This window comes from Nereida sp. (assembly GCF_965655635.1).
Taxonomy (GTDB): Bacteria; Pseudomonadota; Alphaproteobacteria; order Rhodobacterales; family Rhodobacteraceae; genus Nereida.
Genome location: NZ_CBFHHE010000011.1, coordinates 1 through 55,798, shown reverse-complemented (window position 1 = coordinate 55,798; position 55,798 = coordinate 1). Strand labels below are relative to the sequence as shown.

The window sequence follows — 55,798 nt, the reverse complement described above, 5'->3', positions numbered from 1 at the left end:
ATTTCCGCGAGCGCAAACTAACGTTGCCTGTCATCAAAGCCATTGCCAAAGCCGATACAACCGAGCGTGATTTTTGGCACCGCACCATCGCAAAAGGTGACCAGCACGATGGTGATTTGGAAGAAGCTCTCCGCCTGATGGATAGCCACGGCACACTTAATGCGACCCGCGCTGACGCAGTTTCTTGGGCAGATAAAGCAAAAGCATCACTAAGCGTGATTGAGCAAAGTGAGCTGAAGGACATGCTTCTTGATCTTGCTGATTATGTGGTCGCGCGCGTCAGATAGGCCTCAGCTTAATGTGCAGGGCCTGATCCACCAATTCGTATGCATCGCACCCAGCTCATAGGCCGCAAAATGTGCAGCCTTTATGGTTGGATAAATTGCAAAGCACGTCGCACCCGACCCAGACATGCGCGCCAGTAGGCATTGACGGGTCGACTGCAAATCAGACAAGGCACGCTCGATTACTGGCTGGATTGAACTAGCCGCATCTTGCATATCATTGCGCATCATTGCCAGCCAATCTGCCGCATCCTCAACACCCTCGAATATGGGGATCATCGGCATTTCAGCGTTGGTGCGCTCTGCCATAGCACTGAAAACTGCTGGCGTCGGCATGCTAACACGGGGGTTTACCAAAAGAGCAGGCAGTGGCGGCAGTGCAACTTTTTCTACCCGCTCACCCACGCCGCGCATCCGCGCAGCAGTTGCATGCATACAAACAGGCACGTCAGCACCAAGCGACATTTGTTGTTCAACCGTACTGCCACCGATCGCGCGCAAAACAGCTGCTGCATCAGATGAGCCGCCACCGATGCCAGCTTCAGCAGGTAGACGTTTAATCAACCTCAAAGACGCCTCGGCCCCCATCACATCCAGAGCACGCCACATCAAATTTGTTTGCCCTGTCGGGACACCTGCGGCCAAATCACCCTCAACGCTTAAATGTGTCGGGCCATCCGATACATAAACGTCATCGCCGAAATCGGCAAAGGCCACCAAGCTATCAAGAAGATGATAGCCATCCTTTCGCTGCCCCGTGACGTGCAGGGTTAAGTTCACTTTGGCAGGCGCCAAATGGCGTGTCTCGGATGTCATGAGATCTTCTTTTGTTTATAAATATCCAAAACTGGAGGTCAGCCACCAGACTGTACTGGCGGCAACGGGGGGGCGCCTTCATCTTCGAGCACCACATCAAGTCCCACTTCCAGCTTGCGCCTAATCCGCGGCAAATCATCTTCCGCTGGATCGAAAGACAATGCACGTGACCACTGAAAACGTGCCTCAGTCCGCCGACCAACAGCCCACAGCACATCCCCCAGGTGGTCGTTCACCACAGGGTCAGTCGCAGCGAGTGAGGCGGCAACTTCCATAGGGGCCACGGCCTCGTCATAACGCCCGAGCCGGTACAAAACCCACCCAAGGCTATCAAGGATAAAGCCACTGTCAGGACGTGCAGCCGCGGCCGTCTCGATCATCTCTAATGCTTCGTCGAGCTTAATTTTCTTCTCAACGAGTGAATAACCAAGATAGTTCAGCACGTTCGGCTGATCGGGATTAAGGGTCAAGGCTTTGCGAAAATCGGCCTCTGCCTGTGGCCACAAATCGCGCCGCTCAAACGTTATCCCGCGGGCATAGTACAAAAACCATGCATTGGGATCGCCCTGCTCCAAAAGCTTGATCGCGGTGCTATAGGCTGCCGTTGCTTCCTCAAACCGCTCAAGACGGCGTAACATATCTCCTAAGGTTGAGTGGACCACCTGCAGATCACCGTGACTGTCTTGCAAAGCGGTCAATGCCTCAACCGCTGCATCTTTGCGGTCGCTTTCAAAAAGCGCCTCTGCACGACCAATCTCTGCGGCATGAAAGGAGGTGCTGTCCGGCGTGATCTGACCATAAGCATTCGCCGCTAAAACATGATTACCCAACTCATCCAACAGACCCGCGATCAACAAATTCGCTTCATCAAAATCAGCCCGCACATAGGCTGCAGCACGTGCGTAGAGAAGCGCAAAATCTGGGCCAGCCTCGTCGCGGAGAACCGATGCAACAGTCCAAAAAACCTCAGCCAAGCCCTGCTGTGCGCTCAAAACTGTCGTCAGAGGTACGGCTTTGCGCCCCTCTAGACCACTGCGCAGTTCTTGTAATTCAGGATCTAATGCCCGTTGAAAGTTATCATCAATAAGCGCGGCTGCGTCCATGTTGCGGCCCAGTTGACTCAAAAATTCAGCGCGCACCATGATCGAACGCCGCGTATACCCAAGGGCGCCAACTTTATCATCAGTCAATAGGCCCAACGCGCCCTCAAAGTCACCGAATGTGCCCTTAGCCAAAGCGTGGTGCAAATTCGCAAAACCACTCATTCCGTTCATTGAGGCCATATCCTCAAAATAGTCTGTGGCGGCGCTTACATCGCCTAAGCCCAAGGTTGCCCAAGCCACGACCAAGCCGTCAACAAGCGGGCTTATGCGCCGGCCTGCCCCTAACCCTTCTACGATTTCCGTGAATTGTTCATCTTTTGCCAACCCTGCAACCGCAATCAATCCCGCGATTTGGTTTTGGTTCATATCAAGATCAGAGCCACGCAAAAGTGCGACAGCACCCGCTACATCACCGGCATTTGCACGGCCCGCCAAGGCCGCCTCAAGCAAGGTGGGGTTGGCCGCGTCGCTGCGTTGTGCCTGGGAATAATACTGGCCAACCGCTGCGTAATCACCGTTAAACTGCGCATGACGCCCCGCAAGATAGGACCCCGCAACGCCCTGCGCATTACCAACGGCTGGCAGAAGCAAAGTGGCACTCAAAACGATGGGGCGAATGTATCGGCGCATGGGGTCTCCTGTGTGTCAGGACAGCTTGCCCGAGTTGCGCCCCACCCACAAGCAAAGGGCACAAAAAAGGGCGCCCCGTAGAGCGCCCTGATCAATGAACTTTTCGTCAACTGGAGCCAACAAGGATCACATGTTGGGATAGTTCGGCCCATCACCGCCTTGGGGCGTGGTCCAATTGATGTTCTGGCTAGGGTCTTTGATATCGCAAGTTTTGCAATGAACGCAGTTTTGAAAGTTAATCACAAACCGCGTATCAGCGCCCGCTTCCTCGACAAACTCATAAACTCCAGCGGGGCAATACCGCGCTGACGGGCCTGCGTATTTTGGCAGGTTCACGGCCACAGGTATGCTCGGGTCTTTCAACTTGAGGTGCGCAGGTTGGCTTTCCTCGTGGTTGGTCATTGCAAAGCTTACATTGGTAAGCCGGTCGAACGACAACACACCATCCGGCTTGGGATACTCAATTGGCTTGTGATCTTTCGCTTCGCCCGTAGCAGCAGCGTCACTTTTGCCGTGCTTCATCGTGCCCAACAAAGAGACCCCAAAGAGATTATTAGTCCACATATCAAACCCACCAAGGGTCAGCGACGCAGTCAGGCCGTATTTTGACCAAAGCGGCTTCACGTTGCGCACCTTCTTAAGGTCTTTTGCAATTGGGCCGCTGTGCACACGTTCGGCGTAGCCAGCAAGGACATCGCCGGCGCGATCGGCCTTGATTGCCTCGACCGCAGCTTCAGCCGCAGCAATCCCCGAAAGCATTGCGTTATGATTGCCCTTAATCCGTGGAACGTTGACCATACCCGCAGAACATCCAAGCAGCGCACCACCAGGGAATGCCAATTCTGGCATCGCCTGATACCCACCTTCGGTAATTGCACGCGCGCCGTACGCAACACGTTTGCCGCCTTTGAGCAGCTCAGCAACCATCGGGTGATGCTTAAAGCGCTGGAATTCCATGTAAGGGAACAAGTGTGGATTTTCGTAGTTCAGATGCACAACGAACCCGACATAAACTTGGTTATTGTCGAGGTGATAGATGAAAGACCCACCGCCCGCGTTGCCATTCAGCGGCCACCCCATTGTGTGAGTGACGCTGCCTTCTTTGTGCTTTTCGGGATCGATTTCCCAAATCTCTTTCATGCCTAGGCCGTATTTTTGCGGCCCTGAGTCTCTATCCAACTCATATTTGGCAATCACTTCCTTGGACAGCGAACCGCGCACGCCCTCAGACAAGAAAACATATTTGCCGTTCAACTCCATGCCCGGCTCATAAGCATCACCGGGGGTGCCATCGGCATTCAAGCCGAACTCACCAGCAACAACACCTTTGACTTCACCGTTGTCACCATAAACCAATTCAGAACATGCCATGCCTGGGAAAATCTCAACGCCCAACTCCTCGGCCTGCTCGGCCATCCAACGGCAGACATTACCCATTGAGACGATGTAGTTACCATGGTTATTCATCAGCGGCGGCATTGCAAAATTAGGCAGGCGCACCTGACCAGCTTCGCCAAGCATATAGAAGTTGTCGTTCTTCACAGGCACGTTAAGCGGCGCGCCCTTTTCTTTCCAATCAGGGATAAGCGCGTTCAGGCCTGCAGGATCAAGTACTGCGCCAGAAAGAATGTGCGCGCCAACTTCTGAACCCTTTTCGAGCACAACAACGTTCATGTCCGCATCCAGTTGCTTAAGCTTTATGGCGGCAGACAAGCCAGCTGGACCTGCGCCAACGATGACCACGTCATATTCCATTGCTTCACGTTCAATCTGGGACATTTTCTCGGCTCCAATAAATGTTGCAAAAATATATGGCGACAGGAATTAAAGGGTCAATTGAAAAAAGGCGCTGGTTTTTCATGACGCTGCGCCTTAGCTGCAATTAGTCGCTCAATCCTGTGCCTGCTCCTTGCATTTCCCTTCGCTTTTGCGTTTTGTAGCGCAATAGATCGAGCAACAAAACCACGGCCTTAGAAAGACAGAAAATGGATAAAATTCCTCTCACAAAAGCTGGTGCAGATCGACTTGATGCGGAGTTAAAGGGACTGAAATCTAAGGATCGCCCCGAGATAATCGCGGCGATCGCGGAAGCGCGTGAATTGGGCGATCTTAAAGAGAACGCCGAGTACCACTCTGCGCGTGAAAAACAAAGCTTCATCGAAGGCCGCATCGCAGAGTTGGAGGCTATCCTCAGCCGCGCAGATATCATCGACACCTCAAAAATGTCGGGCACGGTCAAGTTCGGCGCGCATGTTGAATTGGTTGACGAAGACACCGATGAAGAAAAGACCTATCAAGTCGTGGGTGAGCCGGAAGCCGACATTGAGCGCGGCCTGCTGAACATCGCCTCGCCTTTGGCGCGCGCTTTGATCGGGAAAGAAGAAGGCGACAGCATCGAAGTACGCACCCCAGGTGGCACGCGGTCTTACGAAATTCTGTCCGTTAAATTTTCGTAACTCGTGATGGCCACCACCTCACCGCAGCCACAGCCTCAATCCAAGTCAAAGCCGAAAAATGACTTGCTTGCCCCGCCCGAACGCAGTGCGATTTCCTCGACCGAGGTTATCGCAGCAGCGTTGACGCTTGTGTGGTTAATCGGGTCAGCGGTATTCTTTTTGATGCTGCCGACAGAAGGATCTTTCAATAGCCTTCAGTTCGTTATGGTTCTACTCGCGGTGTTTATGCCCGTCGCGTTGATCTGGGTCGCTGCAACAGCCGCGCGTTCGATCCGTGTGATGCGCGAAGAAAGCAGCAGGTTGCATTCGGCCATCGACGGGATGCGCAAAACATATCTTGAGCAACAGAAAGCCGTCACTGAAAGGGCGCGCCCAGACGTTGAGAAAAAGATCGAAGAAATCGCAGCCACAGCGCGCGAAACATCTTCGGCGCTGGCAACATTCACTTCCAGCCGTACCGATGCACCGCGCATCAGCATCGACACAATCAAAGCAACCACCAGTGCGGATGGGCAAACTGCCCTGCCCCTCGGCACACCCATGGAGGCGCTGCAGCCCGCGCTCGAAAACGAAGATTTCATCCGCGCACTCAATTTCCCCGAAACCGCCGAAGACACTGTTGGCTTCGCCGCACTTCGCAAGGCCCTAAAAGATCACCGCGCCAGCCAATTGATCACCGCAGCACAAGACATGCTGACCTTACTGAGCCAGGAAGGGATCTACATGGACGACCTGCGCCATGATCGCGCTAAGCCAGAATTGTGGCGGCGTTTTGCACAAGGTGAGCGCGGTCCCGCGATTGCAGCCATTGGCGGTGTACGCGACAGATCATCCCTCGCCCTAACTGCAGGACGCATGAAAGAAGACGTCATCTTTCGGGACGCAGCGCACCACTTTTTGCGCCGATTTGACAAAGTCATGATGGAATTTGAACCACACGCGTCCGATGCGGAATTGGCAAAACTGTCCACAACACGCACCGCATTGGCATTCATGCTTTTGGGTCGTGTGGCCGGAATGTTCAGCTAAACCTACAGCCCAAGACTCGAAAACGGAATGTAGCGAACGGGCGCCCCAGGGGTGATTTCTTGCGCCTCGTCCGGCAACTCAACCAGTCCTTCGGCCCACGACAGTCCACCAATGCGGCCAGACCCTTCTGAGGCAAAAACCTCGGCGACACCGCCACGCAGACGGGCCCGCAGAAACTCGCGGCGGCCTTCTTTTTTGCGCTTTGAAAAACCCGCGGGCACAGTAACTGCTTGCGGTACTGCAAAATCCCCACCAGCCAAACAGGTCATCGCGGGGTATGCAAAAATAGTCGTGCAAACAAAGGCCGCAACAGGATTTCCAGGCAGGCCAAACACCGGCACACCGCTCCACATCGCCAACGCCAGCGGCCGCCCGGGTTTGACCGCAATCCGCCACCACGCAAGCGAGCCTGAACTTTGCAACAACTTTGAAACGTGGTCCTCATCACCCGCGGATGCGCCACCTGATGTCAGGATCACATCCGCAGAATTAGCCGCTTCATCGAGTGCTGCTTGCAATGCATTCGGATCGTCGCGGATGATCCCCATATCAACAGGCTCAAACCCCCAACTCGCGATCATCGACAAAAGCATGGGGCGATTTGCATCAAAAATTTGACCCGCTTTGGCAATGCTACCCGCCTCTACCAACTCGTCACCAGTAGAGATAACTGCAACCCGAAGGGGTGCGCGAACGTCGATATTACTGATCCCACCAGCCGTCAGAAAAGCTGCACCCGCGGGGGTGATTTTACGCGCGGTGCGTAGCATCACATCACCTTTCATAACGTCTTCACCAGTCTTGCGCGTGTTGGCACCTTTGCGCAGACCTCCGTGAAAAGCGATGCGAATGGGCTGCCCGTCCTCATCCGTCTCAACGGTGCAATCCTCTTCAAGCACAACCGTATCAACGCCGCTCGGAACAACCGCGCCCGTCAAAATACGGATCGCATGACCTTTTGGAACAGCACCCGAAAACGGCGCGCCAGCGGCGGCGCGCCCCATAACTACGGGTAATTCATTAAGCCCATCCAAGATGGCATCTGCCGAAATTCCATACCCATCGACCGCGCAATTTGCGTGCGGTGGGTTTGCGCGCTGTGCGAAAACATCACTTGCAAGGTAACGCCCCACCGCGTCTTTCACCGCAATGGTTTCTATAGCTGTTACGGCGCGAACCCGTTTTTTCAACTGATCCAGCGCCTCATCAACGGGCGTCCAACTCACGCCTTGTGGCAACGCAAAACAGTCGTTCACAAGAGGGGGAGGCGTCAAGCGGCCGCCATCTATTTTTTGCTTTCGCACACCCAATATCCACCCTTCTTCCCAGGCAATCTGCGCATCATTCGGGTCCGTCGTCTGATCAAAACCTGCACCAAAAAGCGCGTCCAACTCAGCATTCTCGAACGCCTCGCAAACCGCGCGGACCTGACGCGCGTCGAGCACATCAAATATCATTCCAGTATCACCTGTACGATGCGTTGCATCAAACAATGACGGATAAATTTCGGCCAGTACAATGTTTGTTGCGGGCTTTGCAAAACCTGTCTCAAACGGCCAAACTGTAATGCCGCTACCGTAGCGCGCCCGCAGCTTGGCCAACATCGGCAACCCCACAAGAGACTGCCCACCAACAGAGCCCGGTGTGTAGAGCTTCCACATTGGCTGCGCGCTTGACGTCAATGCCTCAACCGTGCGGCGCTCGGGGAACTGCAGGGGACCCCGCTCGGACCCGCGTTGGCGCAACGCATCGGTTTCAGCGCCCTTTGGGCACCCCCAAAAAGGTCCGATGCTATCCAGAGCGCGGTTAATCTGATCGGCCACCTCAAAGCGGTTATTTCTGTTGTCTGGCCCATCTTTAATGCGTTCGGCCAACCAATCCCACACGCCAAGCACAGAAGATTGCCCCGTCAGAGCCTGCGCAAAACCCCGTGGGTAGCCGAAACCAAAATCAAACCCGACGAGAACGCGCGCGCGGGCATCTTGTGCCCTATCAAGCATCGCGTAAATAGCATCCATCGCCGACAGCCGCGTTCGAAAATATTGCACGTCTACTGGCTGCCCGCGCACCTTTGAACCAACATAAATGGCGTTCGCGACGGGCTTGACCGAAGATGGCGTCGAGGAAGATGACCAATCGACCGCGATGATCTGATCGAAGCTCAAAGACCTGCCTTTGCGCAGATGAAATCCGCAATCACGACGGTATCATCCAAATCAAATTGCGGCTTTGACGTATCAAGCACTGTGTCCGTGGCATAGGCCAACACCGATGCGTCCTCGATCATGGATTGGGATGTTTGCTGCCGGTAAGCGCATACTTTCGGGTGCATGTTCCGTTTGAACCCTTCAACCAAAACCAAGTCAACGGGCGCCAGCTGTGCCAGCAATTTCTCAAGCGGTGGCTCGGGCTCTCCGCGCAATTCAGTCATCAACGCCCATCGGTTTGCGCTGGCCAAAAGTACTTGTTGTGCGCCTGCGTCACGGTGGCGGTAGCTATCTTTGCCTTGTTGGTCGATGTCGAAGTTATGATGCGCATGCTTCAATGTGCTTACCGAAAAACCGCGCGCCGAAATTTCAGCCACAAGCCGCTCCATCAAGCCCGTCTTTCCTGCATTTTTCCAGCCAATGACACCAAAAACCTTTTGCTCCGTCATAAGTATCGCTCCGCCTTCGCCAAATCTTCGGGCGTGTTGATATTGAAGAACGGGTCAACCGAACCGACCTCGAAAGAAGCGGTTGCCGCATGATGCTGATCGGTCCACGCGACGACTTTGCGCAGCCCCCCTTGTAAAGCCGCGCGCAGATCATCGCGCAATGCAACCGGCCAAATTCCAAACGTAGGGTGACAACCATCCGTTGCCGCCAAAGCCAGCCGATGGGTCATCTTATCAGCAGCCATCATCAAACGGGGCGTCAAATCACATGGGAAAAAAGGCGTGTCCGCAGCGACGCTTACAACCGTTTCCGCACCCTGCTCAGCCGCCCAATCAAGACCTGCAAGAATACCCGCAAGAGGACCTAAAAACCCACCGATACTGTCAGCAACCACGTCATGACCAATTTGGCCAAACCGCGTGGGATCGCCGTTGGCGTTAAGGCACAGCCCCGCCACTTGTGGTTCAAGACGCTCAATCACCCGCTCAAGCAACGTTGTGCCGCCAAGCTGCAAAAGCGCCTTGTCCCCGCCCCCCATCCGGCGTGCTTGGCCGCCCGCCAGAATAACACCGAAGGGTTGCTTCATTGCTTCGCTCCCTTGCGGCCAGATTTCAATGGTTCGTCGCGGACTGAAGCAAGATCAGCGTCGCGCACCAAACGATCATTGCCAGCCAAACAGACAAACCGCTGCCCACGCATCCGGCCAATCAAGGTCAAACCGACGTGCTGGGCAATTTCCACGCCCCATGCCGTAAACCCAGAACGCGACACTAAGGCCGGAATACCCATCATCGCTGTTTTGATAACCATCTCAGATGTAAGGCGGCCTGTGGTGTACAAAATCTTATCCGATGGGCTCACACCCTCTGACAGCATCCAGCCAGCGACTTTGTCCACTGCGTTATGGCGACCAACGTCTTCCATATAAACGAGGGGGCGATCTTGCTGGCAGAGCACAGTGCCGTGAATAGCACCTGAGGTCAGATAGATGCTGGGTGTCGTGTTGATCTGATGCGCTAATGCATAAAGCCATGACGTTTTCACAGGGACTTGGGGCAACGTCACGCCCTCAAGCCCCTCCATCATATCTCCAAAAACTGTCCCAACAGCACAACCACTTGTACGGGTCTTTTTCTTGAGTTTATCCTCAAACACCGTTTGGCTAGCCGTGCGCACAACCACAGTCTCTAGCTCTTCATCGTAGTCTACGTCAGTGACGTCAGAAGCATCATCGAGCATCCCTTGATTGCACAAAAACCCAAGTGCGAGGTATTGAGGGAAGTCACCAATTGTCATCGCCGTGACAATTTCCTGACTGTTCAAAAATATGGTCAAAGGACGTTCTTCGACCACAAGCGTCTCAATCTGAGCGCCGGTGTGATCAACTCCCGCAACCGAACGCGTCAGGCGCAAACCGCCGCGCGCACCCAGCGGGTCTGGCGCGATAATGTAATCTGCCTCATAAGCCATTTGCATCCCCCTGACACTCGTCTAAGTCGTGTCTTGAACAACGTAGAGAGTCACAATGTTATCTACCACAGCGAAATCGACATATCTGCAGGGCTTCCACGACGGCCTGCCATTTCTTTTGGTCCTTGCACCATTTGGACTGTTGTTTGGGGTCGTGGGCACAGAAGCCGGATTAAACATTGCAGAAGTCATGGGCTTTGGCGTTTTGGTCATCGCGGGAGCCGCACAATTCACAGCGGTGCAGCTAATGGTCGAGGACGCGCCTACACTTATCGTGCTTGCAACATCTCTTGCTGTAAACCTGCGTATGGCCATGTATTCCGCCGCAATGGTGCCACATCTGGGCAAGGCCCGCCTTTGGCAGCGCGCACTTGTGAGCTATTCGATGGTGGACCAAACATACGCACTTGCAGATCAAAAGTTCCAAGACGAAACCGCTTGGACCCTCCCCCAAAAGCTGCGCTATTTTGCGGGCACCGTCACACCCATTTGCTCATCATGGTATGCGATGACCTACGCTGGGGCAAAACTGGGTAGCTCTATTCCGCCGGAATATGCGCTCGACTTTGCGATCCCGATTACATTTCTTGCACTTATCGCACCTGCTTTGCGCACACTGCCACACGTTATTGCAGCGGCAACTTCTGTTGTGGTGGCCCTGTTGTGCATGAATGTGCCGTATAGCCTTGGAATTATCATCGCAGGCATCGCGGCAATGATCGTGGGCGCGCAGGCTGAGTTAATGCTAAAAAAGGAGCCTAAGTCATGATTTCGGATAATGTAAACGTTTGGCTAATTATCGGTGTTTTAGCGCTTGGGACCTTCATTAGCCGGTTTTCATTTTTGGGCTTGATAGGTGACCGTGAATTGCCGGAATGGATTTTGCGACACCTTCGCTACACGGCCGTTGCGGTTTTGCCCGCACTAATTGCACCGGTTGTGCTGTTTCCGCCCGCAACAAACGGTGAAGTGGACCCCGCACGCCTGTCAGCTGCGATTGTCACGTTGGCCGTTGGTGTTTGGACGCGCAATGTCCTTTGGGCAATCATTTTGGGTGCCGCAGCACTTTACGGGATGCTCTATCTCACTGGTGGTTTTGGCTAAAGTGCTAGCGCATTAGTCCAGATCAACATCAATATATTGCGAAAGCGCCACGGCTTTATTGCCGTCATCCGTCTCATAATATTCTTGTTCCGTTACACCGGGCAGTGCGCCAAACCGCTCGCGCGCTTTGTTGGGAAAGTATGTCGTACCAATGCTTTCAAAACCGTCAAGCTGGCTCAAGATACTCGTAATGCTTCGGGTGCACCCCGCCGAAGGGACAGCGCCGTTATTGATTACCAACTGAAGGGCTTGCTCGGCCACACCTGCAGGCACTTCGATCGTTTGTTCAACCACACGGTGGGTAATGCGGGCATGGGCACCGATATAAAATCGCTTATAAAGGGGTGTAATCCCATAAAGCACATCACCACGCTCGGGGATTGATTTAGCTTCAAAACTTCCAGCAGGGTCAAACAGAACGCGCTGCGATCCGTTGACCAGCAGGGCGCTGTGCGCGCCAGAGTTAGTACCGTTACTTACAACAGTAATCAAAGAAAGGGCGGGAGGGCCGTCGTGGCGATAAACGCTCTCGCGGATTTCACTGTCTGTCGCGGTTAGCAGGTCCTGAGGTGGTGTCAGGCACCCCGCCAGCAGCATCGCCGCTGTGAACAGTGCAGCAATGCTCCGCGTTTTCATCTGCTTAACCGCCAATAATGGCGAGCAAGATCAACGTCGCAATGATGATCACCACACTCCACGTTGTGAATTTTACGAAGCCCGCAAAAGTTTTCTCTTGGACTTCGATGTCCATTTTACCGTGCTCGTGCTTGTCATCAGCCATGTCTAATTTCCCGTTTAGCTAAGTATTTTTGAGAACCGCATAAAGCATATTTGCACGTATTTCTAGTGATTTCACTGCCCCTGCGACACTGCTCACACCGGCTTAGGCAACGGGCCTTTCAAGTTGTTCGGCAAGGCGGAAACCAATCCGGTTAGGCTCAGGCGCGTCGACCTCCTTGGGAATTACGCGCAACATCACATTAAGCTGAGTGACGTGCTGTACCAGCTGTGTCTGGGCGCCCACTGCGTCCGTGCCGTAGAACGTAACAATATCAGGGTCAAAATATCCCATGCCTTCAATTCGCAGCACGCCTGCATCGCCACCCGCGAAACCCATCGCGGCCTCATGCTCGGCGTCCAGCGTTTCTTCAAACTTCTTGAGGTACAAAACCACCCGCTCATAAGCCCATTGCGCGGCGCTTTTCTTACTGACCGCTTGGGTCATTGCGGATGGCAGTTTCTCATCTTGGGTGCCTGTCGCGTTTGCGGCACGCATCTTCGGCAGCACATCATCTTCCAATGCGTCCGCGCTTGTTTTAATCACGTTATCCATCGTTACTTCCTTCGCCTATTACACGCCCACACCGCAGCATCATAACGGCAGCGCAGTGGTATCCTTGATGTCTTCCATAACAAAGCTTGCAGAGATATCGGAAACCGCAACCTGCGCGATAAACTTTTTGTAAAACCGATCATACGCCGCAACATCTGCGACACGCACGCGCAGAACATAATCTAGATCACCGGTCATTCGGTGCGCACCGACAATTTCAGGAAATAAGCTCACTGCACGGTTGAATAAACGCATCCATTCCGCATCGTGATTATTCGTCCGTACCATTACAAAAACCAAAAGCGGGCAGCCCGCCTGCTCTGGATCAAGCAGGGTCACACGCTTGCGGATCAACCCCGTCGCCTCCATCGCCTTTATTCGCCGCCAGCAGGCATTGCGGGACAGGTTTGCATGTTCGCCCAACTGATCAAGACTAACAGTAGCGTCATCCTGCAAAGCAGACAGCAAAGCGTTGTCAATAGAATCTAAATCAGCCATAAGTGGAATTTTATCCCAACTTTTCCCGCTTTAACAGTACATTTTTGGGACACAGCCTCACAACTGCGCAGCCATAATAAAGGCACAACAACCCCAACGCCTGTCGGAGCCTGATATGACCCGTGTCCTCACTGCCCTTTTCTCTGATCATCCCGCCTCAGTGAACGAGACCTATTTTGAGCATATGCGCTTTGCAGCGACTTTTGCATTTTGGCTGATGGCGGCCGCTTTTTGCGCTGCGGTGCACGCAATCATTCCTGCCCTATTTGAAAAGACCGCTGGCAACATTATCCGCCGCCTGCATGACAAAATCACGAACCGCTAAGGGTTGTCTGTCACCCGCTGAAACAGCCACTGACCATCCTCAGACAGAGTCCGCGTTGCCCGCCCGTGATGCCAAAGATGTAAGCAATGCGAGAGAGCCTCAACAAGCGCCAGCCCGTATTCGCCGCCTACAATCTGCCGCTTGAACAATGGCATAAAGCACTGTGCTGCAATTTGCGGCTCTGACAAATGGGCCTCCAGACGGCGCAGCGCACCATGATGATTTTCAATCAACTGCCGCATCCGCACGGGCAGGCCCGTGAATGGCAGCTTATGCCCCCCTAAAACAAAATGATCGTCGCGCGCCAATGCGCCCAAACGCTCGCACGCCTCAAGCCAATCAGCGACAGGATCCGCCTCCGGCTCGGTCGCGTAGACACCAATATTTGAGCTGATTGAGGCAATGATCTGATCGCCAGAAATTACCAAATTGTCATCACGGCTCCAGAACGTGGCGTGCTCGGGGGAGTGCCCGTTACCGATGTGAATATCCCAGCTACGTCCGCCCATAATGATAGCGCCACCCTGCTGAATGCGCGTGTAGCCAAGGGGCATCGGCGCAACAAAATCAGCGTAGTTGAAGGGCCGCTCATTGCGGCGCTGTTCAAGAATATCAGACGCCATCCCAGCACGGTGCCAAAAGTCAACGGTTTGCGCAGTCGGCCTGTCCTGCGCATCCAGTTGCAACATGCGCGAAAAAAGCCATGTCGTCCGGGTACAGATAAGTTCTGCGCCAAATTCGGACTGAAACCAGCCCGCAAGACCCACATGATCGGGATGGTGATGGGTGACGATGACCCGTTGAACCGGCTTGCCGGCCAAAGGGCCATCCATCAACGCGCGCCAAATACTTCGGCTCCGTTTAGAAGCAAACCCCGCATCGATGATCGTCCAACTGTCGCCATCATCAAGGGCGTAAACATTCACATGATCAAGCGCCATGGGTAGCGGCAAACGCATCCACAGCACACCTTGAGCGACTTCGATTGCTTCACCCTCAGCGGGCGGCTGCGCGAATGGATAGGCCAGTTTTATCATGGCACATGACTAGGCGAGCAGGTCCTCGGTGGAAAGCGCATAAAGATCATCAGCACCTTCGCGCGCATGGGCAAGAAGGCCTGTGTGCTCTGGCAACAACCGCTTGATGTAGAACCTCGCAAGTCGCGCGCGGCTACTATCAGGTCCCGCAGCAAGAGCCGCCTTAAGGTGATAATGTCCTCCAAGAACCCGCGCAAACCCGCGCAAATAAGGCACCGCACCGGCAAAGCGGTGGTTGCTATCTGATTGTGAAACCATCCACTCGGTTGTCTCACGCAAAGTCTCGGACGCCTCCCAAAGTGGGCCAGCAAGGCTTTCATGCGTACCGCGGCAACCTTCCGCTTGGGTTTGTACTTCTTCAATCAACGCAAAGGCAGCATCTCCGCCGTCCGCAAGTTTTCTGGCCACAAGATCCATCGCCTGAATGCCGTTAGTGCCCTCGTAAATCGCGGTGACGCGCGCATCGCGGCTGTATTGAGCGGCACCTGTTTCCTCAACGAAACCCATTCCCCCATGCACCTGAATGCCCTCAGCCGCCACGGCCATGCCAACGTCGGTCCCGAATGCCTTGGCGATCGGCGTCAGAAAGGCGGCCCGTGCGTGCCAAAAGGCATCGCTGCTGGCCGTTCCCATATCAATCGCTGCAGCGCAGGACAGCGCAATTGCACGCGCCGCAAATAGATCAGCTTTCATCGTAGCCAACATCCGGCGCACATCTGCGTGGTCAACGATAGCGCCAGTAGCGACCGCATCATTTGGTACGGTCGCGCGGCCTTGCTTGCGGTCCCGCGCATAGCTTAACGCGTGTTGAAGCGCCCCTTCTGCAACTCCTGTGCCCTGAATTGCTACACCGACCCGGGCGTTGTTCATCATGGTGAACATTGCCGCCATACCAGCATGCTCCGCCCCAACAAGCCAACCAGTTGCACCATCATATTGCATCACCGCAGTGGGCGACGCGTGCAAACCCATCTTATGCTCAAGGCTGACCACATGCAGCGCGTTGGCTTGGCCAGCATCGCCATTATCATCGGGTAGATACTTCGGGACCATGAACAGACTAATGCCTTTGGTTCCAGCAGGCGCATCTGGCAAGCGCGCCAAAACAAGATGGCAAATATTTTCCGCCATGTCGTGATCACCGTAGCTGATGTAAATCTTTTGCCCCGTAATCTCGAATGTTCCATCACCGCGCGGCACCGCTTTGGTGGTCAGCGCACCAACATCACTGCCGGCTTGCGGCTCGGTCAGGTTCATCGTTCCGGACCATTCGCCGCTAATCAGCTTGGGCAAATATGTCTGCTTAATCTTTTCATCCGCGTGCGCTTCAAGCGCCTCAATCTGGCCTTGAGTCATCAGCGGGTTCAATTGCAGCGATAGGCATGCGCTCGCCATCATCTCATTCACCGCCGAGGTAAGCGTTAGCGGCAGGCCCATCCCGCCGCCATCAGGGTGCGCAGAAATTCCCATCCAACCGCCATCCGCCAAGGCGCGATACGCCTCTTTGAAGCCATCGGGCATAACAACAACGCCGCCTTTCAACACCGCATGCTGAATATCGCCTACGCGTTGCAGCGGGACCAAAACTTCTTCGCAGACTTTGCCAACCTCAGACAAAAGCGCGTCGGTTATATCGCTGCTTACGTCCTCAAAACGGGCCGTTGCGCAGATATCTGAAAACCCAACAATGTGGTCGAACAAAAATTTATACTCAGCAAGAGGCGCGACATATGGCATGAAAACTCCGGTAATTTACGCAGGCTTGGCAATCTAACCCCATAAGCGTAAGTCAGTCTGCACGGCCACAGCATCGCGCGGCCACCGACCTCAATCAATGGAAACGCGGCGTCATAGATGGAAACGAAACTGCTCAAGACCGCCCAAGAAGCAGGCACACTTTTGGCCCAAGGCGGGTTGGTGGGGTTCGCAACCGAGACAGTCTATGGGCTTGGCGCCGACGCAACGAACGCAACTGCCGTGGCGAGCATTTATGAGGCAAAAGGACGGCCAAGCTTCAACCCGCTGATCATACATGTACCAAGCATTGCCGATGCCGAACCCTACGTAGAAATGAACGAGATCGCACAACGCCTTGCCGCCGCATTTTGGCCCGGGCCCTTAACACTTGTGCTGCCCCTGAGGCCCAATTCAGGCATTTGCGATCTGGTCACCGCAGGCCTTTCAACCGTGGCAATCCGCGTGCCTGATCACGAACAAGCGCGCGACGTTTTGCGCTCAGCAGGCACACCGGTCGCAGCGCCCTCTGCAAACCCGTCAGGTCGCATCAGCGCCACAACAGCCCAGCACGTTATGCACGGTTTAGGCGGCCGAATTGATGCCGTGTTAGAAGGGGACCCTTGTAGCATAGGCTTGGAGTCCACAATCATTGCTGTGGCACCCACACCAACTGTCCTGCGGTTTGGCGGATTGGCCTTGCGTGACATCGAAGCAATCACCGGCCCACTTTCCCACGACACAACACCCGCTGCCGTCGCCGCCCCCGGCCAGCTCAGCAGCCATTACGCACCGCGCCAAGCGTTGCGCATGGATGCCGTCACCGCAGAGGCAGACGAAGTGCTGTTGGGTTTCGGAGAAGTGAGATGCGATCTTAACCTATCGCCAAGTGCAGATTTGCGGGAAGCGGCAGCCAATTTATTCACCCATCTGCACAGCCTTGATCGCCTTAACCAGCCCATCGCCATGTCACCTATACCAGATCACGGACTGGGCCGCGCTATAAACGACCGATTGCGCCGCGCCGCTGCACCGCGCGATTAAGGTGACCTAGGCCTGTCCGCCAACCACCGACAAAAGCCGCGGATCAATCCCCAGCATATCAAGCGCGACCGATCTTTTGTCATCGCTTGGCGTATCGAAAACAAGCGCGCTATCTGCCTCAACCGTAAGCCATCCATTCATCGATATTTCAGCCTCTAGTTGGCCAGGACTCCACCCCGCGTAGCCCATCGCCATAACCATGCTGCGCGGCCCAACGCCTAAGGCAATATCTTCCAAAATATCCCGCGTAGCAGTCATTCCAACACTATCTGATACCTGCAAGGTGCTGTCGTTGCCTGCGTAATCACCGCTGTGCAACACAAAGCCGCGCCCCTGCTCAACCGGACCGCCGTAATACATTGGCAAGCTCTCAACTGGCTTAAGCGGCTCAATTTCAAGATGCTCCAGCAACCCTTTGAATGTCACCTTCTTGGTCGGCTTATTCAGGATCAGTCCCATCGCCCCTTCAGACGTATGATCGCAAATATAGACCACGCTGCCGGCAAATCTTGGATCATCCATGCCGGGCATTGCGATCAATACGTGACCTACCAAGGTGGTTTGAGGAAAAGTTGAGTCGCTCATGCCATCACCATGAGACACCAAAGAACCATCGGCAAGCGCGCATCGCTGACATATGCTTGTCGTGAACGTGATTTCCAAAACGCGGCAAGCTGCGTATGAAGTGGATGTAATGACGAACGCCCTTACAAAATACGCAGCCACATTTGTGGCCACCCTTTTGGGGTGCACAACCGCGATCGCCTCAGACGCGGCAAGCGATGCGGCTTCCATTGATGTGCTCGGCGGGTGGCGTGAGGCTGACGGCACGCATATGGCGGCACTGCGGATCACCCTAGCGGATGGGTGGCACACATATTGGCGCAGCCCTGGCGACGCAGGTGTACCGCCTGCGTTTCATTGGGGCGGCACACGCAACGTTGATACTGTGAAATTCCACTGGCCCGTCCCTGATGTGCATGTTCAAAACGGGATGCGCACTCTGAGCTACACTGATCAAGTTGTTATCCCGATCACTGTAAGTCCGAAAAACGATGGCAGCATGCGGATCAAGGGCAAGGCAGAAATCGGTGTGTGCAAAGATATCTGCATCCCCACAACACTGCGGTTTGATGGCCGGCTACCGGAAGTCGGCGCGCTTGATGGGCAGATCGCCGCTGCGCTCGTGGAGCAACCCCTAAGCGCGCGTGAGGCAGGCGCCAAACGGCCCATCTGCACCATCACGCCCGCAGACGACGGTGTTGTTTTGACGGCATCTGTTACATTGCCCAAACAAGGCCCCAGCGAAATAAGTGTGCTTGAGGTGGCCAACCCAAATGTATGGGTGTCGGAGGCCGAAACCATCCGGACTGGCGGCACAATTTCGGCAACCGCAACGCTGCTTGAGGCGAACGGTAAACCCTTCATTATAGACCGAAGCGGCGTCATCATGACTGTTTTGGCCGGTGGTCAGGCTGTGGAAATCAAAGGCTGCACGGGCGGCTAAGCGCCGCTTACCTTTTTGCTGGAGCGCATAGTGAACATGATCGCTGTCGCCATAAAGACCAGCACACCCGCACCCAAAACAATTCCCGCAAACCAACCGAGCGCGGCCAATGCGCTTGCCGCACTACCCCACGCCAAATTTCCAGTCGCCATGACCGAACCAAGTGTTGCCGCAAAGCCCAACGCGACCACCAGACCAAGCACCAAAACTGGCAGCACAACACCGCGCGCACGCGCCCCAAAACGCCCCCGCGCGCTGACGGCGCGCCTTGCTGCTTCTGACAAACGGCGCACGTCCATTTGCATCGCGATTAATGAGGGCACGATTAACAGAACAAGTGCCATCCCAACGCCTAAACCGTAAACGAGTGTGATCACGGTTGGCTTCAAGAACTGTGCTTGGCTTGAGGTTTCATAAAGTAGCGGCATCAGGCCCAACACGGTGGTCAACGTGGTCAACAATACGGGCCGCAAGCGGTCGCAGACCCCGTCGATGATTGCCGGTCCAAGGCCGCGATCTTTGGCATAATCATCGATGGTTGTGACAAGAACGATTGAATCGTTGATCACAATCCCAATCATCCCGATCAACCCGACAACTGTGAACATCGATAACGGAACGCCCCACTGCCAGTGGCCATAGATTGTTCCAATCAACCCAAACGGAATAATGGCCATAACAACAACGGGCCGCGTCCAACTACCGAAGACCCACGCCAGAGCCAAAAAGATGCCAAGTAGTGACAGCATCAACCCTAGGCGCGCATCGTTCAAAAACGTGTCTTCGTCCTCAGAGGCACCAGAAAACTCGTAAGACACGCGCAGATCCGCTTCAATTTTGGGAAGGATTACTTCGCGAACAGTATCAAGAATTTCATTGGCACGGGCCGCGTCATCTTGGTTCAGCTCACCTGTAACCGAAACCAATGCCACACCGTTTTCACGGTTCACCGTGCGGAAACCCGTGCGCCGTTCAACCTCAACGATATCAGCAAGCGGTACGTATTGCCCTGTAGCCGAGCGAACCAACATCTGGCTCAGAAAGTCTTGGGTTAAAGCTGCTTCGGGCAACTCCACACGGATCGTCGCACTGCGCGCACCAACTGGATAAGTAGCCGCCTCAATGCCATTTAGACGAGCGCGCAGATCGCGGCCAAGCCCGTCAATTGTAAAGCCTAAGGCCTGCCCTTTTGCCGTCAACTCAAGGATCAGCTCCTCTTTGTCGTAGGGCAGATCATCTTCCACAGCGCTTACTTCGGGGAACTGAACAAGCTGTTCTTTGAGAGCGCCGCTTGCGTCTTTCAGTGTCTGCGCATCAGCGCCATAAAACTGAACGTCAATCGCATCCCCACCACCCGGGCCGCTGCCCCAACTGCGAAAACTAATCGCCTCAAGCTGTGGATGGCGCGCAACGCGGTCCTGCAAATCAGACACAAAATCGCGGCTTGAATACCCAACACGCAGGTCAGCATCGATAAGTTCAATACTCACGCCACCTAATTGATCTTTCTCTTTTGTCTCAGAACCCGAAATTGCCCGTCCCGCGTTTCCGCCAATTTCGCCCAAAACGTAATCAACAGGGTTTGCCCCGATACGGGCCTCAACTTCAGCGCCCAACTCATCAATCGCCTGTTGCATCAAACGCATTTGCGCCAGCGTATCGGCCCGCACAGCACTATCCACCATCGCGAAATTACCCGTGACCGAACCACGTTCAGGCGCATTGAAAAAACGCCACTGCACATCGCCCTTGATGAACAAAACAGAGGACAACGCCAGCATCACAAGTGCGCCTGCGAAAACGGGGTAACGTGCCTTGATCACACCCGCAATGAATGGGCGGAACATCGTCTCGCGGAACCAGTCAAACCCACGGTTCACAGTTCGGCTTGGCAAATCGTACCAACGTAATTTGTCCCCATGCGCCAGCGCACCCGCCATGTGGTGCGGCAAAATAAAGAAGCACTCAACCAAAGAAGCGATCAGAACAGCAATCACCGTAAAGGGAATATCGCTGATCAAATCACCAAATCGGCCGCCAATCGCCACCAGGCCGAAGAATGCAATGACAGTCGTCACAGTGGCGCTGAACACAGGAGATGCCATTCGGCGCGCTGCATTTTCAGCCGCAACGATCGGGGCCTCGCCAAGCCGTCGCGCTCTGAAATCAGCGTGCTCACCCACAACAATCGCATCATCAACGACGATCCCGAGCGTAATGATAAGCGCGAAAAGGCTAATCATATTAATCGTCAAACCAGCGGCATACATGATGGCAATCGCCGAAAGCATGGCCACTGGAATGCCCGCAGCAACCCAAAACGCAGTACGGGCGTTCAGGAACAAAAATAGCAGCAACACCACGAGGCCCAGCCCCGTCAGGCCATTTTCAATCAGGATATTGAGGCGGCCACTGATCGCCTCGGCGCGGGTGCGGATCAACTCAACGCTAACCCCCGCAGGTAGATTAAGCGACATTTCATCGGCCACGCTTTGGACCTGTTCTTGGATGTTAATCGCATCCCCTTGATCCGAGCGATCCACACGAATGGAAAGTGCAGGTGCATCTCCCACGAAGTAGGCACGCTCGCGGTCAATGCCCTCAACGCGGACCTGCGCTACATCACCAATTGTTAGTGCGGCACCACCCACATCAGAACGCAAAACAATCGCCGCAATTGCGCGCGCATCACGTTTAGCGACACCCGTTCGTACACGCGCTGTGGCGCCCACATCACCTGCAGGGTCAGCTGTGACCTCAGCACCAATGGCCTGGGCGATGTCGGCCATGGTCACGTCGAAACGGATCAAATCCGTTTGGTTCACCTCAACAACTGTGTTGGGAGCCGCAACACCGCGGATGGTGGCGCGCGTCACCCCTTTAGCAAAAAGGCGGTTCACAAATTCATCAGCCAACAGCCCAAGCTGCTCAACACCAATGGGTCCAGTTATGACAACATCCGTAACGCGGTCGCGCCACGTACCACGCCGCACACGCGGATCATCGGCGTCTTCGGGCAACGTGCTGATCGCGTCAACAACACCCTGCACGTCATCCGCCGCACGCGACATGTCCCAGCCCGGCTCAAAATCCAACGTGACGGACGCACTACCCTCGCGTGAGACTGCCCGTGAACTTTGCACACCCTCAACACCCAACAACGCAGGCTCAACCACCTGTACGATGGCCGCATCGACATCTTCAGCGCCGGCACCTTGCCAGCCCACCGAAACCGTAACGTTGTCGACAACAACATCAGGGAAAAATTGCGCACGCATTTTGGGCAGCGATGCCGCCCCCAACACAAGCATAACGACCAACAATAAATTCGCAGCCGTTTTGTGCCTCGTAAAATACGACAGAACCCCGCCTGTGGATGCACCAATATCGCGCATCAGCTGCCCATCCGTGCTTCAATCCGCTCCACCACGCGGGCAGGAACCACATCCTGATTAAGTTGGGCCAAAACTCTGTCTTTTGCGGCCTTAGGCATGCGCGTATTGGCATTGATAAATGCGACAAGCTTGGCGCGCCGTTCCGGCGTCAGCGCAACGGTCTGCGGCTCTTCAACAACGGCATCGGCGCGCAGCGGACGGACTTTGATACCCGCGCCCAGAACCGGAGAGCGCGCAGTCACGACCTCGCGGCCTTCCATATTACGTGCGCGAACCAATACGAAATCGCCCTGACGACGAAGAACCTGAGCCTGCACCACTTCCAAACGCTCATCCTCGCCCAGCACAAGCAGCTCACCACTGGCATTCACCGCCGCAGCAGGCAGGCTGACAACCCAGTTCAACGCGGGCTCTGCAATACTAACGCTGACGAAATCACCGGGGCGCATCCCCCGTGGGTCATTGAGGCGCGCAAACACCAATCGGCCCGTTTGCCCCTCACCAACACTTGCACCTTCGCGGGCAATCACGCCGCTGCTTTTCATATCGGTGCCCAAAACGTCAAGCGTGACGGTGACCGGCGCTTGCGTCAAAGCGCCAGCATCATCCAAAAGCCGTGCGTATTGGGTCGTGGACAGACGAAAGGCCACCTCCAGTTGTGCGGGATCAACAAGCTGCGCAAGCGCCGCCCCTTGTGCGGCACGCGTACCTTCCACCACAGCCACATCGGCCAAGGTGCCATCAAATTTTGCGCGGATCTGCGTGTCCGCTAGGCGACGCTCTGCCTCCATACGCGAAATCTCCAGCCGCTCAATTTGCGCATCGGCACGGTCCACACGTGCCTGCGCCTGCTGTACTGCTTGTCTGCGGGTCAAAATAGCTTGATCAGCTGCAGCAACCGCTAATTCAGCAGCCTCGACAGCAGCATCTGTGCCGACACCGCGATCCTTTAGGTCCTGCTGCCGCACCAGCGCACGGCTGCGCAAATCGCGCTGTGCGGTCACGCCAACCAGATCATCTTTTGCCAAAACCAAAGCCGCTGTTGCCTCGCGCTGTTCGGCAAGCGCATCAGACACATCCGCTTTAACGCGTGCCAACGCTGTTTGTGCTTCAAACGGGTCGATGCGTACCAGCAACTCACCCTCAGAAACACGACCGCCTTCCGTAAAGTTAGGTGAAACTTCAATAACGGGGCCTGCGACTGCTGCGCGCAAATCAAGGGTGCGGCGGCTTTCGATTTGACCGAACACTGTCATCTCAGGGACGACTGTTGTCGGCTCAAAGGGAACGACATTTACTGTAAATGTCCGCTCGCGTGCTGGTCTAGCGAACGGTGTTTGTGCCGCTTTTTCGCGAACAGCGCTCACCACCGAGTAGCCAGCAAAGCTGACCAAGCCCGCGGTCAACGCCAACATCACCACGCCCATAAGGCTACGCATCAAGAATCGCATCGCATTATCCCAATTGTCTACGGTAGGATTTAGGCCCTTTTGGCGATTTACCAAATCTTTAACGAACCAGAGCCGCGTTTCCGTCGGTCATCTGCACAAAAACTTCACTTCCGGCGTTTGTGTTCATCGAGGCGGGGCATGATTTCCACAAAATTACAGGGACGGTGGCGGTAATCGAGTTGCTTGACCAAAATCTGGTCCCACGCGTCCTTGCACGCGCCAGTGCTACCTGGAAGTGCGAACAAATACGTCCCGTTTGCAACGCCTCCGGTCGCCCGGGATTGAATTGCGCTGGTGCCGATCTTCGCCATGCTTACATGGGTGAAAACTGTGCCGAATGCATCGATCTCTTTTTCATAAACGTCCCTGTGTGCCTCCACGGTGACATCCCGCCCAGTCAGGCCCGTACCTCCCGTAGATATAATCACGTCAACGGCCTCATCATCACACCAAACGCGCAGAATATTCGAGATTTCCGTCTGGTCATCTTTCACGATGTTGCGCGCAACCAATTGGTGACCTGCCGCTTCAAGGCGCGCCACAAGCGTATCGCCGGAGCGGTCATCGCCAGACGTGCGCGTATCACTGACCGTAAGCACCGCAATTCGCACGGCTATGAATTCGCGCGTTTCATCAATCCGGCTGGCTGAACTCATGGGCCATTTCCCTTCAGGCGCGCGCGCACATCGAGCAGGTCAGCCCACGCCTCGCGCTTTACGGCGGGGTTGCGAAGCAAATACGCTGGATGGAACATCGGCATTACCGGCAATCCTGTTGCCTCGGCCCATGTGCCGCGCAGACGGGTCACACCTTTGCGATCAAGCAAGGCCTGACAACTTATGTTACCCATCGCGATCAGAACTTTCGGAGCCGCCAGCGCGATATGACGCATTAGGAAAGGCTGCATCATCGCAATCTCAAGCGACTTTGGATCACGGTTAGACGGAGGCCGCCACGGGATAACATTTGTGATGTAGACGTCTTTTGTGCGCGAAACGTCAATCGCGCCCAACATCCGGTCAAGCATGGCACCAGCAGCGCCAATGAAAGGCCTGCCCGCAATGTCCTCTTCGCGGCCCGGTGCTTCACCCACAACCATCAACGGCGCGCCCACAATGCCGTCACTGAACACCAAATTTTGCGCGCCTTTTTTTAAATCACAATGCTCAAAGCCCGCGATTGCGGCTTTCAACTCATCCAGATTAGACGCGGCCTGCGCGGCTTTTTGCGCCTCGGCGACGACATCTAATTTTGGGGTAATGACAGGTGCTGCGGGCTCAACCGCTTTTGCAGCTACTTTGGGCGTTTCTGCAGGCACGTCATAGCGGTTGATCGGCGCGTCACTGATGCATTCATCAGCACCCAACTCCACCTGCCACTCCAGCGCGGCAAGGCCGCTGTGCCAATCCAATGATTCCATGTGGCTAAACGTATGCGCAGCCATTGAGATGGTAAACACCTTGCCGCGCTTTGGATGGGCTCATATAAGGCTCTGAACATCATGTTGAGGGGACTTAAGACATGGGATGGCGCGCCAAACACCTGCTTGGAATCGAACAACTCGCCCCTGATGAGATTACGACCCTTCTTGATCTGGCGGACCAATATGTTGCGCTGAACCGCCAGCCTCACAAGCATTCTGATGTGTTGGCAGGTCTGACACAAATCAACATGTTTTTCGAGAATTCGACCCGGACCCAAGCCAGCTTTGAGTTGGCGGGCAAACGTCTTGGCGCGGATGTGATGAACATGGCCATGCAGGCCAGCTCGATCAAAAAGGGCGAAACCCTGATTGATACGGCAATGACCCTGAACGCAATGCATCCCGATTTGCTGGTGGTGCGCCACCCTCATTCGGGCGCGGTTGATCTGTTGTCGCAAAAAGTAAATTGCGCAGTGCTGAACGCGGGCGATGGGCGCCATGAACACCCCACGCAGGCGCTTTTGGATGCCTTGACCATTCGGCGCCGCAAGGGACGGCTTCATCGTCTCAACATCGCGATTTGTGGCGATATCGCCCACAGCCGCGTTGCGCGCTCAAACATCATGTTGTTGGGCAAAATGGAAAACCGCATTCGCCTTATCGCACCGCCCACGTTGATGCCCGCAGAAATTGACCACTTCGGCGTCGAAGTGTTCGACAACATGGAAGAAGGCCTTCAAGACGTTGACGTTGTGATGATGCTGCGCCTTCAGCGCGAGCGGATGGACGGTGGCTTTATCCCATCTGAGCGTGAGTATTATCACCGCTATGGTCTGGATCAGGCAAAACTAGACAACGCAGCAAGCGACGCAATTGTCATGCACCCAGGTCCAATGAACCGAGGTGTTGAGATCGACGGCGAACTTGCCGATGACATCAACCGTTCGGTCATCCAGGAGCAAGTCGAAATGGGCGTCGCTGTGCGGATGGCCGCGATGGAATTGCTTGTCCAAGCCAGCCGCGAAACAGCCCAAGAGGTTGCAACATGAGCTGGCTCAAGCGCGTTGAGGCCGACGAAGCCGGCATCGTGCGGCTATATGCGGTCGCTCTCCCTGCGGCTGAAGCGAAAGCCCTAACTGCACATGACGTACAGCAGGCCCTTAACGCACCCAAACTAGATACAGATTTTGTCGAAATCTTCAGCGTAAATGACCTCGAAGACATCGGCCTGCGCGGCTATATGGAAACCGGCCTTGGCATCGCATCGCGTAATATCGACCCCTATGCAGAACGAATTGTGGATGTAGACGGCTATGTCGTCGTCGTTCTGTCCAAGGCATTCGCAGGGCAGGTCACATCACTTGCCCATAAGCACCCGCTGCGACCAATTGGTGCTTTCAAAGAAGCAGGCGCGCAAACGCCTACCATCACCTTAGAAAGCGATGCGGCGGTCACCCCGCCAGAAGTGGATGACACCGGCCCCGAGGGTAAGCCGAAAAAGAAGAAAAGTGACGCGGCGATAAGCGGCATGATCGCCACCTATGCATTGCTGACGATGTTCGCCCTTGTTGGCCTTATGATCTGGATCGCAGGATAAAGACAAAATGACCACGACCTACATCAACGCCCGCCTGATCAACCCCGCAACGCGCACAGATGCCTTCGGCAGCCTCACGGTAGCCAACGGGCAGATCACAGCGATCGATGGACCGCAAGTTGGGACTATTATTGATCTGGACGGGGCGTGCCTTGCACCGGGCATCGTTGATATTGGCGTAAAAATTTGTGAGCCAGGAGAGCGTCACAAAGAGAGTTATGCTTCTGCGGGGGCCGCGGCTGCCGCAGGCGGGGTCACCACAATTGTAACCCGCCCCGACACAGACCCCGCAATTGATACGCCCGAAGTGTTAGAGTTCATCGCAAAGCGCGCAGAAAAAGACAGCCCCGTCAAAGTGCACCCCATGGCGGCCCTGACAAAGGGACGCGCAGGCAACGAAATGGTTGAGATAGGCTTTTTGCAAGACGCGGGTGCAGTAGCGTTCACAGATTGCGATCACGTCATCACCAACACCAAAGTTTATCAACGCGCATTAACCTACGCACGATCACTTGGCGCACTGGTCATCGGCCACGTGCAAGAGCCAACCCTGAGCAAATGCGCCTGTGCAACAAGCGGCAAATTCGCCTCGTTGCGCGGGTTGCCAGCCGTGTCACCTATGGCTGAGCGTATGAGCCTTGATCGTGATATCGCGCTGGTAGAAATGACCGGTGCGAAATACCACGCAGATCAGATTACAACCGCACGCGCGATCCCCCCCCTAAAACGCGCCAAGGCGAATGGTCTGGATGTGACGGCAGGTGTCAGCATCCATCACTTAACGCTGAACGAACTGGACGTGGCCAACTACCGCACGTTCTTTAAGATCAAGCCTCCTCTGCGTTGCGAAGATGACCGCATTGCAATGATCGAGGCGCTTGCGGATGGAACTATCGACATCATCCATTCTATGCACACCCCCCAAGATGAGGAAAGCAAGCGCCTGCCATTTGAGGAAGCCGCAAGCGGTGCGGTTGCTCTTGAGACCCTGTTTCCCGCAGCGCTTCGGGTTGTCAATTCTGGCATGATTGATCTGCCGACGCTCTGGGCTGCCCTGTCGCTCAACCCCGCAAACCGGCTAGGCCTTGCGCAAGGTCGCCTTGAAGTTGGCGCGCCTGCCGATCTGGTGGTGTTTGATCCCAGCGCACCTTTCGTTATGGATCGGTTCAAACTGAAATCGAAATCCAAGAACACGCCGTTCGACGGACAACGCATGGAAGGTCGGATCATCGCAACGCTCGTTGACGGTGAACTGGTCCACGGCACCCTATGACAATCATGACACTCGTTCTTGCCGCACTTGCAGGCTATCTCTTTGGTGCAATTCCGTTTGGCATTGTGATGGCCAAAGTGTTCGGGCTTGGTGATTTGCGGGCAATTGGGTCCGGCAACATTGGTGCGACGAATGTTTTGCGCACCGGAAACAAACTTGCTGCCTTTCTGACCCTGATCCTTGATGCAGGCAAAGCGGGCATTGCTGTCTTACTTGCCGGTGCTCTTTTCGGAGAACTTGCAGGACTGGTGGCGGGGCTGGCCGCATTTGTCGGCCATTGCTATCCGGTCTGGCTGGGCTTCAAGGGTGGTAAAGGGGTCGCCACTTTCTTTGGCCTGATTTTCGCCGCTTGCTGGCCTGTTGGTTTGGCCACTGGTGCCACTTGGCTCGTCATTGCCGCCCTCAGCAGATATTCGTCTCTGTCTGCACTGATCGCCAGCGCGCTTACACCGGTCTATGCGGCGACACTTGGAGGGACACTCATGGTGCCCTTCCTCATCGTCTTGGCTCTACTGATCTTTTGGCGGCACACCGAAAACATTCAGCGCCTATTGAAAGGCACCGAAGGTAAAATTGGTAGCAAGTAATCAGTAGCTGTATTCGCCGTAGATGCGAGACAGATCACCGTCCCATTCACCCTTATAGCGCGCAAGCAATTCATCCGCTGGCGTCATGCCTGTTTCCAGCGTCTCATGCAGTGCGTTCAGGAAATGCGTCTCATCAGGAACCATGCCACCTGCGCCCGCTTTGCCGCGCGCCTTCAGGCCGGCTTCGGCAATGGCAACCAGCTCACGTGCCAGATCAGCCATAACAATACCGTCAACCTTAGCCTGCAATCCGTCTACCGATGCCGCGACGCGAAGCGCTTCACGTTGTTCGGCGCTCCAACCTTTGCAAAGGTCCCAAGCCGCATCCAGCGCGCTTTGATCGTAACAAATACCGACCCAAAACGCAGGAAGCGCACAAAGTCTACGCCATGGGCCACCATCCGCTCCGCGCATTTCCAAGAACTGCTTGATCCGCGCCTCTGAGAAAATTGTCGTGAGGTGATCGGCCCAGTCAGACAACGTCGGCTTTTCACCAGGTAGCGCAGGCAACTGCCCTTTCAGAAAGTCACGGAACGACATTCCCAAGGCGTCCACGTACTTTCCGTCGCGGTAGACAAAATACATCGGCACATCGAGCGCATATTGCACCCAAGCCTCAAACCCGAACCCTTGCTCAAATACAAACGGAAGCGTGCCCGTGCGCGCATCATCCAGATTGCGCCAAATACGGCTCCGCCAAGATTTATGACTGTTTGGCTTACCCTCAAAGAACGGTGAATTTGCAAAAAGGGCCGTGGCAACAGGTTGCAGGGCCAAGGCGACGCGCAGCTTTTGCACCATGTCCGCCTCTGAACCGAAGTCGAGGTTCACCTGAACAGTGCAGGTCCGGTACATCATTTGTTTGCCGTGCGTCCCAACCCGGTCCATGTAATCCGTCATCAGCTTATAACGGCCTTTGGGCATCACCGGCATTTGCGCGCCGCTCCATACGGGGGCTGCACCCAGGCCAATAAACTTTACGCCAATTTCGTCCGCAATCGCGCGCACTTCTGCGAGGTGCGTGTTCACTTCATCACAAGTTTGGTGAATATTTTCCAGCGGCGCACCGGACAACTCAAGCTGGCCACCCGGCTCAAGGCTGACGTTTGCACCGCCTTTTTCAAGACCAATGATGTTGCCCGCCTCAACCACCGGAGACCATCCAAAGCGCCCTTGAAGCCCTTCTAGAACCGCCTTGATCGACCGCTCACCCTCATAGGGCAAAGGCAGATGGCTGTCTTGGCAATATCCAAATTTCTCATGCTCGGTCCCAATACGCCAAGCATCCTTCGGCTTGCAGCCTTTCTCCAAAAGCGCTGCAAGATCATCGTGGTGTTCGATTGGGCCGCCGCCGCTTTGTGGAATAGACATACGCAAAGTCTCCGCTGGAGTGGGTCAAGGTATAGAGTGCGTGGCCTCGCCAGACGCGCTTGTCAATGGGCGTTACTGCACAGCCGTATGCGCACGGGCATCTTTGGACTGCCAGATCAAAACCATCGGCACATCCTCGGCCATAGCGCGGCGCGGCGCATCAAGATCAACCCCATCAAGGGACGAAAGCGCGTCATATATAGTCTCGGCCTTCGCAGCACTGTTGGGCACGGTCAGTGACGGCGCGCCGCGCGCATCGAACTGCCAATACAAAACGCCGCGGTGCTTGTGGATCATAACGCGGATCAACTCATTGATAGAAACCACGCCGCCACCATCAGGTTCAAAATATGCGATCTGCCTTTCGGTGACCTCGACAACGCCTGCGCCACCACGCCCGAACGGAAAGCGTGCACGCTGCACGCCCTGCACGGTGACCGCAGCACCAACAATCATCAAAAGGCCGCCGGCCCAAGGCGTTAAACCAAAAGAAGTCACCGCCACGTAAAGCCCAAACGACACAAGGCCTAAGCCCACGAGCACTTCACGCCATTTAGCAAGAAAAGCTAAAACTTCGGGGCGGATAAAATTCATGCCCAATCCCCTTTGCTTTGCTGCCACAGCGTCAGCGCGGCAACAGCAGCCGTATCTGCGCGCAACACCCGAGGTCCAAGCGATAGCGTCTGCACGAAAGGTAGCCCAAGCAAGCGGCTCCGCTCTTCGGGTGAAAAGCCGCCCTCCGGCCCGATCAAGATAGCAGCGGGTGCCGAGGCAAGACTTGATAGGTCAGCCGTTGCGCGCCCTGCCAGTGTTTCGTCGCAAAAAATCAGTTGTCGCACCGGATCCCATGCGTCCAGCACCGCGCTTAACTTTTGCAAAGGGGCCACGGTGGGCACATAAGTCCCGCCGCATTGCTCAGCCGCTTCAACAGCATGCGCTTGCAACCGGTCTTGGCGAATCCGCTCTGCGTTGGTGAACTGGGTTTGAACGGGAAAAATTTTTGCGGCGCCCATCTCGGCCGCTTTTTCGACAATGAAGTCCGTGCGCGCCTTTTTAATCGGGGCAAACATTAACCAAAGGTCCGGCGGCACACTTTGTTCTTGGGCCTGCGCAAAGCAGGTCAAAACGCCGCCACGCTTAGCGGCTTGTGTGATTTTTGCGTCCCATTCGCCGTTCGCACCGTCAAAAACAGAAATCACCTGCCCCACTGCCAATCGCATTACACCAAATAAATAGTGCGCTTGTGATTGTTCCAAAGGAACTATTTGATCCTGCCCCAACGGGTGATCTACATATAAACGAACTTTCGCCATGGAGCGTACACTATGACCGACACCCCCCAAGGCCAAGTGGCAGATGCCGTAAAAGATAATTGGGTCGACAAATTTGCTCCGCGCGCGACACGCCCGTTTTTGCGGCTGGCCCGTGCAGACCGCCCGATCGGGACCTGGCTGTTGCTGTTGCCGTGCTGGTGGGGCTTGGCCTTGGCGATCTTGTCTACGGGGCGCGCGTCACTGGCTGATCTGTGGATTGCATTGGGTTGCAGCGCGGGTGCGTGGCTGATGCGCGGTGCGGGCTGCACATGGAATGACATCACAGACCGTCACATTGACGCCTCCGTTGCGCGCACACGGTCGCGACCACTACCGTCGGGACAGGTAACAGTGAAGGCCGCACTGATCTGGCTGGTTGCCCAATGCCTTGTTGCTTTTGCGATTTTGCTTAGCTTCAACACCGCAGCAATTATCTTGGGCATAGCGGCCCTGCTGCCCGTGGCGATCTACCCCTTTGCCAAACGGTTCACTTGGTGGCCGCAGGTATTTTTGGGACTTGCCTTCAACTGGGGCGCACTGCTGGCTTGGACGGCAAACACAGGCAGCTTGGGCTGGCCCGCAGTCCTGCTTTATGTCGGAGGGATTTTCTGGACGCTGTTCTACGATACGATCTATGCCCACCAAGACACCGAAGACGATGCGTTGATCGGCGTGAAATCAACCGCGCGATTGTTCGGAGACAATAGCCCCAAATGGCTGCGCGCCTTTTTGGTGTTAACCGTCGTCAGTATTGGCGCAGCTTCTATGATGGTCACCGTACCATCTGGTAGTGTTTTGGCTGTGGTCGTGGCTTTGGGTGGCGCGTGGGCGCTTGGCTGGCATCTGGCGTGGCAACTTACGCGCTTCATACCCGATGACAGTGTCCGCTTGATCATGCTGTTTCGCTCGAACCGAAACGCAGGCTTGCTCCCTGTGCTATTTTTTGCCGTTGCTGCTTTACTCTGATTGCGCCTGCTGACGGGGCATCGTAAAGGTTGGCATAATCTAATACGGAACATGACGCACAATGGCTGTGAACGCCCTGATTTCTACGATTGGCGCCCTTACTTTGGGTGCTGCAGGGGCGGTCCTTGCCTCGAATGCTGTGGTCCGATTGGTGGAAGACCGCTCTGCGCTTGCGGTTGATCAAGTGTTTTTGGAAGAAAGCGTGCCTTGGGCCAGTATCGAAACAGATGGGCTCAGCGTAATCTTATCAGGCGAAGCCCCCGATGAGGCCGCACGTTTCAGAGCGCTTTCAGTTGCCAGCACAGCAGTAGATGCATCGCGACTGATTGATAACTTTGTGATTGCGCAAGTTGATCAGACCCGCGCGCCGGATTTTTCCATTGAACTACTCAAAAATGATGGTGGCCTGTCGTTGATCGGGTTGATCCCCTCCGAAGTTGACCGTGATGATTTGGTCCGTGACATTGCGCGCACCGCACGCGGCGCAGAAGTCTCAGACCTACTAGAGGTTGCCGACTATCCCGTGCCCAACGGCTGGGAAGACGCTACGCGCTTTGGCTTGGCGGCGATGCAAAACCTTGATCGCTCAAAAGTTTCAATCACCGCAGAGCGCGTCACGATCATCGCTGCAACCGACAGCCAAGAAGAAAAAGCCCGCATTGAGGAAATCCTCGAGGGGGAGTTACCCGCAGGGCTTGAACTGAACCTCAGCATAACCGCACCGCGCCCTGTTATTTCGCCTTATACCCTGCGTTTCATTATTGATGCGCAAGGCAATGCACAGTTTGACGCCTGCGCTGCAGGAACCGAACAAGTACGCGGACAATTGGTTGGTGCAGCACGTAGTGCAGGGCTAATTGGTGACGTAGATTGCGTGCTGGGCCTTGGCATGCCGAGCCCACGTTGGGGCCGCGCAGGTGCATCAGCAATCGCAGCCGTGTCCGAGATGGGCGGCGGCGGCATTACGATCTCCGATACAGACGTCACGATCGAAAGCCCCGCCGGTTTTGATGAAGAAAAATTCAACTCAATTGCATCTGATCTAGAGAACGAGCTGCCCGAAGTGTTCTCGCTTCAAGCCATCTATGTGCCGGACCCCACCGCGAACGACGCCACTGAGCAGCTGGAATTTCTGGCCACGCTGTCGCCTGAAGGCCAAGTGCAACTGCGCGGAGCGGTTAGCAGCGAGTTCCTGAAATCATCTGTGGAAAGCCTCGCGCTTGCAAAGTTTGGTGCCGACCGCGTTTACAACGCAATCAAGGTTGAAGCAGGTCTGCCAGATGGCTGGCCCTTGCGCGTTCTTACTGCAGTTGAAGCTCTGTCGGAAGTGAACAACGGCGCCGTGATTGTTCAGGGGGACGTTATCCAAGTACGCGGCAACACTGGTAATACGCGCAGCCGGTCCATCATCAGCCGCATTCTGGCCGATAAGCTTGATGGCGAAGGCACTTTCAAGATCGACGTGGACTACAAGGAAGAACTAGACCCGATCGCGTCTCTCCCGACCCCCGAAGAATGCGTCGCGCAAATTGATGCGATCCTTGCGCAAACAAAAATTACGTTCGAGCCCGGTTCCAGCACAGTTGATGACGCGGGCCGTACCACGATTGATCGAATTGCCGATGTGCTAAAGGCCTGTGTGAATGTTTCGATTGAAATTGCAGGGCACACCGATAGCCAAGGTAGTGAAGAGCTGAATGCGCGCATCTCGCAAAGCCGCGCTGATGCTGTGCGCACCTCTCTTGTGACCCGCCGCCTTCCGCCGGAAAGATTGACAGCGGTTGGCTATGGCGAAGCAACACCGATTGCTGATAATGGAACCGAAGAAGGCCGTGAAGCAAACCGCCGCATTGAATTCACCCTTTCAGCAAAGACCACCGATGAGGCCGAAGCGACTGAAGCTGAGCCCGCAACCGACGAAACAGGACAAGAGTAATGAACAGAACTGAGTTTATCGTGGCAATTGCAGCCATCCTGTTTGTTGCGTTCATTCTGGGATGGTTCGCCCATTGGTTGATCAGCCGTTTCACCCGCGTGTCACAATCTGACGTAGGCGAGCTGGATAAGCTTGCGCAGTCTTTGCATGAAGCCGAAGAAACCCGCGACCAAGCGATTGCATATTTGCAGAAGCGCGAAGCCGAAATGAGCAACCAGATGGCCCAAACAGAAGCTGAGCTGCGGGCAGCGATGGATGGTTTGCGCGATGCACGGCATGAAGCTGAAGAATTACGCGCCTATATCGAGCGCGCCAACAAAGCAAAGTAGTGCCCTACCAGCGTTTCAGCGACTCTTCGTCTTTAACGGTACTTTCTACCCAGTTCTCACCAGCGGCCGTTGTTTCTTTTTTCCAAAACGGCGCGCGCGATTTCAGGTAATCCATCAAGAACGTAGCAGCTTCAAAGGCTGCATCCCTATGACGACTGGCCGTGGCCACCATCATGATCTGCTCATCAGGCTGCAGCGATCCAAAGCGGTGGATCACGAGGACATTGCTTAACTGCCAACGCGCCTCGGCCTCAACTGCAATTTCGCGCAAGGCTTTTTCGGTCATAGCCGGATAATGCTCAATCAGCATTTGCTCTAGTCCGCCCGCCACGTCGCGGACAAGCCCCGTGAATGTGACAACAGCGCCTGCGCCATTCGGATCAAAGCCATTCAGCTCAGCACCCGCATCAAAACGTTCTTGCTGCACACGAACGTCCATCGTCCTTAGCCACCTGTCATGGGGGGGAAGAAGGCAACCTCGCGCACATCTTTCAAGGACGCGTCAAAATCAGACAACTCTTGATCAACCGCAACACGCAGAGCACTGATATCTGCAAATGCCGCCTCATAACGGGCTTCACGTGCGCGCAACTCATCGACCAGCTCGGCTACTGTTGCAGCATCCGTCGTGATCTGTTCCTGAGGCAGGCCAATACGTTCACGAACCCATGCGAAATAAACAACATTCATTGAGGATCTCTCAGAAATGGTAACGATTTACGGAAATAGTCCCAGCCTGTGATCAACGTCAACAATGCCGCAACCCAAAGAAGGACCAAACCTACGGACCAGCTCAGGTGCCAGCCCATCTCTTTCCATCGAAGACCAACAACGTCTTCAATGTCGCCCGCCAAAATACCATCAACCATCTCAGACGTCATGCCCACAGTCTGTTCAATGAAGTAATGTTCAAAGGCACCCTTAGAAAACAGAACCGCAATAGCCAGCATCTGCGCGGTCGTTTTCCATTTCGCAAGCTTGGTAACCGCCAGGGTTTTGGCGTCATCGCCCAAGAACTCACGCAAGCCACTTACGAACACTTCACGAAATATGATGACGCTTGCAGGTAAGAGCAGCCACGGGTCCATCCCAGAAAAGCCAACAATAATCAGCAGCGCTATCACCACCATCGCTTTGTCCGCAATCGGGTCAAGCATCGCACCAAAGCGGCTCGTTTGGTTCCACAAGCGCGCAAGGTAGCCATCAAAAAAATCTGTCAGCGCCGCGAGGCCAAACAGAACCAGCGCAAACCAATCAGCCCAAGGCCGATTGAAATACAAAAACATTATGACGACGCCAAAGGCCGCAAAAAGGCGCAAGACGGTCAGGATATTTGGCAAAGTCCACTTCATATCCTTGATCTAGCCCAGGATTCTCTGCGCCGCCACAGGTTCTTTTGCGACATATCGAACAATTCCCGCCTGAATTATTACAAAGCACCCCACCGCGCTGAAACATATCGCGGCGGTGTAACATTCCTTGTGAGCGCCGTTTTCATAGGAATTACGCCCACAAGGCTTGCGCACACAAGAGCTGATCACGGCGGCATGATGTTCGTTTCCACAAATATCACCTGCGCATGACAGGCCTATCATGCCCCAAAACAAACCCCATATACAGCTCATCCGAGACATGCATTAACGCCTCATTCATCACTCACAGGGCAATATAGCCCAAACAAACGAACGCCTTAGAAAGGGTGCCGAAAGAAATTATTCTGAAGCTCGCAACTGTATTCACAGCCATTGCAATCGCCGCTTCCGCAACTGCAGCATCTGCTGACCAACTCGCCAAATCTGCAGGCGTTAGCGCCGGTGTTTAGGCCGATACAACATTGGTTAACATCATTAACGCCCGCCAAGGCCAAGACGTGGCACAGCTGAACTTCTTCTTGGGCCAGACCCTCGACAGCGTCCGTGTCTCAAGCCGCGGCACATCAGTTGATTTTGCATCGCTGATCGAAAACGCTGAGCAAGACAACGACACAGCCCGAGTGGCGTCACTGAAATCCCTTGCGAACTTCTAAGTCCCGCGCAGCCTCTGGGATACCTCCCTGTCCCCAAGAAGGGCGTCTCGCGAAAGCGGGGCGCTCCTTATTGGTGGGGGGATGACGCTAACGCTCGTTAAAGTGGTCATAGATTGTTTGCGCCATGGCCTCGGATATTCCGTCGACCGATTTCAAATCCGCAAGCGCGGCACGGCCAACCGCCTTGGCCGAGCCAAAATGCATCAGCAGTGCCTTTTTACGCCGCGCACCAACGCCCGGCACATCATCCAAAGGTGTCCCGCCGATCGCTTTTGACCGCTTTGCCCTGTGGGTACCGATGGCGAAACGGTGTGCCTCGTCACGCATACGTTGAACAAAATAAAGTACAGGATCGTTATGGCGCAGCGCCATTACCTGTTTACCCGTACGGTGGAATTCTTCTTTGCCCGCGTCCCGATCAAGACCCTTGGCGACACCGATCATCGGGATATCACCAACACCCATTTCTTCCATAATTTCGCGTACAGCGCTGACTTGTCCCGCCCCACCGTCGATTAGAAGAAGGTCAGGCCAATCGCCTTTACTTTTGTCAGGATCCTCTTTGAGCAACCGCTTAAAGCGGCGGCGAAGAACCTCTTTCATCATTCCAAAGTCATCGCCGGGGGTCAGATCATCACCGCGTATGTTAAACTTGCGATAACTGTTCTTCATGAACCCTTCAGGGCCCGCAACGATCATGCCACCCACCGCATGTGCGCCTTGAATGTGAGAGTTGTCGTAGACCTCAATGCGTTGCGGCTGCTTGGGCAACTCGAATGCCTCAGCCAGCCCTTTCAACAACTTCAGTTGGCTCGCGCTTTCCGCCATTTTCCGCGCAAGGCTTTCGCGGGCATTGCGTGCAGCCCCCGCCAAAAGTTCCATTTTCTCACCGCGTTGCGGAACAATGATCTCGACACGGCGTTCTGCCTTTTGGCTAAGGGCCTCAACCACAAGGTCTTCACTCTCTACAGCATGCGACAGGATCACCTGCTTCGGCGGTTGTTTATCGGCGTAAAATTGTCCGACGAAAGCCTCCATCACTTCCGTGTGAGAAACATCTGCAGCAAGACGCGGATAGTAGTCGCGATTGCCCCAGTTCTGATTGGCCCTAATGAAGAACACTTGGACGCAAGCCTGTCCGCCTTCCATGTGCAGCGCAATCACATCTGCCTCTGACACGCCGCGCGGATTAATCCCTTGGGAGGTCTGTACTTGCGTCATGGCCCGCAACCGATCGCGTAGTGCCGCGGCGCTTTCAAACTCCATAGCCTCTGCCGCGTCTGCCATATCTTTGGCCAGCTTTTCTTGTAGCCCTGTCGTTTTCCCCGACAAGAAACGCTCTGCGTCTTTGACACTAGCGGCGTAATCCTGCCCTGAGATTTTGCCAACGCATGGCGCACTGCATCGCTTGATCTGGTAGTTCAAACACGGCCGTGTCCGCCCCTCAAACTGACTGTCAGAACAATCACGCAGCAAGAACACACGCTGTAACTGGTTCAACGTTCTGTTGACCGCGCCAGCACTCGCAAATGGCCCATAATATGCGCCCTTAGTCTTCTTAGCGCCGCGATGTTTGCGAATTTGCGGAAACTCATGATCTTTGCTCACCAGAATATTTGGAAAGCTTTTGTCATCACGTAGCAGCACATTGTACTTAGGCTTAAGCTGTTTAATCAGATTTTGCTCGAGAAGCAGGGCCTCTGTTTCAGTCTGGGTGGTCAGAAACATCATCGAGCGTGTCTCAGAAATCATACGCGCGGTACGTCCAGAATGCCCTGAGGGGCGCGCGTAATTGCTCACACGATTTTTGAGATGACGGGCCTTACCCACATAAAGCACCCGATTTTGCTCATCAAGCATCCGGTACACACCTGGCGAGCCATCAAGCATGCGCAGATAATCATGGATCAGTTCATGTCCAATAAGGGGGGCTGCGTCGGTCATAAGTCAGGGTCTGCGATTCTGTATATGGCTGCAACTGTGAATGGCGGCGTGCAAGAGAGAATAGATCCACGGATACTGTGGATAAGTCGGTGAGTAAGATATCAGATCATGCGATTTCGCCAATGTTTTTAGACATTTCCTTGATTTGCACAAAAATTAAGCACGAATGTAACTTACTGAAATAGCTCAGTATTTAATTTAAAAATTGCAAATTATTGTTTTTATTAAAGTTTTTGTAACGGTTTGGTAAAGTCGGCTATGATCGGTGCACAACTTAAAAGAGAGCTTGATCACTCGATCCCTTGGACATCCGGTGTTTGCCAGCCCAAGTGCTGTGCACCATCCACGCAGATAAGCTGTCCAGACACGGCTGGCGCATCCAAAAAGTAACCAAGTGCGGCGGTTATGTCGGAAGTGTTAGCGCCACGCCCAAGCACCGTATTTTTACGCTGACCCGCAAAATGCGCATCAGACTGCCTCGCGCCCTGAAGGGTCGGACCTGGCCCAATTGCGTTCACGCGCACATCCGGTGCAAGGCCCTGTGCAGACGTTTGGGTGAGCGCCCAAAGTCCCATCTTCGCAATCGTATAACTTGAGAATTCTGGCGTCAGTTTACGAACACGCTGATCAATCATGTTCACAATCAGACTTTGAGCGATCGGCTCACCGTTACTGTCCAACTGGCCCTTGGGCGCATGAGCGGCAACTGCTTGGCTTAAAACATAGGGCGCGCGCAAATTACTCTTGATATGGCGATCCCAACTGCTACGAGTCGCGGTTTGCAATGTGTCGTATTCAAAAATAGACGCGTTGTTAACCAAACACGTAATTGGCCCGCCCAGTACAGACATCGCATTTGGAACAAGCGCTTGGGTATCGTTTTCGCTTAACAAATCAGCCTGCAGAGCAACCGCCTTACCCCCCATGCCTTCGATTATGCCAACCACGTCACCTGCGTCTTGTGCAGACGAGGCGTAGTGCACAGCAACGCTATATCCGCGCTCTGCAAGATAGATTGCCATCGCGCGGCCCAGCCGTTTGCCCGCGCCCGTGACCAATGCGTTCTTCATAAAATCCATCCTTCCAGTGGGCGGTTAAACCAGCAACGTCACCAGATAAGAGACATAAAGCGCCGTCAGGATCGCGCCAGTGCCACGCATCATATTCCATTTGCAAAATACAAATGGGACCAAGACGAGCGACGCCGCCGCCATCACCCACAGATCAAACGTCAACACACCTTGATCGACCTCGATGAGGCCTATGAAGCTTGCAATGCCAATGATCGCCAGCAAGTTAAACATGTTAGAGCCGATGACGTTGCCAATCGCCACATCCGCTTGCTTGCGATACGCGGCAGCAACTGTAGTGGCCAGCTCAGGCAGTGAGGTTCCTATAGCGATCAAGGTCAAGCCAATCACCGTTTCTGACACGCCGAAGCTGCGCGCGATAATAACCGAGTTCTCGACCAAAAGGCTTGCACCCAAAGGGAGCCCTATCAAACCGAAAAGCAAAAAGGCGCTGATCTTCCACCACGCCATGTCGGGATCTGCGCCCTCAGGCTCGTCCTCATCGATAACCTGTCCCGCAGCACGCGCACGCTTTGCATCAAAAAATTGATCTGCCAATATGGCAAAAAGAGCTGCCAGAAAGACCAAACCGTGCACCCATGTGATGGGGCCAAAGAATGCGCCAGCTATGAAAAGCGCAGTCGCTAAGATCATGTAGACAAAGCTTTTCCGCGTGTCACAGCCCGCCGTATGCAGCCCCGCCAACAAAGCAGGCACGCCCAAGACAAGCAACACATTGGCGGTGTTTGAGCCAACCACGTTACCCATCGCGATACCGGGCGCCCCATCGACAATCGCCTCAACCGCAATCAGCAATTCAGGGGCGGACGTACCAAAAGCAACAATCGTCAAGCTTACGATCAATGCAGGAATCCCAAGGCGCAGCGCAAAGTTGACCGCGCCTTTTACCAGCGCATCCCCCGCAATCAGCAGCAAGACCAAACCAGCAGCCGTGAGTAAAAGTGCCGTGGTCATTTACGTTTTACTCCGCATGCACATGGGCCTTTGCCAATTCTGAACCGGCCGCAGCTTGGGCACTTGGCATTCGCTAATGCTTGCTGACCGGGGTAACGCAGTTTGCCGAACATCGCCAAAACCACCATCGCGATCAGAAACAGAGAGACGATTTTCATCAGCATGGCGCGCGCCCTATAGGCCAAAGCGCGCAAATTGTGCCCGCTCTTCAATCTGATGAACTAAACCGCCAACTGTAGACGCGCCAACCCGTGACAAAAGCGATTTACGCTGGCCATAAACGCGGAACTTCACTTTTTTGCCAAAGCGCTCTTTCAGGGTTGGAACCAGATGCCCGACACCATCCGCAAGACCTACGTCAACTGCACTTTGGCCGACCCAAATCTCACCAGTGAACAAATCACGCTCAACCAATTTATTCGCACGGCGGCTTCTAATTTGCTGTTTGAACGTCTCGTGAAGCTGCTCAAGAATAACGTTAAGGCGGGCTACGTCTTCGGGGTTTTCAGGCTTAAACGGATCGTTCATCGATTTTGAGGTGCCGGCAGTGTAGACACGGCGCTCAATGCCGTAACGCGCGATCAACTCACTCATACCGAAGCCCGCACTGATTACTCCGATTGAGCCTACCACCGATGTGGCATCAACAAAAATCTCGTCCGCAGCGGAGGCAAGCCAATACCCACCGGAAGCTGCAACATCTTCAACAAACGCAAAAACGGGGATCTCTTTTTCATCCGCAAGCTGGCGAATACGCGCCGCAATCAATGATGATTGCGCAGGGCTACCACCAGGTGAATTAATCACAAGCGCAACCGCTTTTGGCTTTCCCTTGGCGAATGCTTTTTCGATCATGGCTGCCGCGCCTGCATCATTCAGGCCGCGACCACTACTTGCGATCATGCCGTTCAACCGAACAACAGAGATAACAGGCGAGGATTTTCTGAATGGGATAAAGCGCTTCATGAGCGTGATGTAGAGTGCGCAAGCACCTGCTACAAGTGCCCGCCCTCAAATCAAACTGTTCGGTTTAGGAACGCAAACGATATCCCGTTTTGAAAATCCACCACACGATGCCAAGGCAAATCGCTGTAAATGCACAAATCGCAAAAAGACTAACACCAATACTAACGTCAGAGGTCCCAAAGAAAGACCAGCGAAAGCCCGAAACCAGATACACCACGGGGTTGAATAGCGTGATCGTCTGCCAGACGGGCGGTAGCATTGTGATCGAGTAAAAGGTCCCTCCAAGAAAGCCCAGAGGCGTCAAAACTAAAAGCGGGATCAGTTGTAGTTGCTCAAAATTGCTAGCCCAAATCCCAATAATAAAGCCAAGCAGACTAAACGAAAGGCAGGTCAAAATCAGAAATGCGAACATCGCCAGCGGATGCGCAATTTGTAGGTCAACAAACAGATATGACGTCGCCAAAATGATCACGCCGATAATGAGTGACTTCACCGTGGCCGCACCAACGTAGCCGATAACGATCTCGAAGAAATTGATTGGCGCAGAAAGAAGCTCATAAATCGTACCGACAAATTTTGGTAAATATATACCAAAGCTGGCGTTACTGGCAGATTGGGTCATCACCGTCAACATGATCAAGCCCGGCACGATGAACGCGCCGTAACTGACACCGTCAACATCTGTAATGCGGCTTCCGATTGCTGTGCCAAATACTACAAAGTACAGGGCGGTAGAAATGACAGGGGCCAGCAAAGACTGCGCAGCCGTGCGAAAAAAACGCGCCATCTCAAAAAAGAAAATCGCTTTGATGCCGTAAATATTCATGCCGCGTCTCCTGCGTTTGCCGTGCGTGCATCTTGGTCTGCGACAAGCCCAACAAAGATTTCCTCAAGACTGGATTGTTTCGTCTGGATATCGCGCAGCATAAACCCTGCGGCCTGCAAATCACCAAGCAATGTGGTAATGCCTGTCCGCTCTGCGTTGATGTCATAGGTGTAGATCAGCGTGGCAAGATCATCCGTCACACCCAGGTCGTAATGACCAAGCGCCTCCGGAAGCTTGTCTGATGCGAGAGGTTCAGTCAGATCAATCTGCATCTGCTTCTGACCCAATTGCTGCATCAACTCAGCCTTGTCTTGCACCAACAAGATTTGCCCACCGTTGATAACACCGATGCGGTCAGCAACCTCCTCGGCTTCTTCAATGTAATGGGTCGTCAAAATAATCGTCACACCGCTTGCCTTCAGGTCCTGCACCACCGCCCACATATCTTTGCGCAGCTCCACATCAACACCGGCGGTCGGCTCATCAAGAAACAAAACACGCGGCTCATGGGCCAGTGCTTTTGCAATCAGCACACGGCGCTTCATGCCACCTGACAGTTCACCAATTTTAGCGTTTCGTTTATCCCACAAGCTTAGTTGACGAAGGATTTTTTCGATGTGCGCCTCGTCCGCGGGCTTACCAAAAAGACCACGGGAGAACCGCACAGTCGCAATCACTTTTTCAAAATGCTCCAGATTAAGCTCTTGTGGCACAAGCCCGATCATCGCCCGCGTTTTGCGGTACTCCGCGTTGATATCGAAGCCACCAACAGAAACGGTCCCAGAGGTGGGGTTTGTAATGCCACAAATCGACGAAATAAGCGTCGTCTTTCCTGCACCATTTGGGCCCAAAAGCGCAATAATCTCGCCTTCATTAATCGTAAGGTTCACGCCCTTAAGCGCCTCAAAGCCGCTTTTGTAGCGTTTCACCAATCCATTTACTTCAATAATCGCGCCCATTTTGGCCCCCATACGTTTGCGCGCACCTTACCCGAACCACAGTTGGGTGTAAGTCGCATATTTGCACATAGCCGTTGCACCCGAATTGCCCTTGCCTACGCGTAGCACAGCACTCGCATTTACAGCGATATGATAAATCCGTCTTCCAACCACGCTTCAGACGACGTGCTTGCTGCTTTGGCGTGCAAACCGCACAACGCGGTTCTTGCCGTAATCAGCGAAACAACCGGCCCGTCTTATCGCAACGTTGGCGCGATGATGGCGTTTTGGGCGGATGGGGCCCGCATTGGTGCGCTAAGTTCGGGCTGTATTGAAGATGATCTCGCCTTGCATGCGGCAGAGGTTTTGGCGAAGGGCACACCCAAGGCGGTAAGATGTGGCATTGGCTCACCGTTTATGGACATGGCGTTGCCCTGCGGGGGCGGGGTTGAAATTGTGCTGTTTTCGCAGCCCTCAGCCAGGGCGATTGAACGCGCCATGGCCTTGCGCACTGCCAGACAGGCTTTTCACCTCACCTTTGATCGTGTTTCTGGCAAAGTTCGCGCTTTGACTGACATACCAGAGCGATCGACAGACATGTTGCACGTGCATATCGCGCCTGAAGTCATGGTCCACATCATTGGTACGGGCCCCGAAACCATCGCACTAGCGAACCTGTGTCATGCCCTGCACTACCATGTCGCGATAGCCTCGCCCGAACTTGAACGTATCAAACCACACCTAAGCCCACTCATCGACGCCACACACATGACGCACGCGGAGCCGCCCCGCCATTGGAAAGTGGATGCACGCAAGGCAGTGGTGCTCTTGTTTCATGAACACAGTTGGGAGCCCCCGATCCTTGCGCACACACTGGATAGTGACGCGTTCTACATCGGTGCGCTTGGCAGTTTGCAGACCCACCAAAACAGGCTGAAGTACCTATCTGCACTTGGTGTCAGCGATGAGGCCACCGCACGACTACGGCCCCCCATCGGGCTTATTCCTTCTGTCCGCGACTCGCGCAGCTTGGCCATCTCTGTGTTGTCCGACATTATCTCCATTGCCTAAAGCGGCCAAGTTCGCTCAACTCTTGTAAAGACCAGCAAGAGCTGAGGTAGCATAAGATGAGCGTACGGCCCCTTGATATTGATCCACGTCACTGCCTGATTGATGGCAGATGGCAGGCCTGCGAGAGCGGCCAAACGCTTGAGCTGAAGAACCCTTCCGATGGCACCTTGCTGTGTGAAATTGCCAGAGGTAGCGCTGAAGATATCGACGCAGCTGTAGATGCAGCAACCCGCGCCCTTGATGGGCCATGGAGCCGCCTCACCGCTTTTGAGCGCGGGCGTATACTCGCAAAGATCGGACGGCTTGTTCTTGAGAATACGGATGAGTTGGCACGCCTTGAGGCCCTTGATGTGGGCAAACCTCTCACGCAAGCCAAGGCAGACGTAACAGCGCTTGCCCGCTATATGGAGTTCTACGGCGGCGCGGCGGATAAAGTGCATGGCACGACAATCCCGTATCTTGATGGGTACACGGTTTACACTCTTCGCGAGCCACACGGAGTGACAGGGCACATCATTCCATGGAACTACCCGATGCAAATCATTGGCAGGTCCGTTGGGGCTGCGCTGGCAATGGCTAATGCGGCCGTTTTGAAACCCGCAGAGGAAGCGTGCCTTACAGCACTTGCTTTTGGCGAATTGGCGCGACGTGCCGGCCTACCGGACGGCGTGCTGAACATCGTGCCCGGCTTAGGTGCAGAGGCAGGCGCCGCGCTCAGCGCTCACAAATCCGTCCACCACATCAGCTTCACCGGTTCAGTTAACATCGGCAAATTGATCCAAAACTCCGCCGCAGAAAACGTGGTGCCCGTAACGCTTGAGTTGGGCGGAAAGTCACCACAGTTGGTTTTTGCAGATGCAAATATCGAGGCGGCCCTACCATTTTTGGTCAACGCCGGTATCCAAAACGCAGGCCAAACATGCTCGGCATCATCGCGCATATTGGTACAGCGCAGCCGCTATGACGAAGTGCTGGACGCAATGTCTAAACGCTATATCGCATTGACAGCAGGTCCCGCACTCGAGGATCATGATGTTGGGCCGCTGGTATCATCAAGACAGAAAGAGATCGTCGAGAGCTTTATTGCCAAAGGTCATGATCTGGAATGTGCCGCCCGTGGCAAGATCATCGACAGCGCACCGGACGGTGGGGCCTATGTGGCACCTGCTTTGTTCTCCAATGTCCCGTCAGATCACAGCTTGGCCCAAGATGAAATCTTTGGGCCCGTCCAAGTTCTCATCCCATTTGATGATGAAGACGAAGCCATCGCAATTGCCAACGGGACAGATTTCGGGCTGGTCGCATCAGTTTGGTCTGAGAACGGCGCCCGCCAGATGCGCTTGGCAAAAAGGCTCCGAGCCGGACAGGTGTTTTTGAATAACTACGGCGCAGGCGGCGGCGTTGAATTGCCCTTCGGCGGCACGGGGCTTTCGGGACACGGGCGCGAAAAGGGCTTTGAGGCGCTTTATGGTTTTTCAACGTTGAAAACAGTCGCGGCCCGTCACGGCTAAACTTTCGCACGAACAGGATCTATTCTCATGAGACTTGCAGGAAAAACGGCAATAGTAACGGGCGGCGCATCAGGTTTTGGCGCAGGGATTGTGCGCAAATTTGTAGCAGAGGGCGCGCGCGTCATGATCGCGGATTTAAACACAGACTTGGCACGGGAAACCGCAGAACAAATAGGTGGTAACGTGGAGGTCATCCACTGCAACGTGGCCAATTACGCGAGCGTTCAGGCAATGGTGGAGGCGGCTCAAGCGGTCTTTGGCCGGATCGATATTTTGATCAACAACGCGGGCACCACACACCTACCTGCCCCGATGGAAGATGTCAGCGAGGAAGACTTCGACAAAGTCTTTGCTGTAAATTGTAAGTCCGTCTACCTGACTGCGAAATACGTCGTCCCCTTGATGAAGGCCCAAGGATCAGGCGCAATCTTGAACGTGGCTTCAACCGCAGGCGTTTCACCCCGCCCCCGCCTGAATTGGTACAACGCTTCAAAGGGGTGGATGAACAACGCCACAAAAGGAATGGCCGTCGAACTGGCCCCAAGCGGCGTGCGTGTAAATGCAATCAACCCTGTGGCCGGCGAAACCCCACTGCTGAAAACTTTCATGGGCGAAGACACCCCCGAGGTCCGCGCCAAGTTTCTGTCCACCATTCCATTGGGACGTTTTTCAAGCCCCGAAGATATGGGAAACGCAGCATGCTACTTATGCTCGGACGAGGCGAGTATGGTGACAGGCGTATGCATGGAGGTAGACGGCGGCCGGTGTATTTAGGCACACGTATCGCCACTAATTGATTACGCCGATTATCAAACTAACCAATGCTAATGGCTGTTCCTCACATTGTGTCGCAACTGACACTCAATAAACTGTTCCTGTAGCCACTACATCTGTTCCCGTGGATATTGCGCCAAAGGCTTGCACTTAGCCCCGACAACCATAACCCAAGCATCCCATATGACCATCACCCAAGTACACTACCTCACGTGTTCATTTATATCTTCTTTCGGTCGAATATAACCAAATTTGCCCATGCAGAAATTGCCAACTGAGCAGGCCATTTGTCATGGTCCGATCTCTGGATTAAAAGCGAGCGACAGAGATCTGCATTCCTGCAGTGCCACATTATTCCGACACAGTGCATATTCGCCGCACCTGGTCTGGACCTCCCACCCGTGTACGTCACCTAACGCTTCACATCAAAAATGTATTTTTTAGCCTACGCTCTATTGAGAACAACTAAGATAAGTCGATGCCTGTTCCAATAGGTCAAATTCGCAACCCAGAGCCTCAAAAATATGAGACTAGGGTATGTTGCCTGCCTCAATATCACGCAACAAAATACGAAGAGGCGTTATGTTCGCCAACGTGCGGTTCAATGTCATAATTGGCTGTTCAGCAACAAACACAATATCATTGGGCCGCAACTCCACTTCATTTGCAACGAGCAAGCTTAAAGGGCTCTGCGCGTCAAGCTGGTGGGCTTCAACAGGCTTTCGACCACGAAGCAAATAGACCGCTGAACGCTGCGCCGACGTGCTTGCTAGAGGGCCAGCTGGCGCGAATAGAATATCGGCAAGCGTTTGTCTAACCTCTGGTTGGATGGGCATAATCTGTGGAGCGACCCCTCCGAGAAGAAAAACTTTACCCGGCAAATACTTTAATGTTTGCACAAAAAAGTGATCATCGCCTTGAATGAGCACCTTGGGGGCATTTTCAGCAAGTAAGTCCGCTAATCGGAAAGAGTAGGTTTTACCACCACGCTGAACTTTTATAAGAGTGAGTGCACTTTCGTTAAAAGCAACACCCGATGTCGCAATTACCTCACGCAGTGTTGTGCCCTTATCAGTAATAGGTATCACTGAGCTGGCACGACCCGAGGCGCCGTCAGTTGTGAGATAAGCACGCTGCGAGTTGAAACGCTGAATTTCCATCTGAAAATTAGGAGCACTTCCATTTCGAATGAGAATGCTGCGAACTTCGTCCCTCAGCTCCGAAATCTCACGGCCAACGGCCTCAATTCGCCCGACACCGATTAGGAAAATGCTGCCGTCTGTACCAACCCGACCAGTGGTCGAAATAATATTCGATGAGCTTGACGGAAGTGAAACGCCGGCTGGCAGGCCGTTATCCCCAACGTCAACTCCGGCAGACAGCCTAGCAATTGAGGGACTAGCGTCAGTGTACTGAATGAGTGCGACCTCGTCACCAACGCCCAGCTTGTATGGCTGGTTACCAACTATTGGTGGGAAAGAGGTCTTGCGGAGCGATCTTTCGGAAACGGCATTGGCGGACGAGCCGCTCCCGGGCATAGAAACGATTCTGTCGTAGCTACCTGAATTGAGGTTTTTTGCTGCTGCAAAATCAAGGGCCCGGACATTAATTTCAAACTCCTCCTGGCCCTCAGCGTCTGGAGAAACGCCACGCAAAGCAACGGGTTCAACGATGGCCGAACATCCGAAGAGTGATAAGACGGCGGCTATTAAAATAGCCTTTCTAGTCATGAGATTACGCATGAAAGGCAACTCCCAACGTGCCTCGTTGCAGCATGCGCTGCACCGACTTAATTAATGTTTTCCCGGGCTTAAGTTGCACCCCAAAGAAAGGATCAACAATTGAATTCGACGCGAGGATGACTTCAACGGCATCCGTATTTGCTGCAAAAATCACAATGTCATGTTTCTCTACTAGCGCATCAACGATTTTAGTGACCGATGTAGAGTACAGCAAGTCAAGGTTAGTCACGCCCGCCGGGTAGACATATTCCGTACCCCCGGTTGGGTTCCCCACTTTAACCATGGCGTCTTCAATGTCAGGTGTAAGCTCGCGTTCAACCTCAGAAAGCTCGCGTGACAAGTCAATGAAACCAACATCACGCCCTAGGCTTACGGCCGTAGCTGCAACTATTTTTCCCAGCGCACCGGCGTTGTTCGCAAAGCTCAGATCGCAGATAAAAACAGGGCGGTTTTCGTCGCTACTATCCAATTGGAGAACTGCGTGACGGGCCCAATCAGATTTGATTTTTCCTAAAGATTTATGAATATCCGCCAGCGATTTCCCCCTGAAGCGGCGAACACCTATTGTTTTAAGACTACTAGAAACACCCACAGCCTCAAGCAAGGAGGAGAGCGCAAAATACACGCCGCGGCGCATACCGAGTACCAACGCCACGGCTGAACCCACGAAAACCCCAAGTACCAGGCCAAGAGCTAGGATTAATGTCCTTTTAGGCGCACTTGGGCTAACAGGAACGTCGGCTACTTCAAGAATTCTCGAATTATCAGGCTTAAAACCAGCCACAAGCGACTGGCTCTTAACCTGCTCGATCAAAACGGTGTAGGCCGCCTCAGCAATTTTTAGATCGCGGGTTAACTGAGCGAGCCGCTCCGCGCTCGAGGCGTATTTGGAGGCATCCTGCTCCAATTTCAGAATGTCTCTCTCAAGCGCTGACAGCCTATCACGGATGCTATTCTCAACCTGAGACACGACCCCAACGCTGGGCCACGTCCACGCACTTGCAACTTCACTCACCCCCATAATTCTTCGGAAGCTAGGCTGATCTAACTGCGGAAACTCCTGCCTTAGGCGATCGTAATCACCCTCACCTGGCACGCCTTTAGACAGGATCTCTTTGAGCGCAAGGGCGGCCGCAAGCTGTTCGGCACTGCGCTCACGCTGAGTTCTCATATCATCAAGCATCACCGTCCCAACCGCAAAACTCTCTACGGCTTGAGTGCTATTTTCAAGGCTGTACTGCTGCAGCGCACGCTGCGCTGCTTCCAAATCTTCAGATGCGTCAGCTAGTGTGCGCGAGAGATACTCCAGCTTTTCATCAGTTTCGTCGCTACTTTCCAATGCCTTGAGGGCAATAATTTTACTAACGATGTGATTTGCGATTTCAGCAGCCCTTTCGGGAACCTCATGGTCAACTGTTACCGAGATCGAGCCCGTATCACTCGCTTCTACAGCAACGAGCTCCCCGTATACATTGATCACATTCTGAAGTGCGATACGCTCGGCATCGGGTTTCTCACTTACCATACCCAGCAGCGATTTAATTATGGCCTTCCAAGCTGGGGCAGTTGCGTCGGGATCGTAACTGTTAAACATCTCATCGCTTTTAAGATCCAACTCACGCCCGATTTCCAAAATGAACTCACGTGAGGTCAGTCGCTCAACAATCATCTCAGCGTCACCACCGCCAGTGGGTGCTCCGACGAGAGCCGCTAATCCGCCGAGCTCACCGCCAATACTGCCTAAAATATTGCTCGAGCCACTACTACCAGGCAGTGCAAAAATACTCTTGGCTGAGTACACCTTATCAGCATTCAAAGCATAAAAGCCTGCGCCGACTAGGAACGCTGAAGTAACCAACGCAATCAGAAACTTGTAAGCCCAGATTGTGAGGAAAAGCTCTTTGAGATTGATTTCGTCTTCCGCGGCGTCGGTTGGTTGGTGGTTTGACATCAAGAGAACCTAATTAGTTTCGATTTGGACTACCGGCGATCAGACCATCATGCAATACAGTTAACAGGCTATGGCTGTACAAAACCCAATATTTTCGACACTGAACGAGACCTAGACGTTTAAAACGTTCGGCTGGGAGCCGATACAAAGCCGGCTCGGGCACACACCTACGCCCACCCCCCGTATCCCAGTTAATAAATATTTAAGCGCCACGCAGATTACCGATTAATAGACCAGGGCAGTAGGTTTCGTGACACTAAAGAACTGTTGAATGAGCTGAGCGATCCTTCAAACCACTAAATCGAAGCGACGGTCGTTTTCTATCAAATGTTCAACCCAAATGCGCTCTGCTTCAAAATCGTGCGGCACCTGCGCCGATGTTCGGCTGCCCGTCATTGAGAGCGAGGCAAAGAAGTCAAAACCGAAGAGCTCAATTCGCTCCGCGGGTAAGCGCTTAAGTAGGTCAATGAGCAGTACCCCAGTCGAGGGCCGAGCCCCCAATTCAAGTGATAGAGTATGAAAATCTTTCAGCGGAAATAAGTAGAACCCTTCCGCCGCGGCCGTTCCCCAATCTAACCTGCGTCTTTTGTGGCTCATCCACAAAACGCGTTTTGGGGTTACGCGGCGCTTCAACTCACGAGAATTACGAATGGCGAGTGCATGCCAATCTGTCCGGCACCCGTGAGATTCTGGATTAGACGTTGGAGCCGAATTAATGCGAATAACAATATCCGCCTCATCTATTCGCTTGCCGTGTTTTGCCTGAAGCAAACTACGGGCATTACCTACGAGCGCAATTGATTTACCACTCACGTCGCTCGCAAGAGCGGACAATGCCGCCGAGTGCTCTGCCAGGGCAGCTTCGCTCGACATCCAACGGTCTATATAAAATTTGAGCTGTCTCACGTCTGGAGCAACCTTTGGTATACCTTAACTAAATCTCTAGCCTCAACATCCAGTGACATGCGTTCTAATGCCGAACGACGAGCTTCAATTGACATACGGTTGCGGCGATCATCATTGTCCATCAGGTCAATAAGCTTCGCCTCCAAGTCAGTAATGTCACCCTGCTCGAACAACTCACCATTTATTCCCTCCTCGATTAGCTCGTCAAAGGCGCCAACACCGCGTGTCGCAATTGTCGGGGTGCCACTGGCTAATGCCTCAGCAACAGTGAGGCCAAAACCCTCCAAATGAGAGGGCGCAACATATATCGAAAGCTCACGGTAAGCATCGGCCATCTGGTTTAAAGGCCTTTCCTCAACGAAGTGAATGCGGTCACGAAGGCCAGATTTTTCAACTTTATTTATCATCTCTTCATAATATGCTCGGTCGCGAGAGAGTACGCGCCCCATCACAACCCCAGACCAATCGCTGCGGTCTGCAAGAACACGGCATAGCGCATCCACGAATAGGTCAGTGCCTTTCATCTGCCTAATTCGTCCGAAGCACCCAATAACCTTTGGCATGGTAGCCACATCACCACCGATCGACGGGGTAAAGAGGTCTACATTTACCCCGTGAGGCACAATAACGCAGCCCTTGGGCATGACTGCTGCGTTTATAAGGTTGGTTGCCACAACTTCATCACAAAGTCCTATTAACCAAGTTGTCCAACGAGACCGCTTGCGAGGTGATGCGGATGTAAAAACGATCTTGAGCTTAGATATTCGGAGCCACTTAAGAAGCAGCCCTACAAGGAGCTCATTATTCCGGCGTGCGTGCCAGACACGCGTCTTTCTCGGCAGTAATAAGACGCGCAAGACAGACAAATGAGGGAGGCTCGAGGGCAGTCCAGGCCCAGTTGCCACAATCGGGATCATGCGCGATTGACGATCGACCAATCCCACCACGGTCGCAGTAACACCCGACAGGCGTTTCTTAAAGTTTGGGGCAATTACATCGACGTCAGGGGCCACTCCAGGGCTACCTCTTCTTAAGAACTGTCATTCAGCTTAGCTTAGCTCAACTTAAGCAATAATTTTCATCTATCGCACCACAACCGGTCCATCAAACAAATACCATAATTCCGTAAATCTTACGTACTGGCCCGCAAAGCAATCAGCTCTCAGCTCTCAGCTCTCAGCTCTCAGCTCTCAGCTCTCAGCTCTCAGCTCTCAGCTCTCAGCTCTCAGCTAAGAGCGTTAACCAAATAAATCGCCAAACCCAGACAAAACGACATATGCCCCAGGGCGCAGGAAAAGTACTAAAGAAATTGCCCCAAAGAGATAAACTGCAAATTGAACAGGCCGCGACAACAGTCGGTCCGCAACACGACATCTGCTTTATTTTACGACCCTTGCGGCCAAACAATAGTCAGCTAAAGTCACTCAACAGCAAAGCCACTAACATACTTTTCTCGCAAACTTGCGTAAATGCACCACAAAAAACACGCTAGAGTAAAATTTTACACCATACACAACTAGATGGCAGACGATGTAAGCCCGATGCGAATACAATAAATTAATAAACTAGAACGCCAGCAACCAAACAAAGTCGTTGAATTAAACCGTTGGGCACATTGTAAATAATAAATGTCACATTGAAACTAATGAGGGTTTACTTGCCGGGTATCAGACATTAGCTGAGCGCTTAATATTTGCATGCCAGAAAGCCAGACAATGACCACAAAGCTTCGTTCCAAAAGAATTTTTTCGCAATTGGCTTGGACTTTAAGCGCGCTTTTGGTGTCCATGACAACGGCTAAGGCGGATGGTGCAACATTGCAGCTATCACTCGGAACACGTGATATTCTTCATAATCGCCAAGTTGCCGGGACCAACGGCAAGGCCTTGATGCGCGGAAGCTACACCCAGTCTTTTGGCAAAGTGGATTTGGGCATAAGCCTTGCGGCGGAAGATGCAGCTCAGACATTTAACGCTGACGGATCATACGTTAATCTAAACTTTGGGGACTGGGTGCTGGGCGCGGGAACTGTCGACAGGCACTGGTCATATTCCCCGCACACATCCCTAATTCTATCAACTAACGCACGACCGATGCGTTCGGCCTACCTTAAAAAGACAACCAACACTTCCACATCCCCACTGCTTTCGTGGGTCGGCCCCTGGGGCGGTGAGTTTTTTGTGGGCCAAACTAGCGGTGGACCTGGCAGTGGCGGCGTGAACTTTATGGGCGCACGGCTAGAACTGGAGCCCGTGGCCGGCCTAAAGGCGGAGTTCATCCAGACAGCTCAATTTACTGGAGGTATTGCCTCCGTCGGAACCGCTCTGGCGGGCAACACGAATGAGGGTGCAGGCGCTGAAATCAACAAAATGGCCGGCTTTGGTTTATCCTACTCATTGAACTCAAACCGGGTCTACCTGCAAGCCATTGGAGAGGACGAGGCCGGCGGCCTGCCGTCCTGCTGGATGCACCTCATCGGCCTTGAGCGTAAAATGGATGCGGCCGGCATCCCGACAACGCTTAACATTGAGGTAGTGGACACTCGGATTGACCGAACGACTAATGGATATTGCGGGCCGAATACGGCCTACAATAACGGCACGCACCCCTACACGAATGACGGCTCTGTCATGGGCGCGGCGATTGATAGCGAAGGCAAATCCATCCAGCTCAGCGTAGGGCATAACTTCGGGGCGTATGATTTTGAGTGGGGAATTGGCCAGTACACAGTGAATGACAAGAGCTCGCCCTCGCACCGGCTGGCGAGCCGGCGGGAAGAAGGGCGGATCTATCATATGGGACTGGCCCGGCAAATTGGGTCGCTTAAGCTTTCTGGAACCATGTCGTACCAGGGCCTCGACTTAGACAAGGCCAGTATTAGCAGCGGGCTAGCATTAAACATGACCGCGGAGCGGCGATTTTGACGGAGCGATCCCATTAATGTGTGTCGGCCCCCTCATTCGCGTAGAGTTACCGATGTGTTGATTAAAAAAAACGTCTCGCAACAGCAGCACACATATTGACAAGTAATTGCACCACTTGTTCCCCACACTTGATGTAAGTTGAGGATATGCCCGCCCTAACGCACCAGGGCGGTATGCCGACAAGCACATCAAGAGCGCAAACGACCAAATGTGACGCAACACTGCGACGCTGCGCCATCTGGAAAAGTACAGTGCAGCACTGCATCAAGTCTCACCACACGCGCCAAGCGGAACTCTTGATAGCAACAAAAACTGACCCTAGAATACTGATTTCTGACGGTCTCTCAAAGTATCGGCGGGAAGAGCAAAGCACGGCTTAGGCCTCTTCTCTTTATTATGTGGCAGACATCAAAGTGGAGGTAGTTTGGCAGGGTGGTTATGCAGCGGGTCGCATATCATTATAAACTAATCCGCTTAGGGTATCAGCCACAAAAATCCTACACATCAGGCATAGGTGGCGCTGCAAGCGGCCGGACTGCATTCTAAACACTTAAATATTTGTTATAATGACTATATTTTAAATGATTTATTATCGAACATAAAATTGAACTTAAGTTTAAATATTAAAGTTTCAAAAAAATACTTTTACATAAATTCAATTTCGATTTATGTAAACGGCACTAACGTAGTACAAGTGCATCTACGAAGCACGTAACAATTTTATTTCTTAAATTAACCAACATGAAAGACAGTAAATTGGACCTAGAAAAACTTTCCCTAAAAGAATTAAAAGACCTGCAGGAGCAAGTCGCAGTTGCAATCTTTGATTTTGAAAAGCGCAAGAAATCAGAAGCATTGGCTGAGTTAAAGGCCCTGGCGCAATCCAAAGGATTTTCGCTGGACGAGCTCCTGGACGACACCAAAGGCAAAAAGACGAGAGCGCCCGTAGCGCCCAAATACGCAGACCCAAGCAACCCCGCAAACACTTGGACCGGCCGCGGCCGCAAACCGAAGTGGATGGTCGAAGCCATCGCGAGTGGCCGCTCCCCTGAGGACTTTGCAATTTAGCAGCCGTCACTAAAACTGTGACCGCGACTTACCCAGCGCCGAAGCTTTCATTCAAGCCAGGCCAACAGTCGCGGTCACACACCTACGACCCCAACTAGCCCCACCCAGCGCGGCCAGGGGTTTATCACAGGTATATCCAGGCCTTATGCTTGATATTGGCAGGCGCCACACGCAAGACCAATTGGTTGCGGGCCCGGAGCATATTAAGTAAGTTCCCGCGAGACAGCAACTCCTAAGCACTGGTCGCATTTTATGACATTACGCAAAGCCGTTTTCCCTGTGGCGGGGTTTGGAACTCGCTTCCTTCCAGCCACAAAGGCAATGCCAAAGGAATTGCTGCCCATCGTCGACAAACCTCTCATCCAGTATGCGGCAGAGGAGGCGATTGCCGCCGGGATTGATACACTCATATTTGTCACCGGGCGGAACAAGCGCGCA

At 53.8% G+C, this 55,798-nt stretch carries 57 protein-coding genes (1 of these 57 cut by a window edge); 22 read left to right on the top strand and 35 right to left on the bottom strand.

Annotated elements, in window-relative coordinates:
* Positions 1-287 carry the final stretch of a polyprenyl synthetase family protein gene (locus ACTF5M_RS05540; protein WP_438960073.1) on the top strand. The gene continues 715 nt to the left of window position 1, outside the view, so the window shows 287 of its 1,002 coding nt (coding positions 716-1,002); the start codon falls outside the window, past its left edge; its stop codon occupies positions 285-287.
* A gap of 3 nt (positions 288-290) precedes the next feature.
* On the opposite strand, the gene ACTF5M_RS05535 is transcribed toward ACTF5M_RS05540, so the two are convergent.
* The 3 genes from ACTF5M_RS05535 to ACTF5M_RS05525 all read right to left on the bottom strand — a co-directional run bounded on the left by ACTF5M_RS05535 (position 291) and on the right by ACTF5M_RS05525 (position 4,612).
* On the bottom strand, positions 291-1,100 hold the full coding sequence (locus ACTF5M_RS05535) for a 4-(cytidine 5'-diphospho)-2-C-methyl-D-erythritol kinase (RefSeq protein ID WP_438960072.1): 810 nt from the start codon (positions 1,098-1,100) through the stop codon (positions 291-293).
* A 38-nt stretch (positions 1,101-1,138) separates the two neighbouring features.
* Positions 1,139-2,833: a tetratricopeptide repeat protein gene (locus ACTF5M_RS05530; RefSeq protein ID WP_438960071.1), complete on the bottom strand. Its 1,695-nt coding sequence runs from the start codon at positions 2,831-2,833 to the stop codon at positions 1,139-1,141.
* Between the two features lie 126 nt (positions 2,834-2,959).
* The gene (locus ACTF5M_RS05525) at positions 2,960-4,612 is read right to left on the bottom strand and encodes an electron transfer flavoprotein-ubiquinone oxidoreductase (protein ID WP_438960070.1); all 1,653 of its coding nucleotides are present in this window, start codon (positions 4,610-4,612) and stop codon (positions 2,960-2,962) included.
* Positions 4,613-4,818: 206 nt separating this feature from the next.
* Between ACTF5M_RS05525 and greA the strand changes: the two genes are divergently transcribed.
* Together greA and ACTF5M_RS05515 are read left to right on the top strand one after the other, a co-directional pair.
* Complete coding sequence (gene greA / locus ACTF5M_RS05520) at positions 4,819-5,289, top strand: transcription elongation factor GreA (protein WP_048598847.1); 471 nt, start codon at positions 4,819-4,821, stop codon at positions 5,287-5,289.
* Between the two features lie 6 nt (positions 5,290-5,295).
* Entirely contained in the window at positions 5,296-6,318 is a 1,023-nt protein-coding gene (locus ACTF5M_RS05515) for a hypothetical protein (RefSeq protein ID WP_438960069.1), read from the top strand.
* 2 nt (positions 6,319-6,320) lie between these two features.
* Here ACTF5M_RS05515 and ACTF5M_RS05510 read toward each other — a convergent pair whose 3' ends face one another.
* Genes ACTF5M_RS05510 through ACTF5M_RS05495 form a run of 4 tightly spaced genes read right to left on the bottom strand, consistent with a single transcriptional unit; the run spans position 6,321 to position 10,445 of the window.
* Positions 6,321-8,483, bottom strand: coding sequence for a molybdopterin-binding protein (locus ACTF5M_RS05510; RefSeq protein ID WP_438960068.1), 2,163 nt, complete (start codon positions 8,481-8,483; stop codon positions 6,321-6,323).
* Complete coding sequence (gene mobB / locus ACTF5M_RS05505) at positions 8,480-8,974, bottom strand: molybdopterin-guanine dinucleotide biosynthesis protein B (protein ID WP_438960067.1); 495 nt, start codon at positions 8,972-8,974, stop codon at positions 8,480-8,482. Before mobB ends, ACTF5M_RS05510 begins: the two co-directional genes overlap by 4 nt.
* A complete protein-coding gene (gene mobA / locus ACTF5M_RS05500) occupies positions 8,971-9,561 on the bottom strand; it encodes a molybdenum cofactor guanylyltransferase MobA (protein ID WP_438960066.1) in 591 nt (196 codons plus the stop codon). The genes mobB and mobA overlap by 4 nt, the downstream gene beginning before the upstream one ends.
* Positions 9,558-10,445 carry a formate dehydrogenase accessory sulfurtransferase FdhD gene (locus ACTF5M_RS05495; RefSeq protein WP_438960065.1) on the bottom strand — a complete coding sequence of 296 codons (888 nt, stop codon included), beginning with the start codon at positions 10,443-10,445 and terminating at the stop codon, positions 9,558-9,560. Before ACTF5M_RS05495 ends, mobA begins: the two co-directional genes overlap by 4 nt.
* 55 nt (positions 10,446-10,500) lie before the next feature.
* On the opposite strand from ACTF5M_RS05495, the gene ACTF5M_RS05490 reads away from it, so the two are divergent.
* Together ACTF5M_RS05490 and ACTF5M_RS05485 are read left to right on the top strand one after the other, a co-directional pair.
* Positions 10,501-11,214 (top strand): AzlC family ABC transporter permease, encoded by a 714-nt coding sequence (locus ACTF5M_RS05490; RefSeq protein WP_438960064.1) that lies wholly within the window; start codon positions 10,501-10,503, stop codon positions 11,212-11,214.
* Positions 11,211-11,549 carry an AzlD domain-containing protein gene (locus tag ACTF5M_RS05485; protein ID WP_438960063.1) on the top strand — a complete coding sequence of 113 codons (339 nt, stop codon included), beginning with the start codon at positions 11,211-11,213 and terminating at the stop codon, positions 11,547-11,549. The genes ACTF5M_RS05490 and ACTF5M_RS05485 overlap by 4 nt, the downstream gene beginning before the upstream one ends.
* Positions 11,550-11,561: 12 nt before the next feature.
* Here the strand turns inward: ACTF5M_RS05485 and ACTF5M_RS05480 are convergent, their stop codons facing one another.
* The 4 genes from ACTF5M_RS05480 to ACTF5M_RS05465 form a co-directional block, all read right to left on the bottom strand.
* Positions 11,562-12,185, bottom strand: coding sequence for a hypothetical protein (locus ACTF5M_RS05480; protein WP_438960062.1), 624 nt, complete (start codon positions 12,183-12,185; stop codon positions 11,562-11,564).
* Between the two features lie 4 nt (positions 12,186-12,189).
* Positions 12,190-12,330 (bottom strand): aa3-type cytochrome c oxidase subunit IV, encoded by a 141-nt coding sequence (locus tag ACTF5M_RS05475; RefSeq protein WP_048598839.1) that lies wholly within the window; start codon positions 12,328-12,330, stop codon positions 12,190-12,192.
* A gap of 102 nt (positions 12,331-12,432) precedes the next feature.
* On the bottom strand, positions 12,433-12,882 hold the full coding sequence (locus ACTF5M_RS05470; protein WP_438960061.1) for a DUF6173 family protein: 450 nt from the start codon (positions 12,880-12,882) through the stop codon (positions 12,433-12,435).
* Between the two features lie 39 nt (positions 12,883-12,921).
* Positions 12,922-13,380, bottom strand: a complete 459-nt coding sequence (locus ACTF5M_RS05465) for an Lrp/AsnC family transcriptional regulator (RefSeq protein WP_438960060.1) — start codon at positions 13,378-13,380, stop codon at positions 12,922-12,924.
* 115 nt (positions 13,381-13,495) lie between these two features.
* Here ACTF5M_RS05465 and ACTF5M_RS05460 point away from each other — a divergent pair, with 115 nt between their 5' ends.
* The gene (locus tag ACTF5M_RS05460; protein WP_438960059.1) at positions 13,496-13,705 is read left to right on the top strand and encodes a DUF6356 family protein; all 210 of its coding nucleotides are present in this window, start codon (positions 13,496-13,498) and stop codon (positions 13,703-13,705) included.
* Here ACTF5M_RS05460 and ACTF5M_RS05455 read toward each other — a convergent pair.
* Positions 13,702-14,742 (bottom strand): MBL fold metallo-hydrolase, encoded by a 1,041-nt coding sequence (locus ACTF5M_RS05455; RefSeq protein WP_438960058.1) that lies wholly within the window; start codon positions 14,740-14,742, stop codon positions 13,702-13,704. The two genes, ACTF5M_RS05460 and ACTF5M_RS05455, sit on opposite strands and share 4 nt — an antisense overlap.
* A 9-nt stretch (positions 14,743-14,751) precedes the next feature.
* Positions 14,752-16,479 carry an acyl-CoA dehydrogenase gene (locus tag ACTF5M_RS05450; protein ID WP_438960057.1) on the bottom strand — a complete coding sequence of 576 codons (1,728 nt, stop codon included), beginning with the start codon at positions 16,477-16,479 and terminating at the stop codon, positions 14,752-14,754.
* A gap of 117 nt (positions 16,480-16,596) precedes the next feature.
* Here ACTF5M_RS05450 and ACTF5M_RS05445 point away from each other — a divergent pair, with 117 nt between their 5' ends.
* Positions 16,597-17,520, top strand: a complete 924-nt coding sequence (locus ACTF5M_RS05445; RefSeq protein ID WP_438960056.1) for an L-threonylcarbamoyladenylate synthase — start codon at positions 16,597-16,599, stop codon at positions 17,518-17,520.
* A gap of 6 nt (positions 17,521-17,526) precedes the next feature.
* Here the strand turns inward: ACTF5M_RS05445 and ACTF5M_RS05440 are convergent, their stop codons facing one another.
* A complete protein-coding gene (locus ACTF5M_RS05440) occupies positions 17,527-18,105 on the bottom strand; it encodes a YqgE/AlgH family protein (RefSeq protein WP_438960055.1) in 579 nt (192 codons plus the stop codon).
* A 52-nt stretch (positions 18,106-18,157) separates the two neighbouring features.
* Between ACTF5M_RS05440 and ACTF5M_RS05435 the strand changes: the two genes are divergently transcribed.
* Positions 18,158-19,027, top strand: a complete 870-nt coding sequence (locus tag ACTF5M_RS05435; protein ID WP_438960054.1) for a protein-disulfide reductase DsbD domain-containing protein — start codon at positions 18,158-18,160, stop codon at positions 19,025-19,027.
* Here ACTF5M_RS05435 and ACTF5M_RS05430 read toward each other — a convergent pair.
* From ACTF5M_RS05430 to ACTF5M_RS05415, 4 genes are all read right to left on the bottom strand, one after another.
* A complete protein-coding gene (locus ACTF5M_RS05430; protein ID WP_438960053.1) occupies positions 19,024-22,422 on the bottom strand; it encodes an efflux RND transporter permease subunit in 3,399 nt (1,132 codons plus the stop codon). The two genes, ACTF5M_RS05435 and ACTF5M_RS05430, sit on opposite strands and share 4 nt — an antisense overlap.
* On the bottom strand, positions 22,422-23,873 hold the full coding sequence (locus ACTF5M_RS05425; protein ID WP_438960052.1) for an efflux RND transporter periplasmic adaptor subunit: 1,452 nt from the start codon (positions 23,871-23,873) through the stop codon (positions 22,422-22,424). Before ACTF5M_RS05425 ends, ACTF5M_RS05430 begins: the two co-directional genes overlap by 1 nt.
* 104 nt (positions 23,874-23,977) lie before the next feature.
* A complete protein-coding gene (gene moaB, locus ACTF5M_RS05420) occupies positions 23,978-24,529 on the bottom strand; it encodes a molybdenum cofactor biosynthesis protein B (RefSeq protein ID WP_438960051.1) in 552 nt (183 codons plus the stop codon).
* Entirely contained in the window at positions 24,526-25,293 is a 768-nt protein-coding gene (locus ACTF5M_RS05415) for a uracil-DNA glycosylase (RefSeq protein WP_438960050.1), read from the bottom strand. Before ACTF5M_RS05415 ends, moaB begins: the two co-directional genes overlap by 4 nt.
* 101 nt (positions 25,294-25,394) lie before the next feature.
* On the opposite strand from ACTF5M_RS05415, the gene ACTF5M_RS05410 reads away from it, so the two are divergent.
* From ACTF5M_RS05410 to plsY, 4 genes are read left to right on the top strand one after another with little or no spacing between them, the layout of a single operon-like run.
* The gene (locus tag ACTF5M_RS05410; protein WP_438960049.1) at positions 25,395-26,345 is read left to right on the top strand and encodes an aspartate carbamoyltransferase catalytic subunit; all 951 of its coding nucleotides are present in this window, start codon (positions 25,395-25,397) and stop codon (positions 26,343-26,345) included.
* Positions 26,342-26,893: a hypothetical protein gene (locus tag ACTF5M_RS05405; protein WP_438960048.1), complete on the top strand. Its 552-nt coding sequence runs from the start codon at positions 26,342-26,344 to the stop codon at positions 26,891-26,893. The genes ACTF5M_RS05410 and ACTF5M_RS05405 overlap by 4 nt, the downstream gene beginning before the upstream one ends.
* 7 nt (positions 26,894-26,900) lie before the next feature.
* The gene (gene pyrC / locus ACTF5M_RS05400) at positions 26,901-28,166 is read left to right on the top strand and encodes a dihydroorotase (protein WP_438960047.1); all 1,266 of its coding nucleotides are present in this window, start codon (positions 26,901-26,903) and stop codon (positions 28,164-28,166) included.
* 5 nt (positions 28,167-28,171) lie between these two features.
* Positions 28,172-28,753: a glycerol-3-phosphate 1-O-acyltransferase PlsY gene (gene plsY / locus ACTF5M_RS05395; RefSeq protein ID WP_438960046.1), complete on the top strand. Its 582-nt coding sequence runs from the start codon at positions 28,172-28,174 to the stop codon at positions 28,751-28,753.
* Here the strand turns inward: plsY and ACTF5M_RS05390 are convergent, their stop codons facing one another.
* The 3 genes from ACTF5M_RS05390 to ACTF5M_RS05380 form a co-directional block, all read right to left on the bottom strand.
* On the bottom strand, positions 28,754-30,124 hold the full coding sequence (locus ACTF5M_RS05390) for a glutamate--cysteine ligase (protein ID WP_438960045.1): 1,371 nt from the start codon (positions 30,122-30,124) through the stop codon (positions 28,754-28,756).
* Between the two features lie 72 nt (positions 30,125-30,196).
* Positions 30,197-30,718 (bottom strand): hypothetical protein, encoded by a 522-nt coding sequence (locus ACTF5M_RS05385; protein WP_438960044.1) that lies wholly within the window; start codon positions 30,716-30,718, stop codon positions 30,197-30,199.
* Entirely contained in the window at positions 30,715-31,437 is a 723-nt protein-coding gene (locus ACTF5M_RS05380; protein WP_438960043.1) for a 16S rRNA (uracil(1498)-N(3))-methyltransferase, read from the bottom strand. The genes ACTF5M_RS05385 and ACTF5M_RS05380 overlap by 4 nt, the downstream gene beginning before the upstream one ends.
* 12 nt (positions 31,438-31,449) lie before the next feature.
* Here ACTF5M_RS05380 and ubiA point away from each other — a divergent pair, with 12 nt between their 5' ends.
* The 3 genes from ubiA to ACTF5M_RS05365 all read left to right on the top strand — a co-directional run bounded on the left by ubiA (position 31,450) and on the right by ACTF5M_RS05365 (position 34,668).
* Complete coding sequence (gene ubiA, locus ACTF5M_RS05375; protein ID WP_438960042.1) at positions 31,450-32,403, top strand: 4-hydroxybenzoate octaprenyltransferase; 954 nt, start codon at positions 31,450-31,452, stop codon at positions 32,401-32,403.
* 61 nt (positions 32,404-32,464) lie between these two features.
* Complete coding sequence (locus ACTF5M_RS05370; RefSeq protein WP_438960041.1) at positions 32,465-34,339, top strand: OmpA family protein; 1,875 nt, start codon at positions 32,465-32,467, stop codon at positions 34,337-34,339.
* Entirely contained in the window at positions 34,339-34,668 is a 330-nt protein-coding gene (locus ACTF5M_RS05365) for a hypothetical protein (protein ID WP_438960040.1), read from the top strand. Before ACTF5M_RS05370 ends, ACTF5M_RS05365 begins: the two co-directional genes overlap by 1 nt.
* A 4-nt stretch (positions 34,669-34,672) precedes the next feature.
* Here the strand turns inward: ACTF5M_RS05365 and ACTF5M_RS05360 are convergent, their stop codons facing one another.
* The 3 genes from ACTF5M_RS05360 to pgsA are packed head-to-tail and all read right to left on the bottom strand — an operon-like array spanning position 34,673 to position 36,020.
* Positions 34,673-35,107: a molybdenum cofactor biosynthesis protein MoaE gene (locus ACTF5M_RS05360; RefSeq protein ID WP_438960039.1), complete on the bottom strand. Its 435-nt coding sequence runs from the start codon at positions 35,105-35,107 to the stop codon at positions 34,673-34,675.
* Positions 35,108-35,112: 5 nt separating this feature from the next.
* Positions 35,113-35,358, bottom strand: a complete 246-nt coding sequence (gene moaD / locus ACTF5M_RS05355; protein ID WP_438960038.1) for a molybdopterin converting factor subunit 1 — start codon at positions 35,356-35,358, stop codon at positions 35,113-35,115.
* Entirely contained in the window at positions 35,355-36,020 is a 666-nt protein-coding gene (pgsA, locus tag ACTF5M_RS05350; RefSeq protein ID WP_438960037.1) for a CDP-diacylglycerol--glycerol-3-phosphate 3-phosphatidyltransferase, read from the bottom strand. The genes moaD and pgsA overlap by 4 nt, the downstream gene beginning before the upstream one ends.
* 482 nt (positions 36,021-36,502) lie before the next feature.
* Between pgsA and ACTF5M_RS05345 the strand changes: the two genes are divergently transcribed.
* Positions 36,503-36,694 carry a hypothetical protein gene (locus ACTF5M_RS05345; RefSeq protein ID WP_438960036.1) on the top strand — a complete coding sequence of 64 codons (192 nt, stop codon included), beginning with the start codon at positions 36,503-36,505 and terminating at the stop codon, positions 36,692-36,694.
* A gap of 87 nt (positions 36,695-36,781) precedes the next feature.
* On the opposite strand, the gene uvrC is transcribed toward ACTF5M_RS05345, so the two are convergent.
* The 7 genes from uvrC to ACTF5M_RS05310 form a co-directional block, all read right to left on the bottom strand.
* Positions 36,782-38,638, bottom strand: a complete 1,857-nt coding sequence (gene uvrC, locus ACTF5M_RS05340) for an excinuclease ABC subunit UvrC (RefSeq protein WP_438960035.1) — start codon at positions 38,636-38,638, stop codon at positions 36,782-36,784.
* Positions 38,639-38,928: 290 nt separating this feature from the next.
* Complete coding sequence (locus ACTF5M_RS05335) at positions 38,929-39,708, bottom strand: SDR family oxidoreductase (protein ID WP_438960034.1); 780 nt, start codon at positions 39,706-39,708, stop codon at positions 38,929-38,931.
* A 24-nt stretch (positions 39,709-39,732) separates the two neighbouring features.
* Positions 39,733-40,683: a calcium/sodium antiporter gene (locus tag ACTF5M_RS05330; RefSeq protein WP_438960033.1), complete on the bottom strand. Its 951-nt coding sequence runs from the start codon at positions 40,681-40,683 to the stop codon at positions 39,733-39,735.
* Positions 40,680-40,847 (bottom strand): hypothetical protein, encoded by a 168-nt coding sequence (locus ACTF5M_RS05325; protein WP_438960032.1) that lies wholly within the window; start codon positions 40,845-40,847, stop codon positions 40,680-40,682. The genes ACTF5M_RS05330 and ACTF5M_RS05325 overlap by 4 nt, the downstream gene beginning before the upstream one ends.
* 10 nt (positions 40,848-40,857) lie before the next feature.
* Positions 40,858-41,649: a S49 family peptidase gene (locus tag ACTF5M_RS05320; protein WP_438960031.1), complete on the bottom strand. Its 792-nt coding sequence runs from the start codon at positions 41,647-41,649 to the stop codon at positions 40,858-40,860.
* 64 nt (positions 41,650-41,713) lie between these two features.
* The gene (locus ACTF5M_RS05315) at positions 41,714-42,475 is read right to left on the bottom strand and encodes an ABC transporter permease (protein ID WP_048599147.1); all 762 of its coding nucleotides are present in this window, start codon (positions 42,473-42,475) and stop codon (positions 41,714-41,716) included.
* Positions 42,472-43,434: an ABC transporter ATP-binding protein gene (locus ACTF5M_RS05310; RefSeq protein WP_438960030.1), complete on the bottom strand. Its 963-nt coding sequence runs from the start codon at positions 43,432-43,434 to the stop codon at positions 42,472-42,474. The genes ACTF5M_RS05315 and ACTF5M_RS05310 overlap by 4 nt, the downstream gene beginning before the upstream one ends.
* Positions 43,435-43,563: 129 nt before the next feature.
* Between ACTF5M_RS05310 and ACTF5M_RS05305 the strand changes: the two genes are divergently transcribed.
* Genes ACTF5M_RS05305 through ACTF5M_RS05295 form a run of 3 tightly spaced genes read left to right on the top strand, consistent with a single transcriptional unit; the run spans position 43,564 to position 46,769 of the window.
* Positions 43,564-44,484, top strand: a complete 921-nt coding sequence (locus tag ACTF5M_RS05305) for an XdhC family protein (protein ID WP_438960029.1) — start codon at positions 43,564-43,566, stop codon at positions 44,482-44,484.
* A 56-nt stretch (positions 44,485-44,540) separates the two neighbouring features.
* Entirely contained in the window at positions 44,541-45,995 is a 1,455-nt protein-coding gene (locus ACTF5M_RS05300) for an aldehyde dehydrogenase family protein (protein WP_438960028.1), read from the top strand.
* A 27-nt stretch (positions 45,996-46,022) separates the two neighbouring features.
* On the top strand, positions 46,023-46,769 hold the full coding sequence (locus ACTF5M_RS05295; protein ID WP_438960027.1) for an SDR family oxidoreductase: 747 nt from the start codon (positions 46,023-46,025) through the stop codon (positions 46,767-46,769).
* Between the two features lie 530 nt (positions 46,770-47,299).
* Here the strand turns inward: ACTF5M_RS05295 and ACTF5M_RS05290 are convergent.
* The 4 genes from ACTF5M_RS05290 to ACTF5M_RS05275 all read right to left on the bottom strand — a co-directional run bounded on the left by ACTF5M_RS05290 (position 47,300) and on the right by ACTF5M_RS05275 (position 52,012).
* A complete protein-coding gene (locus ACTF5M_RS05290; protein WP_438960026.1) occupies positions 47,300-48,511 on the bottom strand; it encodes a polysaccharide biosynthesis/export family protein in 1,212 nt (403 codons plus the stop codon).
* On the bottom strand, positions 48,504-50,462 hold the full coding sequence (locus tag ACTF5M_RS05285; protein ID WP_438960025.1) for a GumC family protein: 1,959 nt from the start codon (positions 50,460-50,462) through the stop codon (positions 48,504-48,506). The genes ACTF5M_RS05290 and ACTF5M_RS05285 overlap by 8 nt, the downstream gene beginning before the upstream one ends.
* 288 nt (positions 50,463-50,750) lie before the next feature.
* Entirely contained in the window at positions 50,751-51,335 is a 585-nt protein-coding gene (locus ACTF5M_RS05280; protein ID WP_438960024.1) for a glycosyltransferase family 29 protein, read from the bottom strand.
* 29 nt (positions 51,336-51,364) lie between these two features.
* Positions 51,365-52,012: a glycosyltransferase family 4 protein gene (locus ACTF5M_RS05275; protein WP_438960023.1), complete on the bottom strand. Its 648-nt coding sequence runs from the start codon at positions 52,010-52,012 to the stop codon at positions 51,365-51,367.
* 1,110 nt (positions 52,013-53,122) lie between these two features.
* Here ACTF5M_RS05275 and ACTF5M_RS05270 point away from each other — a divergent pair.
* The 3 genes from ACTF5M_RS05270 to ACTF5M_RS05260 form a co-directional block, all read left to right on the top strand.
* Positions 53,123-54,292, top strand: coding sequence for a capsule assembly Wzi family protein (locus ACTF5M_RS05270; RefSeq protein WP_438960022.1), 1,170 nt, complete (start codon positions 53,123-53,125; stop codon positions 54,290-54,292).
* A gap of 741 nt (positions 54,293-55,033) precedes the next feature.
* Entirely contained in the window at positions 55,034-55,360 is a 327-nt protein-coding gene (locus ACTF5M_RS05265; protein WP_438960021.1) for an H-NS histone family protein, read from the top strand.
* Between the two features lie 252 nt (positions 55,361-55,612).
* Positions 55,613-55,798: sugar phosphate nucleotidyltransferase (locus ACTF5M_RS05260; RefSeq protein ID WP_438960020.1), on the top strand; the 186-nt coding region annotated here is incomplete at its 3' end.

What these genes read in the sequence shown, in the direction of transcription:
- ACTF5M_RS05315 (WP_048599147.1), bottom strand. Translation starts at nt 42,475, where the DNA reads ATGAATATTTACGGCATCAAAGCGATTTTCTTTTTTGAGATGGCGCGT.
- ACTF5M_RS05295 (WP_438960027.1), top strand. Translation starts at nt 46,023, where the DNA reads ATGAGACTTGCAGGAAAAACGGCAATAGTAACGGGCGGCGCATCAGGT.
- ACTF5M_RS05390 (WP_438960045.1), bottom strand. Translation starts at nt 30,124, where the DNA reads ATGTCTATTCCACAAAGCGGCGGCGGCCCAATCGAACACCACGATGAT.
- mobA (WP_438960066.1), bottom strand. Translation starts at nt 9,561, where the DNA reads ATGAAGCAACCCTTCGGTGTTATTCTGGCGGGCGGCCAAGCACGCCGG.
- ACTF5M_RS05455 (WP_438960058.1), bottom strand. Translation starts at nt 14,742, where the DNA reads ATGATAAAACTGGCCTATCCATTCGCGCAGCCGCCCGCTGAGGGTGAA.
- ubiA (WP_438960042.1), top strand. Translation starts at nt 31,450, where the DNA reads ATGACCGACACCCCCCAAGGCCAAGTGGCAGATGCCGTAAAAGATAAT.
- uvrC (WP_438960035.1), bottom strand. Translation starts at nt 38,638, where the DNA reads ATGACCGACGCAGCCCCCCTTATTGGACATGAACTGATCCATGATTAT.
- ACTF5M_RS05445 (WP_438960056.1), top strand. Translation starts at nt 16,597, where the DNA reads ATGGAAACGAAACTGCTCAAGACCGCCCAAGAAGCAGGCACACTTTTG.
- ACTF5M_RS05405 (WP_438960048.1), top strand. Translation starts at nt 26,342, where the DNA reads ATGAGCTGGCTCAAGCGCGTTGAGGCCGACGAAGCCGGCATCGTGCGG.
- ACTF5M_RS05450 (WP_438960057.1), bottom strand. Translation starts at nt 16,479, where the DNA reads ATGCCATATGTCGCGCCTCTTGCTGAGTATAAATTTTTGTTCGACCAC.
- ACTF5M_RS05430 (WP_438960053.1), bottom strand. Translation starts at nt 22,422, where the DNA reads ATGCGCGATATTGGTGCATCCACAGGCGGGGTTCTGTCGTATTTTACG.
- ACTF5M_RS05370 (WP_438960041.1), top strand. Translation starts at nt 32,465, where the DNA reads ATGGCTGTGAACGCCCTGATTTCTACGATTGGCGCCCTTACTTTGGGT.
- greA (WP_048598847.1), top strand. Translation starts at nt 4,819, where the DNA reads ATGGATAAAATTCCTCTCACAAAAGCTGGTGCAGATCGACTTGATGCG.
- ACTF5M_RS05415 (WP_438960050.1), bottom strand. Translation starts at nt 25,293, where the DNA reads ATGGAATCATTGGATTGGCACAGCGGCCTTGCCGCGCTGGAGTGGCAG.
- ACTF5M_RS05300 (WP_438960028.1), top strand. Translation starts at nt 44,541, where the DNA reads ATGAGCGTACGGCCCCTTGATATTGATCCACGTCACTGCCTGATTGAT.
- moaD (WP_438960038.1), bottom strand. Translation starts at nt 35,358, where the DNA reads ATGAATGTTGTTTATTTCGCATGGGTTCGTGAACGTATTGGCCTGCCT.
- ACTF5M_RS05460 (WP_438960059.1), top strand. Translation starts at nt 13,496, where the DNA reads ATGACCCGTGTCCTCACTGCCCTTTTCTCTGATCATCCCGCCTCAGTG.
- pgsA (WP_438960037.1), bottom strand. Translation starts at nt 36,020, where the DNA reads ATGAAGTGGACTTTGCCAAATATCCTGACCGTCTTGCGCCTTTTTGCG.
- ACTF5M_RS05485 (WP_438960063.1), top strand. Translation starts at nt 11,211, where the DNA reads ATGATTTCGGATAATGTAAACGTTTGGCTAATTATCGGTGTTTTAGCG.
- plsY (WP_438960046.1), top strand. Translation starts at nt 28,172, where the DNA reads ATGACACTCGTTCTTGCCGCACTTGCAGGCTATCTCTTTGGTGCAATT.
- ACTF5M_RS05535 (WP_438960072.1), bottom strand. Translation starts at nt 1,100, where the DNA reads ATGACATCCGAGACACGCCATTTGGCGCCTGCCAAAGTGAACTTAACC.
- moaB (WP_438960051.1), bottom strand. Translation starts at nt 24,529, where the DNA reads ATGAGTTCAGCCAGCCGGATTGATGAAACGCGCGAATTCATAGCCGTG.
- ACTF5M_RS05440 (WP_438960055.1), bottom strand. Translation starts at nt 18,105, where the DNA reads ATGAGCGACTCAACTTTTCCTCAAACCACCTTGGTAGGTCACGTATTG.
- ACTF5M_RS05290 (WP_438960026.1), bottom strand. Translation starts at nt 48,511, where the DNA reads ATGCGTAATCTCATGACTAGAAAGGCTATTTTAATAGCCGCCGTCTTA.
- ACTF5M_RS05435 (WP_438960054.1), top strand. Translation starts at nt 18,158, where the DNA reads ATGCTTGTCGTGAACGTGATTTCCAAAACGCGGCAAGCTGCGTATGAA.
- ACTF5M_RS05335 (WP_438960034.1), bottom strand. Translation starts at nt 39,708, where the DNA reads ATGAAGAACGCATTGGTCACGGGCGCGGGCAAACGGCTGGGCCGCGCG.
- ACTF5M_RS05275 (WP_438960023.1), bottom strand. Translation starts at nt 52,012, where the DNA reads ATGCCCAAGGGCTGCGTTATTGTGCCTCACGGGGTAAATGTAGACCTC.
- ACTF5M_RS05265 (WP_438960021.1), top strand. Translation starts at nt 55,034, where the DNA reads ATGAAAGACAGTAAATTGGACCTAGAAAAACTTTCCCTAAAAGAATTA.
- ACTF5M_RS05490 (WP_438960064.1), top strand. Translation starts at nt 10,501, where the DNA reads ATGTTATCTACCACAGCGAAATCGACATATCTGCAGGGCTTCCACGAC.
- ACTF5M_RS05470 (WP_438960061.1), bottom strand. Translation starts at nt 12,882, where the DNA reads ATGGATAACGTGATTAAAACAAGCGCGGACGCATTGGAAGATGATGTG.
- ACTF5M_RS05530 (WP_438960071.1), bottom strand. Translation starts at nt 2,833, where the DNA reads ATGCGCCGATACATTCGCCCCATCGTTTTGAGTGCCACTTTGCTTCTG.
- mobB (WP_438960067.1), bottom strand. Translation starts at nt 8,974, where the DNA reads ATGACGGAGCAAAAGGTTTTTGGTGTCATTGGCTGGAAAAATGCAGGA.
- ACTF5M_RS05285 (WP_438960025.1), bottom strand. Translation starts at nt 50,462, where the DNA reads ATGTCAAACCACCAACCAACCGACGCCGCGGAAGACGAAATCAATCTC.
- ACTF5M_RS05320 (WP_438960031.1), bottom strand. Translation starts at nt 41,649, where the DNA reads ATGAAGCGCTTTATCCCATTCAGAAAATCCTCGCCTGTTATCTCTGTT.
- ACTF5M_RS05385 (WP_438960044.1), bottom strand. Translation starts at nt 30,718, where the DNA reads ATGAATTTTATCCGCCCCGAAGTTTTAGCTTTTCTTGCTAAATGGCGT.
- ACTF5M_RS05525 (WP_438960070.1), bottom strand. Translation starts at nt 4,612, where the DNA reads ATGTCCCAGATTGAACGTGAAGCAATGGAATATGACGTGGTCATCGTT.
- ACTF5M_RS05360 (WP_438960039.1), bottom strand. Translation starts at nt 35,107, where the DNA reads ATGGACGTTCGTGTGCAGCAAGAACGTTTTGATGCGGGTGCTGAGCTG.
- ACTF5M_RS05330 (WP_438960033.1), bottom strand. Translation starts at nt 40,683, where the DNA reads ATGACCACGGCACTTTTACTCACGGCTGCTGGTTTGGTCTTGCTGCTG.
- ACTF5M_RS05480 (WP_438960062.1), bottom strand. Translation starts at nt 12,185, where the DNA reads ATGAAAACGCGGAGCATTGCTGCACTGTTCACAGCGGCGATGCTGCTG.
- ACTF5M_RS05425 (WP_438960052.1), bottom strand. Translation starts at nt 23,873, where the DNA reads ATGCGATTCTTGATGCGTAGCCTTATGGGCGTGGTGATGTTGGCGTTG.
- ACTF5M_RS05325 (WP_438960032.1), bottom strand. Translation starts at nt 40,847, where the DNA reads ATGCTGATGAAAATCGTCTCTCTGTTTCTGATCGCGATGGTGGTTTTG.
- ACTF5M_RS05475 (WP_048598839.1), bottom strand. Translation starts at nt 12,330, where the DNA reads ATGGCTGATGACAAGCACGAGCACGGTAAAATGGACATCGAAGTCCAA.
- pyrC (WP_438960047.1), top strand. Translation starts at nt 26,901, where the DNA reads ATGACCACGACCTACATCAACGCCCGCCTGATCAACCCCGCAACGCGC.
- ACTF5M_RS05410 (WP_438960049.1), top strand. Translation starts at nt 25,395, where the DNA reads ATGGGATGGCGCGCCAAACACCTGCTTGGAATCGAACAACTCGCCCCT.
- ACTF5M_RS05310 (WP_438960030.1), bottom strand. Translation starts at nt 43,434, where the DNA reads ATGGGCGCGATTATTGAAGTAAATGGATTGGTGAAACGCTACAAAAGC.
- ACTF5M_RS05305 (WP_438960029.1), top strand. Translation starts at nt 43,564, where the DNA reads ATGATAAATCCGTCTTCCAACCACGCTTCAGACGACGTGCTTGCTGCT.
- ACTF5M_RS05365 (WP_438960040.1), top strand. Translation starts at nt 34,339, where the DNA reads ATGAACAGAACTGAGTTTATCGTGGCAATTGCAGCCATCCTGTTTGTT.
- ACTF5M_RS05465 (WP_438960060.1), bottom strand. Translation starts at nt 13,380, where the DNA reads ATGGCTGATTTAGATTCTATTGACAACGCTTTGCTGTCTGCTTTGCAG.
- ACTF5M_RS05515 (WP_438960069.1), top strand. Translation starts at nt 5,296, where the DNA reads ATGGCCACCACCTCACCGCAGCCACAGCCTCAATCCAAGTCAAAGCCG.
- ACTF5M_RS05280 (WP_438960024.1), bottom strand. Translation starts at nt 51,335, where the DNA reads ATGTCGAGCGAAGCTGCCCTGGCAGAGCACTCGGCGGCATTGTCCGCT.
- ACTF5M_RS05495 (WP_438960065.1), bottom strand. Translation starts at nt 10,445, where the DNA reads ATGGCTTATGAGGCAGATTACATTATCGCGCCAGACCCGCTGGGTGCG.
- ACTF5M_RS05380 (WP_438960043.1), bottom strand. Translation starts at nt 31,437, where the DNA reads ATGGCGAAAGTTCGTTTATATGTAGATCACCCGTTGGGGCAGGATCAA.